Source organism: Variovorax sp. YR752 (genome assembly GCF_943372545.1).
This window is the reverse complement of record NZ_CALRZC010000050.1, coordinates 1-41547: the sequence shown is the minus strand read 5'-3', so window position 1 is coordinate 41547 and position 41547 is coordinate 1. Positions and strand designations below refer to the sequence as shown.

At 69.8% G+C, this 41547-nt stretch carries 40 protein-coding genes and 1 pseudogene; 26 read left to right on the top strand and 15 right to left on the bottom strand.

Annotated elements, in window-relative coordinates; genetic code table 11:
• Positions 1-431 (bottom strand): annotated as a pseudogene (locus AAG801_RS14305) (FAH family protein); the annotation flags it as partial.
• Positions 432-546: 115 nt separating this feature from the next.
• Here AAG801_RS14305 and AAG801_RS14300 point away from each other — a divergent pair.
• Positions 547-1518 (top strand): LysR family transcriptional regulator, encoded by a 972-nt coding sequence (locus tag AAG801_RS14300; RefSeq protein ID WP_341888970.1) that lies wholly within the window; start codon positions 547-549, stop codon positions 1516-1518.
• Between the two features lie 89 nt (positions 1519-1607).
• On the opposite strand, the gene AAG801_RS14295 is transcribed toward AAG801_RS14300, so the two are convergent.
• Positions 1608-2399, bottom strand: a complete 792-nt coding sequence (locus tag AAG801_RS14295) for an SDR family oxidoreductase (protein ID WP_341888969.1) — start codon at positions 2397-2399, stop codon at positions 1608-1610.
• Positions 2400-2484: 85 nt separating this feature from the next.
• Between AAG801_RS14295 and AAG801_RS14290 the strand changes: the two genes are divergently transcribed.
• From AAG801_RS14290 to mmsB, 5 genes are all read left to right on the top strand, one after another.
• A complete protein-coding gene (locus tag AAG801_RS14290) occupies positions 2485-4206 on the top strand; it encodes an IlvD/Edd family dehydratase (RefSeq protein WP_341888968.1) in 1722 nt (573 codons plus the stop codon).
• Positions 4207-4211: 5 nt separating this feature from the next.
• On the top strand, positions 4212-5114 hold the full coding sequence (locus tag AAG801_RS14285; protein WP_341888967.1) for an SMP-30/gluconolactonase/LRE family protein: 903 nt from the start codon (positions 4212-4214) through the stop codon (positions 5112-5114).
• Positions 5115-5197: 83 nt separating this feature from the next.
• Positions 5198-6262: a multiple monosaccharide ABC transporter substrate-binding protein gene (gene chvE / locus AAG801_RS14280; RefSeq protein WP_341888966.1), complete on the top strand. Its 1065-nt coding sequence runs from the start codon at positions 5198-5200 to the stop codon at positions 6260-6262.
• Positions 6263-6332: 70 nt separating this feature from the next.
• Entirely contained in the window at positions 6333-7871 is a 1539-nt protein-coding gene (gene mmsA / locus AAG801_RS14275) for a multiple monosaccharide ABC transporter ATP-binding protein (RefSeq protein ID WP_341888965.1), read from the top strand.
• Between the two features lie 8 nt (positions 7872-7879).
• The gene (gene mmsB, locus AAG801_RS14270) at positions 7880-9073 is read left to right on the top strand and encodes a multiple monosaccharide ABC transporter permease (protein WP_341888964.1); all 1194 of its coding nucleotides are present in this window, start codon (positions 7880-7882) and stop codon (positions 9071-9073) included.
• A gap of 66 nt (positions 9074-9139) precedes the next feature.
• Here the strand turns inward: mmsB and AAG801_RS14265 are convergent, their stop codons facing one another.
• Positions 9140-9328: a hypothetical protein gene (locus tag AAG801_RS14265; protein ID WP_341888963.1), complete on the bottom strand. Its 189-nt coding sequence runs from the start codon at positions 9326-9328 to the stop codon at positions 9140-9142.
• A 177-nt stretch (positions 9329-9505) separates the two neighbouring features.
• Between AAG801_RS14265 and AAG801_RS14260 the strand changes: the two genes are divergently transcribed.
• Together AAG801_RS14260 and AAG801_RS14255 are read left to right on the top strand one after the other, a co-directional pair.
• Complete coding sequence (locus AAG801_RS14260; protein ID WP_341888962.1) at positions 9506-10681, top strand: hypothetical protein; 1176 nt, start codon at positions 9506-9508, stop codon at positions 10679-10681.
• The gene (locus tag AAG801_RS14255; protein ID WP_341888961.1) at positions 10678-11826 is read left to right on the top strand and encodes a HupE/UreJ family protein; all 1149 of its coding nucleotides are present in this window, start codon (positions 10678-10680) and stop codon (positions 11824-11826) included. Before AAG801_RS14260 ends, AAG801_RS14255 begins: the two co-directional genes overlap by 4 nt.
• On the opposite strand, the gene AAG801_RS14250 is transcribed toward AAG801_RS14255, so the two are convergent.
• Positions 11727-12629, bottom strand: a complete 903-nt coding sequence (locus tag AAG801_RS14250; RefSeq protein ID WP_341888960.1) for a DUF4198 domain-containing protein — start codon at positions 12627-12629, stop codon at positions 11727-11729. The two genes, AAG801_RS14255 and AAG801_RS14250, sit on opposite strands and share 100 nt — an antisense overlap.
• A 98-nt stretch (positions 12630-12727) precedes the next feature.
• Here AAG801_RS14250 and AAG801_RS14245 point away from each other — a divergent pair, with 98 nt between their 5' ends.
• From AAG801_RS14245 to AAG801_RS14230, 4 genes are all read left to right on the top strand, one after another.
• Complete coding sequence (locus AAG801_RS14245; RefSeq protein ID WP_341888972.1) at positions 12728-13690, top strand: ABC transporter permease; 963 nt, start codon at positions 12728-12730, stop codon at positions 13688-13690.
• 154 nt (positions 13691-13844) lie between these two features.
• Positions 13845-14678 (top strand): ABC transporter permease, encoded by an 834-nt coding sequence (locus AAG801_RS14240; RefSeq protein ID WP_341888959.1) that lies wholly within the window; start codon positions 13845-13847, stop codon positions 14676-14678.
• Positions 14679-14730: 52 nt separating this feature from the next.
• Positions 14731-15702, top strand: coding sequence for an ABC transporter ATP-binding protein (locus tag AAG801_RS14235; RefSeq protein WP_341888958.1), 972 nt, complete (start codon positions 14731-14733; stop codon positions 15700-15702).
• Positions 15699-16364 (top strand): protein-L-isoaspartate(D-aspartate) O-methyltransferase, encoded by a 666-nt coding sequence (locus AAG801_RS14230; RefSeq protein ID WP_341888957.1) that lies wholly within the window; start codon positions 15699-15701, stop codon positions 16362-16364. Before AAG801_RS14235 ends, AAG801_RS14230 begins: the two co-directional genes overlap by 4 nt.
• A 39-nt stretch (positions 16365-16403) precedes the next feature.
• Here the strand turns inward: AAG801_RS14230 and AAG801_RS14225 are convergent, their stop codons facing one another.
• Positions 16404-17702, bottom strand: coding sequence for a c-type cytochrome (locus AAG801_RS14225; protein ID WP_341888956.1), 1299 nt, complete (start codon positions 17700-17702; stop codon positions 16404-16406).
• A gap of 235 nt (positions 17703-17937) precedes the next feature.
• Here AAG801_RS14225 and AAG801_RS14220 point away from each other — a divergent pair, with 235 nt between their 5' ends.
• The 4 genes from AAG801_RS14220 to AAG801_RS14205 are packed head-to-tail and all read left to right on the top strand — an operon-like array spanning position 17938 to position 22993.
• On the top strand, positions 17938-18774 hold the full coding sequence (locus AAG801_RS14220; RefSeq protein ID WP_341888955.1) for an ATP-binding cassette domain-containing protein: 837 nt from the start codon (positions 17938-17940) through the stop codon (positions 18772-18774).
• Positions 18771-20255, top strand: coding sequence for an ABC transporter substrate-binding protein (locus AAG801_RS14215; RefSeq protein WP_341888954.1), 1485 nt, complete (start codon positions 18771-18773; stop codon positions 20253-20255). Before AAG801_RS14220 ends, AAG801_RS14215 begins: the two co-directional genes overlap by 4 nt.
• Before the next feature lie 9 nt (positions 20256-20264).
• Positions 20265-21665: an amidase gene (locus AAG801_RS14210; protein WP_341888953.1), complete on the top strand. Its 1401-nt coding sequence runs from the start codon at positions 20265-20267 to the stop codon at positions 21663-21665.
• Positions 21635-22993 (top strand): tetratricopeptide repeat protein, encoded by a 1359-nt coding sequence (locus tag AAG801_RS14205; RefSeq protein ID WP_341888952.1) that lies wholly within the window; start codon positions 21635-21637, stop codon positions 22991-22993. The genes AAG801_RS14210 and AAG801_RS14205 overlap by 31 nt, the downstream gene beginning before the upstream one ends.
• A 483-nt stretch (positions 22994-23476) precedes the next feature.
• Here AAG801_RS14205 and AAG801_RS14200 read toward each other — a convergent pair whose 3' ends face one another.
• The 3 genes from AAG801_RS14200 to AAG801_RS14190 are packed head-to-tail and all read right to left on the bottom strand — an operon-like array spanning position 23477 to position 26148.
• The gene (locus AAG801_RS14200) at positions 23477-24118 is read right to left on the bottom strand and encodes a glutathione S-transferase family protein (RefSeq protein ID WP_341888951.1); all 642 of its coding nucleotides are present in this window, start codon (positions 24116-24118) and stop codon (positions 23477-23479) included.
• A gap of 9 nt (positions 24119-24127) precedes the next feature.
• Positions 24128-25468, bottom strand: coding sequence for a heavy metal sensor histidine kinase (locus AAG801_RS14195; RefSeq protein ID WP_341888950.1), 1341 nt, complete (start codon positions 25466-25468; stop codon positions 24128-24130).
• The gene (locus AAG801_RS14190) at positions 25465-26148 is read right to left on the bottom strand and encodes a heavy metal response regulator transcription factor (RefSeq protein ID WP_341888949.1); all 684 of its coding nucleotides are present in this window, start codon (positions 26146-26148) and stop codon (positions 25465-25467) included. The genes AAG801_RS14195 and AAG801_RS14190 overlap by 4 nt, the downstream gene beginning before the upstream one ends.
• A gap of 179 nt (positions 26149-26327) precedes the next feature.
• On the opposite strand from AAG801_RS14190, the gene AAG801_RS14185 reads away from it, so the two are divergent.
• The gene (locus tag AAG801_RS14185) at positions 26328-26705 is read left to right on the top strand and encodes a DUF4148 domain-containing protein (protein WP_341888948.1); all 378 of its coding nucleotides are present in this window, start codon (positions 26328-26330) and stop codon (positions 26703-26705) included.
• A gap of 22 nt (positions 26706-26727) precedes the next feature.
• Here AAG801_RS14185 and AAG801_RS14180 read toward each other — a convergent pair whose 3' ends face one another.
• The 4 genes from AAG801_RS14180 to AAG801_RS14165 form a co-directional block, all read right to left on the bottom strand.
• Positions 26728-27438 (bottom strand): YafY family protein, encoded by a 711-nt coding sequence (locus AAG801_RS14180; RefSeq protein WP_341888947.1) that lies wholly within the window; start codon positions 27436-27438, stop codon positions 26728-26730.
• Positions 27439-27452: 14 nt separating this feature from the next.
• On the bottom strand, positions 27453-27842 hold the full coding sequence (locus tag AAG801_RS14175) for a VOC family protein (RefSeq protein WP_341888946.1): 390 nt from the start codon (positions 27840-27842) through the stop codon (positions 27453-27455).
• Between the two features lie 79 nt (positions 27843-27921).
• A complete protein-coding gene (gene glpK, locus AAG801_RS14170; protein WP_341888945.1) occupies positions 27922-29415 on the bottom strand; it encodes a glycerol kinase GlpK in 1494 nt (497 codons plus the stop codon).
• Entirely contained in the window at positions 29412-30179 is a 768-nt protein-coding gene (locus tag AAG801_RS14165; RefSeq protein WP_341888944.1) for a DeoR/GlpR family DNA-binding transcription regulator, read from the bottom strand. Before AAG801_RS14165 ends, glpK begins: the two co-directional genes overlap by 4 nt.
• 247 nt (positions 30180-30426) lie before the next feature.
• On the opposite strand from AAG801_RS14165, the gene glpD reads away from it, so the two are divergent.
• The 7 genes from glpD to AAG801_RS14130 all read left to right on the top strand — a co-directional run bounded on the left by glpD (position 30427) and on the right by AAG801_RS14130 (position 37957).
• On the top strand, positions 30427-31959 hold the full coding sequence (gene glpD / locus AAG801_RS14160; protein WP_341888971.1) for a glycerol-3-phosphate dehydrogenase: 1533 nt from the start codon (positions 30427-30429) through the stop codon (positions 31957-31959).
• Positions 31950-33014 (top strand): ABC transporter ATP-binding protein, encoded by a 1065-nt coding sequence (locus AAG801_RS14155; protein ID WP_341888943.1) that lies wholly within the window; start codon positions 31950-31952, stop codon positions 33012-33014. Before glpD ends, AAG801_RS14155 begins: the two co-directional genes overlap by 10 nt.
• A gap of 1 nt (position 33015) precedes the next feature.
• On the top strand, positions 33016-34047 hold the full coding sequence (locus AAG801_RS14150) for an ABC transporter ATP-binding protein (protein WP_341888942.1): 1032 nt from the start codon (positions 33016-33018) through the stop codon (positions 34045-34047).
• The gene (locus tag AAG801_RS14145; protein ID WP_341888941.1) at positions 34044-34925 is read left to right on the top strand and encodes a sugar ABC transporter permease; all 882 of its coding nucleotides are present in this window, start codon (positions 34044-34046) and stop codon (positions 34923-34925) included. Before AAG801_RS14150 ends, AAG801_RS14145 begins: the two co-directional genes overlap by 4 nt.
• The gene (locus tag AAG801_RS14140) at positions 34918-35730 is read left to right on the top strand and encodes a carbohydrate ABC transporter permease (protein WP_341888940.1); all 813 of its coding nucleotides are present in this window, start codon (positions 34918-34920) and stop codon (positions 35728-35730) included. Before AAG801_RS14145 ends, AAG801_RS14140 begins: the two co-directional genes overlap by 8 nt.
• Before the next feature lie 28 nt (positions 35731-35758).
• Complete coding sequence (locus AAG801_RS14135) at positions 35759-36067, top strand: DUF2160 domain-containing protein (protein WP_341888939.1); 309 nt, start codon at positions 35759-35761, stop codon at positions 36065-36067.
• Between the two features lie 93 nt (positions 36068-36160).
• A complete protein-coding gene (locus AAG801_RS14130; RefSeq protein WP_341888938.1) occupies positions 36161-37957 on the top strand; it encodes an ABC transporter substrate-binding protein in 1797 nt (598 codons plus the stop codon).
• Between the two features lie 121 nt (positions 37958-38078).
• Here AAG801_RS14130 and AAG801_RS14125 read toward each other — a convergent pair whose 3' ends face one another.
• Both AAG801_RS14125 and AAG801_RS14120 read right to left on the bottom strand, forming a co-directional pair.
• The gene (locus tag AAG801_RS14125; RefSeq protein ID WP_341888937.1) at positions 38079-39350 is read right to left on the bottom strand and encodes an HD domain-containing phosphohydrolase; all 1272 of its coding nucleotides are present in this window, start codon (positions 39348-39350) and stop codon (positions 38079-38081) included.
• Between the two features lie 86 nt (positions 39351-39436).
• Entirely contained in the window at positions 39437-39793 is a 357-nt protein-coding gene (locus AAG801_RS14120) for a hypothetical protein (protein WP_341888936.1), read from the bottom strand.
• Between the two features lie 233 nt (positions 39794-40026).
• On the opposite strand from AAG801_RS14120, the gene AAG801_RS14115 reads away from it, so the two are divergent.
• Positions 40027-40698, top strand: a complete 672-nt coding sequence (locus tag AAG801_RS14115) for a septal ring lytic transglycosylase RlpA family protein (RefSeq protein WP_341888935.1) — start codon at positions 40027-40029, stop codon at positions 40696-40698.
• An 18-nt stretch (positions 40699-40716) separates the two neighbouring features.
• Here the strand turns inward: AAG801_RS14115 and AAG801_RS14110 are convergent, their stop codons facing one another.
• Entirely contained in the window at positions 40717-41217 is a 501-nt protein-coding gene (locus tag AAG801_RS14110) for a c-type cytochrome (protein WP_341888934.1), read from the bottom strand.
• A gap of 109 nt (positions 41218-41326) precedes the next feature.
• Between AAG801_RS14110 and AAG801_RS14105 the strand changes: the two genes are divergently transcribed.
• A partial coding sequence (locus AAG801_RS14105) for an AraC family ligand binding domain-containing protein (RefSeq protein WP_341888933.1) occupies positions 41327-41547 on the top strand: 221 nt, incomplete at its 3' end.

Sequence of the window (41547 nt, the reverse complement as noted above, 5' to 3'; positions counted from 1 at the left end):
AACCACTCGGGCTGCACGCCCGCCTCGCCGTGCGGCGGGCGGCCACGATCGAGGCCCCACTTGAACATGCGCATCGAGTCGGACAGCGACTCCCCGCCCTGCGCGCCGAGCTTGTGGTGCATGGCGTCGCGTGTGGCCGCGCTGCCCAGGTGGGTCAGACCGGTGCCGCTGACCAGGCAATGCGCCGGGTCGTCGTGCATCAGCGGGGTGAGCACGCGCAAGCCATCGAGCAGCCGCGCCATCGGTGTCACTTCCAGCGCGCCCAGCCGGGCTTCGGCCATGTGCACCAGCGTGCGGCCGTGGTCGAAGGCGGCCTGCGCCAGCGCGAGCAGCGTGGCGGTGCCGTCGAGCCGGCGCACCCGGCCGGCATCGGTGCTGGTGCAGCCGACGCGCTGGTTGCCGTCGTCGTCGAGGTACTGGATGAATCGCATGGCGTCTCCCCACGCTGCGGTGGGTCCGCAATCTGTTGGCTGCCGCATGCTAAAGAGACGACCGATAACGATCCAATAGATTTTCGGCGCTTTGACATATACGATCCGAGATCGCATGGCCACCAACTACACCCACTGGTTCATCCGCGCGCGCCTGAAGACGCGCCAGTTGCTGCTGCTGATGGCGCTAGAGGAGGAGGGCAACATCCACCGCGCCGCGCAGGTGCTGAACATGACGCAGCCGGCCGCCTCCAAGCTGCTCAAGGAGCTGGAGGAGATGCTCGGCGTGCCGCTGTTCGACCGGCTGCCGCGCGGCATGCGCGCCACCTGGTACGGCGAGACGATGATCCGCCACGCGCGCATGGCGCTGGCCAGTCTCTCGCAGGCGCAGGACGAGATCGAGGCGCTGAAGGCCGGGCGCTTCGGCCAGGTCAGCGTCGGCGCGATCACGACGCCGGGGCTGAACCTGCTGCCGGCGGCGGTGGCGATGGTCAAGCAGCAGCACCCCAGCCTGCGCGTGCAACTGGCCATCGAGACCAGCGACGTGCTGATGGAGCGCCTGGCGCAGGGCAAGCTCGACATGGCGGTCGGCCGCCTGTTCGAGCGCCACGACAAGACCGACCTGCGCTACGAGGCGCTGGTCGAGGAGCCGGTCAGCGTGATCACGCGGCCCGGCCACCCGCTGCTGGCGCAACCGCGGCTGACGCTGCGCGACGTGGTCGGCCAGGCCTGGATCGTGCCACCGCCGGGCAGCGTGCTGCGCCATCGCTTCGAGCTGATGTTCCAGGAAGACGGCCTGGAGGCGCCGGCCGACCTGATCGAGACCACCGCGCTGCTGTTCGTCACCAAGATGCTGCAGGGCAGCGAGGCGCTGGCGGTGATCGCCACCGACGTGGCGCGCTACTACGCGCAGCACGGCATGGTGGCGATCCTGCCGATCGCGCTGCCGTGCAAGATGGACGCCTTCGGCCTGATCACCCGCACCGACCGGCTGCTCTCGCCGGCGGCGAAGGTGATGCTGCGCGCGATCAAGTCGGCGGCGCTGACGGTCTACGGGGCGGAGCTGGATCTGACCGGGCTGGAGTGAACACGCGGCCGGCGCCGGGCCGCTCCCAAGGCGGCCGCGCAACCCGCTCGGCGGGTGGCTCCCGGCAGTCCGGGAGCCGGGTGCTCCATCTACCTCCAGCCACCGTCCACCACGAACTCCTGGGCCGTGCACATCTTCGCGTCGTCCGACACGAGGAACAGCACCATCGCCGCGATGTCCTGCGGCTGCAGCCGGTCCGGCAGGCACTGGTTGCGGTCGATCTCGGCCTCGCCTTCGGGCGTGACCCACAGCCGCTTCTGCCGCTCGGTCATCACCCAGCCCGGCGTCACCGTGTTGACGCGGATGCGATCGCGGCCGAGCGAGGCGGCGGTGCCGCGCGTGAGCCCGTTGACCGCCGACTTGGAGACCGCGTAGCAGGGGTATTCGGCCGACTTGATCTGCCAGCCGATCGAGCCGAGGTTGACGATGGCCCCGCCGCCCAGGCGCTGCATGCCCGGCGCCACCGCCTGCATCGCGAACAGCGCTGCGCGCTGGTTGATGGCGATGCGCTCGTCGTAGTAGGCCGGCGTGATCGAGGCCAGCGTGTGGCGGTCGTCGCTGGCGACGTTGTTGACCAGCGCATGGAAGTCGCCGAGCTCCTTCGCGGCGTCGGCGATCGCCGCCTGCAGTGCGGCCACGTCGGTCACGTCGCAGGCGCGCCACCACGGCCGGCCGCGACCCTGGGCTTCCAGGCGCGCAGCCAGGGCGGCGCTCGCCTCGGCGGCGATGTCGATGAAGGCGACCCGGGCGCCCTGCGCCGCGAAGGCCTCGACGATCGCCTCGCCGATGCCCGAGCCACCGCCGGTCACGAACACTGCCCGGCCCTGCAGGCTGGGATAGCGTGCCGAGCTCGATCGCGCCTGTGATATCGACTTTGACATGTCAGATAGCTATTCAGTTATTTTTCAAGCATCAGTGTGGAGCGATAGCATCCGGCGCGTCAAGCCGCCCCTGGAGAAACTCGTCATGGATCCGAAGAAACCCGTCCGCCGCAGCCAGGCCTGGTTCGGGCGGCAGGACCGTGACGGCTTCGTGCACCGCAGCTGGCTGAAGAACCAGGGCTACCCGCACGACCTTCTCGACGGCCGCCCGGTGATCGGCATCTGCAACACCTGGAGCGAGCTGACGCCGTGCAACGGCCACTTCCGCGAGCTGGCCGAGTTCGTCAAGCGCGGCGTCTACGAGGCTGGTGGCTTCCCGCTCGAGTTCCCGGTCATGTCGCTCGGCGAGACGCAGCTGCGCCCGACCGCGATGCTGTTCCGCAACCTCGCCAGCATGGACGTCGAAGAGAGCATCCGCGGCAACCCGATCGACGGCGTGGTGCTGCTGATGGGTTGCGACAAGACCACGCCGGCGCTGCTGATGGGCGCGGCCAGTTGCGACCTGCCGACCATCGGCCTGTCCGGCGGGCCGATGCTCAACGGCAAGTTCCGCGGCAAGGACATCGGCTCGGGCACCGGCGTGTGGCAGATGAGCGAGATGGTGCGCGCAGGCGAGATGACGATGGACGAGTTCACCGAAGCCGAGTCGTGCATGCACCGCAGCAAGGGCAGTTGCATGACCATGGGCACGGCCTCGACGATGGCCTCGATGGTCGAGGCGCTGGGCATGGCGCTGCCGGAGAACGCGGCGATTCCCGCCGCCGACACACGGCGCAACCGACTCGCGCAGATGACCGGCCGGCGCATCGTCGAAATGGTCAAGGACGACCTGCGCATGTCGAAGATCCTGACGCGCGCCGCCTTTGAGAACGCGATTCGCGCCAATGCGGCGATCGGCGGCTCGACCAACGCGGTGATCCACCTGCTGGCGGTGGCCGGCCGCATGGGCGTGGAGCTCAAGCTCGACGACTGGGACCAACTCGGCTCGCAGATCCCCTGCCTGGTCGACCTGCAGCCTTCCGGTCGCTTCCTGATGGAGGACTTCTTCTACGCTGGCGGGCTGCCGGCGGTGCTGAAGGAGATCCGCCACCTGCTGCACCTCGACGCGCTCACCGTCAACGGCAAGACCATCGGCGAGAACAGCGCCGAGGCGCCGTGCTGGAACCGCGAGGTCATCAAACCTTTCGAGCAGCCGTTCAAGCCGGCCGCCGGCATCGCCGTGCTGCGCGGCAACCTGGCGCCGGACGGTGCGGTCATCAAGCCCTCGGCGGCCAGCGAGCACCTGCTCAGGCACCGCGGCCGCGCGGTGGTGTTCGAGACCATCGAGGACTTCCACACCCGCATCGACGACGAGGCCCTCGACGTCGATGAGACCTGCATCCTGGTGCTGAAGAACTGCGGCCCCAAGGGCTACCCCGGCATGGCCGAGGTCGGCAACATGCCGCTGCCGCCGAAGGTCTTGCGCAAGGGCATCACCGACATGGTCCGCATCAGCGACGCCCGCATGAGCGGCACCGCCTACGGCACCGTGGTGCTGCACACCTCGCCCGAGGCCGCCGCCGGCGGGCCGCTGGCGCTGGTGAAGAGCGGCGACATGATCGAGCTCGACGTCGCCGCGCGCCGCCTGCACCTGGAAGTCAGTGACGCGGAGCTGGCGCGCCGCCGCGCCGACTGGCAGGCCCCCGAGGCACCGAAGCGCGGGTGGTACAAGCTCTACGTGGACCACGTGCAGCAAGCCCACCTCGGCGCCGACCTCGACTTCCTGGTCGGCGGCAGTGGCGCGCCGGTTCCGCGCGACTCGCACTGAGGCCGATGGCGATCACCGCCCCCTCGATCGGCACCGCCCGCTGCGTCTGGGCGGCCGGCGCCACGCTGGGCGAAGGCACCTGCTGGTCGCCGCGCGAACGCGCGCTGTACTGGGTCGACATCCTCGAGCATCGCCTGCATCGCTTCACCCCGGCCAGCGGCGAACAGCGCAGCTGGACCCTGCCCGACACCATCTCGGCCGTCGCCGAGCGCACGCGCGGCCCGGGCCTGGCGATCACGCTGCGCCGCGGCTTCGCCTTCTTCGATCCGGCCGATGGCACGCTGCAGCGCCTGGACGAACCCGAGCCCGAGCGCCCGGGCAATCGCTTCAACGACGGCAAGTGCGATGCGCAGGGCCGCTTCTGGGGCGGCACGATGGACTTCGCCATCCGCGAGCCGAGCGGGGCGCTGTACCGCTTCGACGGCCCCGGCCACTGCATGCGTGCGCTCGATGCCGGCTTCGTGGTCACCAACGGTCCGACCTGGTCACTCGATGGCAGCACGATGTTCTTCAACGACACGGTGAACAAGAGCGTGCGCGCCTACGCGTTCGACCCGCTGGCCGGCACGGTCGGCGCCTCGCGCGAGTTCCTCGTCTTCGCCAAGGGCGACGGCTATCCCGACGGCATGACCACCGACGCCGATGGCCGGCTCTGGATCGCTCACTGGGGCGCCGCCTGCGTGAGCTGCCACGACCCTGTCAGCGGCGCCGAGCTGGCGCGCGTTGAGCTGCCCACGGACCACATCACCAACGTCGCCTTCGGCGGACCGGACCTGAAGACACTCTTCATCACCAGCGCACGCTTCGAGCTGAGCGCCGAGAAGCTGGCGGCGCAGCCGCTGGCCGGTGCGCTGTTCGCGGTCGAGACCGACGCGACCGGTCTGCCTGCCAATCGCTTCGACGGATGAGATGACCCGGGCTGCCGCGCCGAGTCGAGCGGTGCGGCGGCCGACATGACCCACAACACTCGAACACGACAAGGAGACACCACATGCAACGCAGAACCACCCTGCTGGCCACCCTGGGCCTGGCAGCCACCACCTGGATGCTTCCCGCCGCCGCGCAGGACAAGGGCGCGGTGGGCATCTCGATGCCGACCAAGTCCTCGGCGCGCTGGATCGCCGACGGCGACAACATGGTCAAGGTGTTCAAGGAGAAGGGCTACAAGACCGACCTGCAGTACGCCGACGACGACATTCCGAACCAGCTGGCGCAGGTGGAGAACATGATCACCAAGGGCGTCAAGGTCCTGGTGATCGCCGCCATCGATGGCACCACGTTGTCCGGCGCACTGCAAAAGGCGGCTGACAAGGGCGTCAAGGTCATCGCCTACGACCGCCTGATCCGCGGCTCGAAGAACGTCGACTACTACACCACCTTCGACAACTTCCAGGTCGGCGTGCTGCAGGCCGGCTCGATCGTCGACAAGCTCGGCCTGAAGGCCGGCAAGGGCCCGTTCAACATCGAGCTGTTCGGCGGCTCGCCCGACGACAACAACGCCTTCTTCTTCTACGACGGCGCGATGTCGGTGCTCAAGCCCCACATCGACAGCGGCAAGCTGGTCGTGCGCAGCAAGCAGATGGGCATGGACAAGGTCGGCACGCTGCGCTGGGACGGCGCGGTCGCGCAGGCGCGCATGGACAACCTGCTGTCGGCCTTCTACGGCAAGGACAAGGTTCACGCCGTGCTGTCGCCGTACGACGGCCTGTCGATCGGCATCCTGTCGTCGCTGAAGGGCGTCGGCTACTGCACGGCGGCGCAGCCCTGCCCGATCGTCAGCGGCCAGGACGCCGAGATCCCGTCGGTCAAGTCGATGCTCAAGGGCGAGCAGTACTCCACCGTGTTCAAGGACACGCGCGACCTCGCCCGCGTCACCGCCAATCTGGTCGACGCGGTGCTGGCCGGCAAGCAGCCCGAGATCAACGACACCAAGACCTACAACAACGGCGTCAAGGTGGTGCCCAGCTACCTGCTCAAGCCGGTGGCGGTCGATTCGAGCAACTGGAAGAAGGTGCTGGTCGACAGTGGCTACTACAAGGAAAGCCAGCTGAAGTAAGGCCCCGCGCGGCCTTTCTCCGTGAAGGTCCCGCTGACGCGGGACCTTCTTCCATGCATCATCGTCCGCCATGGGAGACACCGTGGACGCCTTGCTCGAGATGCGCGGCATCACCAAGCGCTTTCATGGCGTGACCGCGCTGTCCGACGTGAACCTCAGCGTTCGCGCCGGCGAGATCCATGCCGTCGTCGGCGAGAACGGCGCCGGCAAGTCGACGCTGATGAAGGTGCTGTCCGGCGTCTACCCGCACCCGGAGTACGTGGGCGAGATCCGCTACCAGGGCCAGGAGCGGCGCTTCTCCGGCATCCACGACAGCGAACAACTCGGCATCATCATCATCCACCAGGAGCTGGCGCTGGTGCCGCTGCTGTCGATCGCCGAGAACATGTTCCTCGGCAACGAGCCGGCGAAGTACGGCGTGATCGACTGGACGCTGGCGCACCGCCGCACCCGCGAGCTGCTGTCCAAGGTCGGGCTGAAGGAATCGCCCGCCACGCTGATCACCGACATCGGCGTCGGCAAGCAGCAGCTGGTCGAGATCGCCAAGGCGCTGGCCAAGGAGGTCAAGCTGCTGATCCTCGACGAGCCGACGGCGAGCCTGAACGAGAGCGACAGCGACGCCCTGCTCGAGCTGCTGCTGGAGCTGAAGTCGCACGGCATCGCCTGCATCCTGATCTCGCACAAGCTCAACGAGATCGCCAAGGTGGCCGACGCCATCACCGTGCTGCGCGATGGCTCGACGATCACGACGATCGACTGCCGCGAGGGGCCGGCCAGCGAAGACCTGATCATCCGCGCGATGGTCGGCCGCGAGATGGCCGACCGCTACCCCAAGCACACGCCGAAGATCGGCGAGACGGTGTTCGAGCTGCGCGACTGGCGCGTCTTCCACCCGCTGCACCACGACCGCGAGGTGGTCAAGGGCGTCAACCTGCAGGTGAAGAAGGGCGAGATCGTCGGCATCGCCGGGCTGATGGGTGCCGGCCGCACCGAGCTGGCGATGAGCGTGTTCGGACGCAGCTACGGCCACCGCATCAGCGGCACGGTGCGAATGAATGGCCGCGACATCGACACGGGCAGCGTCGGCAAGGCCGTCGCGCACGGCATCGCCTACGTGACCGAAGACCGCAAGTCGCTCGGCCTGGTGCTCGACGACAGCATTGCCCACAACACCACGCTGGCCCACCTCGGTGGCGTCTCGAAGCGAGGCGTGATCGACGAAGGCCGCGAGTTCGCCGTCGCCACCGAGTACCGCCAGCGCCTGGCCACACGCTGTGCCGGCGTGCATCAGCCGGTGGTCAATCTGTCCGGCGGCAACCAGCAGAAGGTGGTGCTGGCCAAGTGGCTGTTCGCCGACCCGACGCTGCTCATCCTCGACGAGCCGACACGCGGCATCGACGTTGGCGCCAAGTTCGAGATCTACACGCTGATCGCCCGCCTGGCCGAGGAAGGCCGCAGCATCCTGATGATCTCCTCGGAGATGCCGGAGTTGCTGGGCATGTGCGATCGCATCTACGTGATGAACGAAGGCGAGTTCGTCGCCGAGTTCGATGCCGACGACGCCTCGCAGGAGAAGATCATGCGCGCGATCGTGAAGGCCGGGACCTGAGAGGCACCATGGAACAGACGATCCAGCAGCAAGGCGGCGCGGCGGGCGGGCGCGCCGGCCACTTCCTGAAGCAGAACCTGCGCGAGTACGGCATGCTGCTGTCGCTCGTGGCGATCATGATCTTCTTCCAGGTCATGACCGACGGCACGCTGCTGCAGCCGCTGAACCTCACGAACCTGGTGCTGCAGAACAGCTACATCATCATCATGGCGCTGGGCATGCTGCTGGTGATCGTGGCCGGCCACATCGACCTGTCGGTCGGCTCGGTGTGCGGCTTCGTCGGCGCGCTGGCGGCGGTGCTGATGGTCAACTACGAATGGCATTTCGTGCCGGCGACGGTCGTCTGCCTCATCGTCGGCGGGCTGATCGGCGCGGCGCAGGGCTGGTTCGTCGCCTACTTCCACATCCCCTCGTTCATCGTCACGCTGGCCGGCATGCTGGTGTTCAAGGGCCTGGCGCTGGCGCTGCTCAATGGCCAGTCGGTCGGGCCCTTCCCCGAGACCTTCCAGAAGCTCAGTTCGGGCTTCATCCCCGACTGGTTCGGCGGCACCGAGCTGCGCCTGACCTCGCTGCTGCTGGGTGTGCTGGTCGCGCTGGCGATGGTGGTGATGGCCTGGCGCGCACGCAGCAACCAGCAGCTGCACGGCATGGACACCGAACCGACGAGCCTGTTCGCGGCGCGCAACGCGGTGTTCGCCGCGATCATCGTCGCGCTGTCCTGGCTGCTGGCCACCTACAAGGGCCTGCCCAACGTGCTGATCATCATGTTCGTGCTGATGGTCGCCTACGACTTCGTGACCACGCGCACGACGATCGGCCGGCGCATCTACGCGCTCGGCGGCAACGAGAAGGCGGCACGGCTGTCGGGCATCCGCACCGAGCGGCTGGCCTTCCTCACCTTCGTCAACATGGGCGTGCTGGCGGCGCTGGCCGGGCTGGTGTTCGCCGCGCGGCTGAACACCGCGACGCCGAAGGCCGGGCTGGGCTTCGAGCTCGACGTCATCGCCGCCTGCTTCATCGGCGGCGCCTCGGCCTCGGGCGGCGTCGGCCGTGTGATGGGTGCGGTGATCGGCGCCTTCGTCATGGGCGTGATGAACAACGGCATGTCCATCCTCGGCATCGGCATCGACTACCAGCAGGTCATCAAGGGCCTGGTGCTGCTGGCCGCGGTCTGCGTCGACGTCTACAACAAGAAGAAGTAGCCGCCCGGAAAAGAAAAGAGCGGCTGCATCCGCTGCAGCCGCTCCGGCGTAGAAGCCTGCGAAGAATTACTTCTTCGCTTCTTCCTTCTTCATTTCCTTCTTCATTTCCTTCTTCTCGGCCTTCTTGGCAGCGCTGGCCTTGGCGGCCGGCTCGCTGGCCTTCATCGGGGCGCCACCGGCGTGCGAGCCGGCTTGCGCGTTGAAGGCCACGGCGGCGAACAGGGCGGTGATCAGGGTCGCGAGAGTCTTGCTCATGGGAATGCTTTCTGTAGTGGGTTTGAAGTCGGTTCCGGGAACGGGTTCAGCCCCGGCCTTCCCGAAACGCGACGGCCGCTCAGCGGTTGACCGCCGGCCGGCGCGGATTGTGACCGCACGATGCGGCCGGTGAATGAATTGACCGGATACTGTTGCGCTTCACTCATGTCGTCACCGGTGTATCGATTCGTTCTTGCCGCGCTCGCCGCGTGCGCCCTTCCCGCGACTGCCAACGCCGCCCCCTTCGTCCCGAGTTCCGACCAGCAGGTGCTGGAGCGCTTGCCGGCGCGCGCGGCCGATCCGCGCCAGCGCGAGTTGCGCGCCCTGCGCGAGCAGTGGCGTGCTGCGCCGGACGACCCGGGCGCGGCGGTGCGTCTCGCGCGCCGCTACGTCGAGGAGGCCGGCGCCGAGGGTGACCCGCGTTACGTCGGCTACGCACAGGCGGCGCTGGCGCCGTGGTGGACGCAGCCCGATCCGCCGGCCGAGGTGCGGGTGCTGCGCGCGGTGCTGCGCCAGTACGGCCACGAGTTCGACGCGGCGCTGGCCGATCTCGCCGCCGTCATCGCGGCCGATCCAGCCAACGCCGAGGCACGCTCGTGGCAGGTGGCGATCCTCCTCGTGCAGGCGGACTATCCGGCCGCGCGCCAGGCCTGCGAACGACTCGCCGCACTGGCCGAGCCGCTGGTCGGCGCCGCCTGCCGTGCGCAGGTCGATGCGCTGACCGGGCGCGCCGGCCCGGCCGCCGATGGACTGCGAACGGCCCTGCGTTCCGCACCTTCTGCCGACGCGGCCCTGCGGCTGTGGGCACTGACGCGGCTGGCCGAGATCGAGCTGCACCGCGGCCGCCATGTCGAAGCCGAGGCAGCCTTCCGCGAGGCGCTGGCACTCGGTTTGCCGGACGTGTACCTGGAATCCGCCTATGCCGACTTCCTGCTCGACCGCGGCCGCGCCGCCGAGGTGATCGAGCGGCTGCAGGGCAAGGAGCGCTCCGACCTGCTGCTGCTGCGCCTGGCGATCGCCGGCAAGGCGGTCACCTCGCCGAAGGCGATCGAATGGCGGCAGGCGCTGACGGCGCGCTTCGATGCAGCACGGCTGCGCGGCGACGCGCTTCACCAGAAGGAAGAGGCCCGCTTCGCGCTCGCCGTGCTCGGCGACACGAAGCGCGCGCTCGAACTGGCACGAACCAACTACACGCTGCAGCGCGAGCCTGCCGATGCGCGCGTGCTGCTCGAAGCGGCGGTCGCCGCGCGCGACCCGGCCGCGGCCGAACCGGTGCAACGCTGGCTGGAGGCCAACCGCGTCGAAAGCGTGGTGCTGCGCGCCCTCGCGGCGAAGCTGAAGGGTCGCTCATGATCCGCTGGCAGCGAGCTGTCGCGGCCCTCGGCCTTGCCGCGGCGACGCTGCTCGGCGCAGCGACACCGGCGCTGGCCCACAAGCCCTCCGACAGCTACCTGACGCTGACGCAGGACGGCAGCACGCTGCGCGGCCAGTGGGACATCGCGCTACGCGACCTCGACGTGGCCATCGGCCTGGATGCCGACGGCAGCGGCGAGATCACCTGGGGCGAAGTGCGCGTGCGCCACGCCGACATCGCCGCCTACGCGCTCGCGCGCCTGTCCATCACCGGCGACGGCCAGCCCTGCGTGGCGCGTGCCGGCGAGCAGCTGATCGACCAGCACACCGACGGCGCCTACACGGTGCTGAGCTTCGAGGTCGGCTGCCCGGCGCCGCCGCAGAAGCTCGCGCTCGGCTACCGCCTGTTCGCCGACATCGACCCGCAACACCGCGGCCTGCTGCGCCTGCAGGCGCAGGGCATCATCCGCACCGCGGTGCTCGGGCCGGACAGCGCCAGCCCGGTCTATGAACTGAAGCAGTCAGACCGGCTGGAACAGTTCACCGACTATGTGCGCGAGGGTGTGTGGCACATCTGGATCGGCTTCGACCACATCCTGTTCCTGCTCTCGCTGCTGCTGCCGGCGGTGCTGGTCTGGCGCGCTGCGCGCTGGGAACCGGCGGCGAGCTTCCGCGGCGCCTTCGTCGAGGTGCTGAAGATCGTCACCTCGTTCACGGTGGCGCATTCGATCACGCTGACGCTGGCGACGCTGGGCTTCGTCGCGCTGCCCTCGCGGCTGGTCGAGGCGACCATCGCCGCCTCGGTGGTGCTGGCGGCGCTGAACAACCTGCGGCCGGTGTTCCAGGGCCGGCGCTGGGCGATGGCCTTCGGCTTCGGCCTGGTGCACGGCTTCGGCTTCGCCAGCGTGCTGGCCGACCTCGGCCTGCCGCAGGACGCGCTGGCGCTGGCGCTGTTCGGATTCAACGTCGGCGTCGAGCTCGGCCAGCTGGCGATCGTGATCGCCTTCCTGCCGCTGGCCTACGCGCTGCGCGACACGCGCTTCTATCAGCGGGCGGTGTTCAGCGGCGGTTCGCTGGCGATCGCGCTGCTGGCGGCGCTGTGGTTCACGGAGCGTGCGTTCGGCCTGGAATTCATGCCGTTCTGAGTGTCTGGCTTCTCGCGTGCGGCCACCTCGAAGGCCAGCGTGACGAAACGGCTCTCCCAGTGCCCGGGCGTATCGGGAACGGCGCGCAGCTCGGTGCCACGCAGCACCCAGCGGCCGGGCAGCGGCAAGCGCATCTCGACACGGCCCTGCGCGTCGGTGCGGCGCCACACGCCGACCGGCGCACGCTCGTGGCGGAACTCGACGGCGAAGTCCGGCAGCGGCCGGCCATCGCGCAGCACCTCGAAGCCGGCGCTGTCGCCAACCTGCCAGGCGCCCACCTCGCCGAGCGGCCGTGCGTCCATCGCCATGCCGCTGCTGACCGCCGCCCTGCGCAGCTGCGTGCCCGGCAGCTCGATGCGCGCGTGCTTCGCATAGCGCTCGGTCCAGGCGATGCCGCGCGAGCGCATGTCGGCCCAGGCCGCATGCACCGAGGGCGGCGCGGCGATCTCCTTCAGGTAGGCCTCGACCAGCGCTGGCGCCAGCGTGATCTCGAAGGGCTGCGATTGCGCCCAGCAGCTCAGGCCGGCGTGCGCCGGCGGCGTGCGCAGCAGCAGCGCCCGCTCGCCGACGCGCAGCGGCTCGAGCGGCAGCAACTCGCCACCGCCGGCGCGGCAACCCGAGGCGACCAGGTACTCGGCGCCGATCGGCGTCTCCTGCAGCGGAAACCGGTTGCCGGTGCCCAGCGCCAGCGTGCGCGAACCGGCGGCGTTTCGGTCCTCGACCTGGAACCAGGTGTCGTGGGCGGCAACCGGCGCGGCCGCGATCAGGCCGGCGGCGAGGGCTGAGAGTCGAAGGTGGCGCATGCGCCGGCATACGCAGCCGGGCACGCTGCGGATGCACGCGCGCTGCGCCCGGCCCGCTTTCGGGCATCATCGCCGCCGTCCACCGGCCAGGAGCCGCCATCAGCCTCTTCCTGCTCAAGCGCTTCGCCAGCTTCGTGCTCACGCTCGCCGTGGCCTCGTTGATCGTGTTCGCTGCGCTGACCGTGCTGCCGGGCAACGCCGCCGAGGTGATGCTGGGCGAGAGCGCGACGCCGCAGGCCGTGCAGGCGCTGGAGAAGAAGCTCGGCCTCGACCGACCGGCACCCGAGCGCTACCTGGCCTGGCTGGGCGGCCTGCTCACGCTCGAGCTCGGGCTCAGCCATGCCTACGACACGCCGATCGCCGGGCTGATCGGCGAGCGCCTGGGCGTCACCGTGCCGCTGGCGCTGCTGGCGATGCTGCTGAGCACGGTGCTGGCGCTGGCCGCCGGCGTCTACGCGGCCTCGCGCCACAACCGCGCCGGCGATCTCGGCGTGATGGCCGCCAGCCAGCTCGGCATCGCGGTGCCGAGCTTCTGGTTCGGCATCCTGCTGGTGATGCTGTTCGCGGTGAAGCTGCCCTGGTTCCCGGCCGGCGGATTCCCCGGCTGGACGGAAGACGAAGGCGGTGGCCTGTGGGACGGCCTGCACGCGCTGCTGCTGCCGGCGTTCGCGCTGGCGGTGGTGCAGGCCGCCATCCTCGCGCGCTTTACCCGCTCGGCCGTGCTCGACGTGCTGCGCGAGGACTTCGTGCGCACCGCCCGCGCCAAGGGCCTGTCGCACCGCGCGGTGCTGTGGGGCCACGTGCTGCGCAACGCGCTGGTGCCGGTGGTCACCGTGATGGGCCTGCAGTTCGCCAACCTGGTCACCGGCACGGTGGTGATCGAGAACGTGTTCTCGCTGCCCGGCCTCGGCCGCCTGGTCTTCCAGGCGATCGGCAACCGCGACCTGCCGCTGGTGCAGAACATCGTGATGCTGCTGGCGGCCACGGTGATCGCCATCAACTTCGTGGTCGACCTGCTCTACGCGGTGATCGACCCGCGGCTGAAGGTGGCGCGGGCATGAGGGCCGAGCGCCGGGCCGCTCCCAAGCCGGCCCCCGCCAGCCCCGAGACGGGGCTGGCACTCCGGCCGTCCATGCCCGCGCAGGCGGGCATGGAGCCGCGGCCGTCGTTCCCCTCGGGGGACCGGCCGACGGCCACGTCGGCCGAGGGGCAGTCATGACCTTCTGGAGACGCGCGCGCCGCCACCCGAGCTTCGTCGCCGGAGGCGTTCTGGTCGCGCTGCTGATCGGCCTGGCCCTGCTGTCCTTCGTCTGGACACCGCACTCGGCCACCGAGATCGACGTGCCCAACAAGCTGCAGCCGCCCTCGGCCACCCACTGGCTGGGCACCGACAGCCTGGGGCGCGACATCGTCTCGCTGCTCATCGTCGGCGCCCGCGCCTCGATCGCCGTCGGCCTGATCGCCGTGGGCATCGGCATCGTCGCCGGCGTCGCGCTCGGCCTGCTCGCCGCAGCGCGGCGCGGCTGGGTGGAGGAGCTGGTGATGCGCGCCAGCGACTTCGCCATCGCCTTCCCCGCATTGCTCACGGCCATCATGCTGACCGCCGTCTACGGGCCGGGGCTGGTGACCGCCATCGTCGCGATCGGCATCTTCAACATCCCGGAGTTCGCGCGCATCACGCGTGCCTCGGCCGCCACGGTGTGGACACGCGAGTACGTGCTCGCCGCCCGCGCCTGCGGCAAGAGCGGCTGGCGCATCACGCTCGAGCACGTGCTGCCGAACATCGCCTCGGTGCTGATCGTGCAGGCGACGATCCGCTTCGCGATCGCCATCCTCGCCGAGGCGGCGCTGAGCTACCTCGGCCTGGGCACGCAGCCGCCGACGCCGAGCTGGGGCCGCATGCTCGGCGAGGGCCAGAGCATGATGTACCAGGCGCCGCTGCTGGCCGTCTGGCCGGGCCTGGCGATCGTGCTCAGCGTGCTCGGCCTGAACCTGATGGGCGACGGGCTGCGCGATCTGCTCGACCCGAAGCTGGCGCGGCAGCGATAGCCCGGCGAGCGCGAATCGCGCTATCGTGCCTGCATGACGAGACGGCCACGCCATGGCGATGCTCGAGGTCAGTGACCTACGGGTCGTGCTGCCCAGCGCGCGCGGCCCGGTGGCGGCGCTGCGTGGGGTGTCGTTCGCGCTGGAACGCGGCGACAAGCTCGGCCTGATCGGCGAGAGCGGCTGCGGCAAGTCGCTGACCGCGCTGGCGCTGATGGGCCTGCTGCCGGAAGGCGCGCAGGTCGAGGGCAGCATCCGCCTCAACGGAACGGAGCTGGTCGGGCTGGACGACGACGCGATGGCGCAACTGCGCGGCGACCGCATCGCGATGATCTTCCAGGAGCCGATGACGGCGCTGAACCCGCTGCACACCGTCGGCGCGCAGGTGGCCGAGCCGCTGCGCCTGCATCGCGGCCTCGACCGGGCAGCGGCGCGCGCCGAGGCGCTGCGCCTGCTCGAGCGCGTTCAGTTGCCCGAGGCCGCGAAGCGCCTCGACGCCCACCCGCACCAGCTCAGCGGCGGCCAGCGGCAGCGCGTGATGATCGCGATGGCGCTGGCCTGCGGCCCCGAACTGCTGATCGCCGACGAGCCGACCACCGCACTGGACGTGACGCTGCAGCACGAGGTGCTGATGCTGATCGACGAGCTGGTGCGCGGCAGCGGCATGGCGTTGCTGCTGATCAGCCACGACCTCGGCGTGATGGCGCGCCATGTGCAGCGCGTGATGGTGATGTACGGCGGCGCGGTGGCCGAGTCGGGGCCGGTCGGCGCGGTGTTCGCGCGCCGCGCGCACCCCTACACCCGCGGCCTGCACGCCGCGCGGCCGCGGCTCGGCGCCACGCGCGGCACCAGGCTGCCGACCATCCCCGGCCGTGTGCCCGAACTGGCCGACCTGGGCACGGGCTGCGCGTTCGCGGACCGCTGCGAGCGCGTGATCGACGCCTGCCGGCGCGCGGCGCCACCGGCGGTCGAGGTCGGTGCCGATCACCTGGCGCGCTGCATCCGCATCGAGGAGGTCGTTGCGTGAATCACGCGGACATGGGCGCTCGCCGCCACGAGATGGTCGCGACGCAGATCGAAGCCCGCGGCGTGAGCGAACCGCGCGTGCTCGCCGCGATGCGCGCGGTGCCGCGGGAGGACTTCGTCGAACCCGACTGGCGCGGCCATGCCTTCGACGACAACCCCTTGCCGATAGCAGCCGGCCAGACGATCTCGCAGCCCTACATCGTGGCCTTCATGGCCGAGGCGCTGCAGTTGCAGGGCAGCGAGCGCGTGCTCGAGATCGGCACCGGCTCGGGCTACGCCGCGGCCGTGCTCGGGCGACTGGCGAAGGAGGTGCACACGGTCGAGTGCATCGCTGTACTTGCCGAAACGGCGGCAGCGACACTCGCCGCGCAGGGCGCACATAACGTGCACGTGCACCATGCCGATGGCTCGCTCGGCTGGCCCGCGGCAGCACCCTACGACGCGATCGTCGTCACTGCGGCCGGGCCTGTGGTGCCCGCCGCGCTGAAGGCGCAGCTCGCGATGGGTGGTCGGCTGGTGATGCCGGTGGGCGCGCGCGAAGGCCACCAGCGGCTGGTGCGCGTGACCCGCAGCGGCGCGCACGACGAGCGGGAGGAAACGCTGATGGACGTGCGCTTCGTGCCGCTGACCGGTGCGCAAGGCTGGGGCCGCGAACGGCGGTGAGACGGGGCAGGTGCTGCCCCGTCCTTGCTCCTCAGGTCGTCACTTCGGGCTGGCGATGTAGGCCGCCAGGTCGAGCAACTGCTGGTTGCTGAAGCGCGTGTTCAGGCCCGCACTGGTGTGGGTCGATACGTTGTTCAGCACGGAACTCAGCTTGGTCGCCGTGTTGGCCTTGGTGTCGCTCGCCTTGCCCATGCCGTGGCAGCCGCTGCAGTTGGACGCATACAGCGTCTGGCCGCTGGCCACATCGCCGACCGGTGCCGGTGCCGGTGCCGGTGCCGGTGCCGGTGCCGGTGCCGGTGCCGGTGCCGGTGCCGGTGCCGGTGCAGGTGCAGGTGCAGGTGCCGGTGCCGGTGCCGGTGCGGGTGCGGGTGCGGGTGCGGGTGCGGGTGCGGGTGCGGGTGCGGGTGCGGGTGCGGGTGCGGGTGCGGGTGCGGGCGCGGGCGCAGGCGCCGGGGTCCCGGCTGCCGCCGTGGCCGTGAAGGTACCGGCATCGTCGCCTGCCGGGCCGGTGAAGGTGCCGGAGATGCTGCCATCGGCCGCCACCTGGCCGGCGGCCAGCACCGCGGAGCGCTTGCCGTAGCGGATCTTCAGCGTCACCTGCCCGTTCGCGTCGATCGTGCCCTTCACCGGGTAGCCGCGCATGCCCTCGCGGTCGTCGTCGTGATCGTCACCATCACGCGAACCCCTGTCGGCCAGCGTCGCGCCCAGTGCCTGCAACTGCGTGCGGATGTCCTCGGTCACCACGGCCACGTCGTCCTGATAGCGCGACACACGCGCCGAGAAGGCTTCCTTGAACGCATCCAGCGCCTCGCGCTGGGCGGCTGTGAGTCCGTGGTCACGACCTTCGGCCTCGAACGCCGCACGCAGCGTCGTCAGCAGCACATCCACGTCGGCGCGATAGGCCGTGCGCAACGCGTCGAGCCGAGTCTCGAGCTGCTCGCGCAGGGCGGCGACCTGCGCCGAATCGACCGGCGCTGCGCCGGCCGGCTGCAGCTGGGTGCTCGGCATCAGCCGGCCCTCGATCTCGGTCACGCCGTCCTCCTGTTCCGTCTTGAGGATCAGCGTCCCGTCGATCGTCGTGCCCGCGTGCGTGCCGCCGGTCACATTGGCCGAGAAGGCGTACTGCGACTGCGCCATCACGGTTTCGGCGCTGCGGCTCGTGCCGCCACTGCTGTCGCCGGCCACGGTCACGCGCAGTGCGCTGGCGCTCTGTTCGACCTGGATGGCCGAACCGGTCGCGGCGTCCTCGCCACCGCTGCTGCCGCCGCAGCCGGCGAGCACGGCGATGGCCAGGCTCAGCACGCTCAACTTCAACGACGTCGATGTCCTTGCATTCATGCTTGTTCCCTTCTTCTGGATGGATGGAGCCAGGCCTCGAGGGCCGGCGCACGGACCATACGATCAACATGGGATGCTTTCCCATGTGTATCCACCACCCTTACCTCGGTAACGTCGGCAGGGCGTCCGGCGACGCCGCCTTACGAACATGTGGGCCACATATCGGTGACGAGCCGCAAGCACGCGCTACCGGATACGTCAGCGAGGCGCACCGCGCCTCGGGCATCATCGGCACATGACGGAGACCGCGCCGCCCCTGCTCGCCCTGCATGAGGTCACGCGCCGATACACACTGCCGCGCGAGAGCCTGTTCTCGCCGGCGCCGGTGGTCGATGCGCTGCGCGGCGTCAGCCTCGAACTGCATGCTGGCCGCAGCCTTGGCGTGGTCGGCGAGTCGGGTTCGGGCAAGTCGACGCTGGCGCGCCTGGCGATGGCGCTGGAGGCGCCGAGCAGCGGCCGTGTCGAGTTCATGGGCCAGGACCTGAGCCGCCTGCCTGCGGCCGAATTGCGCGCTGCGCGTCGCGGCTTCCAGATGGTGTTCCAGGACCCGTACGGTTCGCTCGACCCGCGCCAGACGATCGGCCGCATCGTCGCCGAGCCGCTCACGCTGGCCGGCGACACGCAGCGAGACAGCGCGGTCGCCGAGGTGCTGGACGCGGTGGGCCTGCGCGCGGCCGATGCGAGCAAGTACCCGCACGAGTTCTCCGGCGGCCAGCGTCAGCGCATCGCGATCGCGCGTGCACTGATCACGAAGCCGCGGCTGATCGTCGCCGACGAGCCGGTCAGCGCACTCGACGTTTCCGTGCAGGCGCAGGTACTCAACCTGCTGATCGAGTTGCAGCAGCGCTACGGCGTCACCTACCTGCTGATCAGCCACGACCTCGCCGTGATCGACCACGTCTGCGACGAGGTGGTGGTGATGCAGCACGGCCGCATCGTCGAGCGCGGCGACAGCGCGCGCATCTTCCGCGCGCCGCAGCACGCATACACACGCGCGCTGATCGATGCGCACGAACCGTTCGAGCCGCCGTCCGCTACAGTGGCGGCGACTTCCGAGGAGCTGCCCCGATGAGACCTGCCTTCCGCTTCGCCTGCGGCCTGCTGATCGCCACGCTGGCCGCCACCGCATACGCCCAGAGACAGCGCGACAGTGTCGTGCTCGGCATGACGCTCGAGCCCGCGCCCGGGCTGGACCCGACCGCGGCCTCTGCCGCGGCGATCGGCGAGGTGGTGCACCTCAGCGTGCTGGAAGGGCTGACGAAGATCGGCATGGACGGCACGGTGTCGCCGCTGCTGGCCGAGCGCTGGACGATCGACCCGGACGGCAAGGTGTACACCTTCACGCTGCGCCGCGGCGTGCGTTTCCACGACGGCGAGGCCTTCGACGCCAGCGACGTCAAGTTCAGCTTCGAGCGCGCCAAGGCGGAAGGCTCGACCAACAAGGCGAAGAAGGCGGTGTTCGACAACATCAGCCGCATCGACACGCCCGACCCGCACACCGTCATCCTGGTGCTCAACCAGGCCGACGGCAACTTCCTCTTCCGCATGGGCGAGACCACGGCGGTCATCCTCGACCCGAAGAGCGCGGCGACGACGGCCACGAAGCCCATCGGCACCGGGCCGTTCCGCTTCGAGGACTGGAAGAAGGGTTCGTCGATCACGCTGCTGAAGAACGATGCGTACCGCAGCGCCTCGACGGTGAAGATGAAAAAGGTGACCTACCGCTTCATCAGCGACCCGGCCGCGCAGGTGTCGGCCCTGCTGGCCGGGGACATCGATGGCATGCCGCGCTTCGGCGCGCCGCAGAACCTGAAGCAGTTCCAGGCCGACAAGCGTTTCACGGTGGAGATCGGCGGCACGGAGGGCAAGACCATCGTCGCCATCAACAACAAGCGCAAGCCCTTCGACGACGTGCGCGTGCGCCGCGCGATCGCCGCCGCGGTGGACCGCAAGGCGATCGTCGACGGTGCGATGGAAGGCTACGGCGCGCCGATCGGCAGCCACATGGTGCCCAGCGATGCCGGCTACGTCGACCTCACCGGGATGAGCCCGCACGACCCCGAGAAGGCGAAGGCGCTGCTCAAGGAAGCCGGCGTGGCGACGCCGCTGAACGTCACGCTGACGCTGCCGCCGCCGCAGTACGCACGCAAGGGCGGCGAGATCGTCGCCGCGCAGCTGGCCAAGGTGGGCATCGTCGCGAAGATCGAGAACGTCGAGTGGGCGCAGTGGCTCTCCGGCGCGTTCAAGGGCAACTACGACCTGACCATCATCAGCCACGTCGAACCGCTGGACTTCGACCGCTACGCCGACCCGGCCTACTACTGGGGCTACGACAGCAAGGCCTTCCGCGAGCTGCTGGCCAAGTACAACGGCAGCACCGAGCCGAAGGCGCGGCTGAAACTGGCCGGCGACATCCAGCGCCTGCTGGCCACCGACCAGGTCAACGCGTATCTGTTCCAGCTGCCGCAGTTCGCGGTGGCGCGCAAGCCGCTGAAGGGCCTGTGGAGCAGTTCGCCGATCTTCGCCAACGACCTCGCGGCGTTGAGCTGGTGAGCTGAGCCGATGGCCGAGCTGCACCAACTGACGGCGATCGAGCTGCTCGACCTCTACCAGCGCAAGGCGGCCTCGCCGGTGGAGGCCACGCGCGCCGTGCTGCGCCACATCGCGCAGTGGGAGCCGCATCTCAACGCCACCTACGCGCTCGACGCGGAAGCTGCACTGGAACAGGCCGAGGCCTCGCAGTCGCGCTGGATCAGGGGTGAGCCGCAGGGCGCGCTCGATGGCGTGCCGGCGATGATCAAGGAGAACATCGCCACGCGCGGCACGCCAGTGCCGCTGGGCACCGCCGCCACCGAGCTGGTGCCGGCGGCCGAGGACGCACCGCCGGCAGCGCGGCTTCGCGAGGCCGGCGCGGTCATCCTCGGCAAGACGACCATGCCCGACTACGGCATGCTGTCCTCGGGGCTGTCGAGCTTCCACCCGCTGACGCGCAATCCGTGGGACCTGACGAAGAACCCCGGCGGCAGCAGTTCCGGTGCAGCCGCCGGCGCCGCCGCCGGCTACGGGCCGCTGCACCTGGGCACCGACATCGGCGGCTCGGTGCGCCTGCCCGCCGCCTGGTGCGGCATCTTCACGCTCAAGCCCAGCCTCGGCCGCATCCCGATCTTTCCTCCGTATGCCGGGCGTGTGGCAGGGCCGATGACACGCACGGTGGCCGACGCGGCGCTGATGATGGGCGTGCTCAGCCGCCCCGATGCACGCGACACCATGAGCCTGCCCTGGCAGGACATCGCCTGGCAGAGCCTGCACCGCGAGGTGCGCGGCCTGCGCATCGGCCTGCAGCTCGATGCCGGCTGGGGCCTGCCGGTCGATGCCGAGGTGCGCGCCGCCGTCGAGGCCGCGGCGAAGGCCTTCGAGGCCGCCGGCGCGATCGTCGAGACGGTACCGCCCTTCATGACGCGCACGATGATCGACGGCATGGACGCCTTCTGGCGCTGCCGCAGCTGGATGGACATCTCGGCACTGCCCGAGGCGCGCCGCGCCAAGGTGCTGCCCTTCATCGTCGAGTGGGCGCGCGGCGGCGCCGGGCTGAGCGGCGAACAGGTGTTCCGCGGCTACAGCCAGATGGGTGCGATGCGCGAAGCGGCGGTGGCCGCGTGTGCGGGTTTCGACATGGTGATCTCTCCGACCGCACCGATCGCGGCCTTCGCCGCCGAACTGCCCTGCCCGACCAACGACCCGGCACGGCCTTTCGAGCACATTGCCTTCACGCTGCCCTTCAACATGAGCGAGCAGCCCTCGGCGAGCATCAACTGCGGCTACACCTCGGGCGGCCTGCCGATCGGGCTGCAGATCACCGGCCACCGCCACGACGACCTCGGCGTGCTGCAGGTCGCGCACGCCTGGGAGCAGATGTGCCCGGTGCAGCGGTCGTGGCCGCAGCCGCCCTCGGCCCGAGCATGAAGCAGGACCGCCGCGGAAACCCGGTCGGCACCTCGTCTCCGGAAGCTCTGGCACATGCCGAGACCGCGCTGTGGCGCATGTGCTCGTTCTTCGACGCACCGCTGGCCGACATCGATGCCGCCATCGCCGCCGACCCCGGCTGGATGCTGCCGCACGTGATGCGGGCCGCCTTCCTGCTGACGCTGACCGAGCCTTCGCTGCTGGCCGATGCGCGCGCCGCGCTCGACCAGGCCGACCTGCTGGCGGCGAACGCGCCCGAGCGCGAGCGTGCCCACTGGGCCGCAGCCGACCGCTGCGCCGCCGGCGACTGGCACGGTGCCTGTGCGGCCTGGGAGCAGATCCTGCTCGACCACCCGCGCGACCTCTACGCGCTGCAGTGGGCACATCTGTTCGACTTCTACCGCGGCGATGCGCGCAACCTGCGCGGCCGCGTGGCACGTGTGCTGCCCGAGTGGCCGCGTGACGATGCACTGCGGCCCTACCTGCTGGGCATGCACGCCTTCGGGCTGGAGGAGTGCAACCTCTATCCGCAGGCCGAAGCGATCGGGCGCGAGGCCGTGTCGGGCGAGGCCAAGGTGCCCTGGGCCACGCATGCGGTGGCGCATGTGATGGAGATGCAGGGCCGATTCGACGAGGGCCGGCGCTGGCTGCACGAGCAGCAGCCGGTCTGGGACGAGGGCAACGGCTTCGCCGGTCATCACTGGTGGCATCTCGCGCTCTTCCATCTGGAAGCGATGGATCTGCCCGGCGCGCTGGCGCTGCACGACGCCCACCAGGGCAGCGCGCACGCGGTGCTGACGCTGCAGCGCCTGGACGGCGCGGCGCTGCTGTGGCGGCTGCGGCTGCTCGGTGCCGACGGGCTCGGGCCACGCTGGGCCGACCTTGCCGACGGCTGGGACCTGACGCCGCGCGACGCCGGCCATTCGGCCTTCAACGATGCGCACATGCTGATCGCGCTGATCGGCCTGGGTGATGCAGCCCGCGCGCAGGCGCTGCTCGCCGCGGTGCAGCGCCGCGCCGAGCGCGGCAGCGGCAGCAACACGGCGATGGCGCGCGAGGTCGGCCTGCCGCTGATGCGCGGCCTGCTGGCCTTCGCAGCTGGCGAAGCTGCCGAGTCGATCCGCCTGCTCGCCCCGCTGCGCGAAACCGCACACCGCTTCGGCGGCAGCCACGCGCAACGCGACCTTGTCGACCAGACCCTGCTCGCCGCCTGTGCGATGCCCGGCGGCGAGCGCGCGCTCGGCCGCGCACTGCTCAACGAGCGGCAGCTCGCGCGCGGTGCGACGCCTCAGGTCGAACACTGGCGCCAGTGCATGGGTCGCGCCTGACATCGAGTCCGCGTTCAAAGGCTCGGGAAGTCGCGTGAGCGATTGGCGGCTCGCGGCCCTATGCGGAAGTTCGACGTCTGCTGTGCGGGTTGAGGTCGGAGCGGCAAAGGCGCGTGCGGACAGGCTTCCGCGCTTCGCTTCGGCGGTCGGCCCGGTGGGCCGACTTCCTTGTGCTGCTCGGGCTCGCGGCAGGCCGCCCAACTCGCTGCGCTCACTTCGTTCGCTTCGATCAGACAGCCGGCGGCAAGTCAGTCTACGACGCGCGCTGCCGCGCGCCTGCCGCAAGCCCTGCGCTGCTCAGCGCCTCAGAGGCGCGCTCCAGCCTGTCCGCACGCGCCTTTGCTGAGCCAGCCGTGGCATGCCGGTCGAGGAACCCCAGCGCCTGCCGTGATGCTCAAAGGAGGCACGAAAGCAGACACACACAGACTTCAGCTCAGGGCCGCGAAGCGACGGCGGACCGAGAGGCTCACCCGCGAGACCGCCTCAGACCAGCGGCTCGCCCAGCCCTTCGTTCGCGCAGGCACGCTGCACCGCCGGCCGCGCCAGCATGCGCTGCAGGTAGGGGCCGAGGTTCGGCAGCGTGCGCGCCGGCCGCGCCATGCCGCGTGTCCAGCGGCACAGCATCAGCACGAAGGGGTCGAGCGCGCTGAAGCGCTGACCCAGGAACCAGGGCCCGCCGTGGCGGGCGAACTCGGCCTCGAGCTGGTCGATCATGCTGGCGATGTGCGCCTCGGCATGGCGCTTGACCTGCGCGGCGCCGTCGGCACCGTCGGCCCAGCGCTCCGGATAGAAGTACAGGATCATCTCGGCCTGCAGCGTGTTGGTCAGCCACATCAGCCACTTGTAGAACTGCGCGCGCTCCGCCGTGCCGAGGGCTGGCGCCAGGCTCGCCGCGGCGTGCGTGTCGACCAGGTGCAGCACGATCGCCGCGGTCTCGTAGAGCACGAGATCACCGTCGACCAGCACCGGGATCTTGCCGTTCGGGTTGAGCTTCAGGTACTCGGGCGAGTGGTGGGCGTTCTTCGTGCGGTCGACCAGCACCCGCTCGTAGGGCGCGCCGAGTTCCTCGAGCAGCATGTGCGGCGTCATGCTGGCGTTGCCGGGGAAGTAGTGCAGTTGGATCATCTGCCGATGCTACTGCGGCACCAGCGTGAAGCCGACGCGCGTGGTGCCGTCGTGCGATTCGGCCAGCGGGCGCCCGGCGTGCATGCGCGCGATCGCCGCGACGATGGCCAGGCCCAGGCCGTGGTGAGACTGGCTGCTGCCCGGCCGGGCTTCGTCGACACGGAAGAAGCGGTCGAACAGCCGTGTCAGGTGCTGCGGCGCGATCGCCGCGCCGGCGTTCTCGACCTCGACACGCACCTGCTCGGCTTCGTCCGGTGCGATGCGCACCACCACGCAGGAGCCGGGCTTGGCGAAGCGGATCGCGTTTCCGAGCAGGTTGGCGATCGCGCGCTTGACCAGCGGTTCGTCGACGGCGGCCTGCGCGTCGCCATCGATGCGCACCGTCAGGCCGGCCTCCTCGAGCATCGCCTCGTGGAACTCGACCACCTGCGCCGCCAGCGCCGCCAGGCTGTTCGCCGCACCGCGCCGCGCGGCGGCGCCGCGGTCGGCCTGCGAGAGGAACAGCATGTCGTTGACCAGCGCGGCCAGGCGCTGCGCCTCCTCGAGGTTGGACAGCATCGTGTCGCGCAGCTCGTCGGCCGGCCGCTCGCGCGACAGCGCCACCTCGGTGTGGCCGATCAGCGCGGCCAGCGGCGTGCGCAGTTCGTGCGCCACGTCGGCATTGAAGGCCTCGAGCTGCGCGACGGCACGCTCCAGCCGCTCCATCAGTGCGTTGAACTGCTCGATCCAGGGCAGCAGTTCCTCGGCCGGGTCGGCGAGCGAGAGGCGCTGGTCGAGCCCGCGCGGCGAGATGGCGCGCGTCTGCGAGGCCAGTTCGCGCAGCGGCTGCAGGCCGCGTCGCACATGCCAGAAGCTGCCCAGCGCCACCAGCGCGCCGCCGGCCAGCGTGACGACGACGAAGACGTACAGCCATTTGCGGCCGAACCTCGCATCGCTGGCGAAGTCCATCGTATAGCGCGCCTTCAGCAAGCCGCCGGCGAGTTGCGGCGCGGGGATGTCGAAGTCGACGCTCTGCGTGTGCGCCGACATCGCATGCGAGCCCGCCGCCTCGTCGGCGTAGAAGGGCGTGCCGTCGGCGCGCCACAGTTCGAGCCGGGTGTTGGCGCGCATCGGCGCGTCGGCGCGCACGCGCGCCAGGCAGGCCTGCTCGCCGCCGCGCTGCAGCTCCAGCGCGAGGATCTGCGCGATCACGTTGCCGCGGAAGCGGGCGTCCTCGGCGTTCTTCTGCACGATCATCATCTTCACCGACAGCCAGGCGCCGACGAACAGCGCCGCCAGCATGACCATCGTGAAGATCGCCAGCTTGCGCGACAGGCGCAGGCTGATCGAGTGGCTGCACAGCGCCTTCATGCGGAACGATCCTCGAGCACGTAGCCCATGCCGCGCACGGTGTGCAGCAGCTTGTTCTGGAACGGATCGTCGAGCTTGGCGCGCAGGCGGCGCACTGCGACCTCGACGACGTTGGTGTCGGAGTCGAAGTTCATGTCCCACACCTGCTCGGCCAGCGTGGTGCGTGACAGCACCTGGCCGCGCCGGCGCAGCAGCAGCGTCAGCAGCGTGAACTCCTTGGCCGTCAGGTCCAGGCGCTTGCCCTCGCGCTGGGCCTTGCGGCTGGCCAGGTCGATCTCCAGGTCGGCCAGGCGCAGCTGCGTGCCGCCGCCGCTGGCGCCGTTGCTGCCGCGGCGCAGCAGCGCCCCGACACGCGCCAGCAGTTCGGAGAACGCGAAGGGCTTGACGAGGTAGTCGTCGGCGCCGTCCTGCAGGCCGCGCACGCGGTCCTCGATCTTGTCGCGTGCGGTGAGCATCAGCACCGGCGTCTGGCCGCGCTCGCGCATCGCCTTGAGCACGCCGAAGCCGTCGATGCCGGGCAGCATCAGGTCGAGCAGCACCAGGTCGTACTCGCCCTCGCAGGCGAGCAGGCGGCCGCGAATGCCGTCGCTGGCCACGTCAACGACGTAGCCGTTCTCCGACAGGCCCTTGTGCAGGTAGTCGGCGAGCTTGGGTTCATCTTCGATGACGAGCAGGCGCATGGTGACCACAGGTTGACAACGGTGCGAATGTTCGCACCGATGGCGTGCGCGCTGGATTACGAATTTGTCATCTCGCTGTTCGGGAAAGCGCGAGGGTCGGTTTCTACAGTTCACCCCATGCCGACGACAACGCCGGCACCACCGAACCGAATCAACCCTCTGACCCCGAGGACACCATCATGAACGCCAAGACCCTGATCGCCACCGCCCTGTTCGTTTCCTTCGCCGGCACCGGCGCCGCCTTTGCCCAGGAAGGCACGCAGGACTTCCCCGCCCCGGTGCTGAAGTCGTCGACGACGCGCGCCGAAGTGATCGCCACCCTGAACGCCGCCCCGCGCAGCGAAGCCGCCAGCTACGGCGAAGCCTCCGTCGCCCCGAAGGCGGCCTCGCAACTGAGCCGCGCCCAGGTGGCCGCCGAGACGCGCGAAGCGATGCGCCTCGGCCTGATCGACACCAGCGAAGGCGGCGTGCGCATCGCGACGCCGGCGCAGCTCGAGCAGATCCGCGCCGCCGGCGTGCGTGCGCTCGACGGCGGCATGACCACCGCGGCGAAGTGATGTTTGCGGCGCACCGACGCCGTCAGGCGTCGGTCGCCCGATCACGCTCGCCCATCTCGCCCTCGACCTGGCGGAACAGGTCGGCCAGCGTGCGGCCGGGCTCGTCGCGGAAGCGCTCGTCGAGCACCTCGAGGCGTTCGATGCGGTCGACGCGAAAGTTGCGGAAGTCGGCGCGTGTCTCGCACCAGGCGGCCAGCGTCCACACCTCGCTCCAGTAGAAGCAGCCCAGCGGCCGCACCCGGCGTTCGCTGGCGCAGCCCTTCAGATCCAGGTAGCGCATCTGCACGACACGCCGCTGCTCGGCCGCCACACGCAGCCGCTGCAGGCGCTCGCGCGTGGCCTCGTCGGGCCCGACCGGCGGCGCATAGATCGCCAGGCTCTCGGCCGCTGCACGCGCGGCCGGCGGCAGCACGGCGAGCATCTTCGACAGCGCGCTCTCGGCACGCGCCGCGAGTTCGGTGTCCAGCCGCGACTGCGCCAGTCGCACCGCGGCCACCAGTGCGCGCGCTTCATCGGCGGTGAACATCAGCGGCGGCAGGTCGAAGCCGGCGCGCATGCGGTAGCCCACGCCCGCCTCACCCTCGATCGGCACGCCCTGGGCGAGCAGGTCGGCCACGTCGCGGTAGACGGTGCGCTCCGACACCTCCAGCCGCTCGGCGAGGAAGCGCGCGGTCGACAGCCTCCGGCCACGGATCAGTTGGATGATCTGGAACAGGCGCTCGGCTCGGCGCATCTTGTCGACCGGCTTCAGCCCATCGGCGTGCACAGCTCGACCAGCGTACCGTCGGGCGTGCGCACATAGGCCACGGTCTGGCCCCAGGGCTTGGTGGCCGGCGCCTTCAGCAGCGTGGCGCCGGCGTCGACGGCGCGCTGCACGGCGGCGGGCACGTCGGCACTCAGCAGGCCGATCTCCATGCCCAGCGGCACGTGCGACGTGTCCGCCGCGACGTAGTCATGACCGAGGTTGTCGCGCGCGATGGCGTGTTGGGCAAAGGCCAGCGTCGTCGCCCCCGTCTCGAGTTCGCCATAGGTGCCCGACTCGTGCAGGAAGCGCCGCACCAAGCCGAAGGCCCGCTCGAAGAAGGTGAGCGAGGCGCCCGGGTCGGCGACGTAGACGATGGTGTAGCCGAGCTGCATGCGGTCCTCCGGAGGCGAGCGACGAGGCCGCGATGCTGCGCGGCCGCTGCTGACAGCGTGGTGTCAGCAGTCCGCGAGCCTACAGCGTCGCCTGCGCGACCGCATGCTCCCAGCGCTGCATCAGCTCGCCGGCACGTTCGCGCGACAGGGTCGGCAGGAAGCGCCGCTCGACCTGCCACTGCGCCGAAAGCTCGTCGAGGCTCCTGTAGATGCCGCAGGACAGACCGGCGAGGTAGGCCGCGCCCAGCGCGGTGGTCTCGATCACCTGCGGGCGCACCACCGGAATGCCGAGCAGATCGGCCTGGAACTGCATCAGCAGGTCGTTGACGCAGGCGCCGCCGTCGACACGCAGTTCGGCCACCGGCGCGCCGCCGTTGGCCACCGCATCGCGGCTCATCGCCTGCAGCAGCGCTGCGCTCTGGAAGGCGATGCTCTCCAGCGCCGCGCGCGCGATGTGCGCCACGGTGCTGCCGCGCGTCAGGCCGACGATGGCGCCGCGCGCCTCGGGCTTCCAGTACGGCGCGCCCAGGCCGGTGAAGGCGGGCACGAACATCACGCCGCCGGAGTCGGGCACGCTCTGCGCGAGCTGCTGCACCTCGCCCGAACCCTTGATCGCCTGCAGCCCGTCGCGCAGCCACTGCACCACCGCGCCGCCGATGAACACGCTGCCCTCGAAGGCGAACTCGGGCGTGCCGGTGGGCTGGGCCGCGCTGGTCGTGATGAGGCCGTTGGCCGAGCTCTGGAACTGGCTGCCGGTGTGCATCAGCATGAAGCAGCCGGTGCCGTAGGTGTTCTTCGCCAGGCCGGCCTGGAAGCAGGCCTGACCGAACAGCGCGCTCTGCTGGTCGCCGGCCACGCCGCCGATCGGCAGCGACGCGCCGAGCCAGTCGGCACGCGTATGACCGTAGGCATGCGACGACGGCCACACCGCCGGCAGCACCTCGACCGGCACGTCGAGGATCTTCAGCAGCTCGTCATCCCAGCCGTTGGTGTGCACATTGAGCATCAGCGTGCGCGAGGCGTTGCTGACGTCGGTGGCGTGCACCGCGCCGCCGGTGAGTTGCCACATCAGCCAGCTGTCGATGGTGCCGAAGGCCAACTCACCGGCCAGCGCCGCGGCACGTGCGCCTTCAACGTTGTCGAGGATCCACTTCAGCTTGGTGCCGGAGAAATAGGCGTCGAGGATCAGGCCGGTCTTGCGCTGGAAGGTCTCCTCCAGGCCGCGCGCGCGCAGCGCCGCGCAGGTCGGCTCGGCACGCCGGTCCTGCCAGACGATCGCGTTGTAGACCGGCTCGCCGGTGCGGCGGTTCCACACCACCGTGGTCTCGCGCTGGTTGGTGATGCCGATCGAGGCGATGTCGCTCGCCTTCAGATTCGCCTTGGCCAGCGCCTCCTGCGCGGTGGCGAGCTGCGTGGCCCAGATCTCCTTCGGGTCGTGCTCCACCCAGCCGGGCTGCGGGTAGATCTGGCGGAACTCGCGCTGCGCCATCGCGACGATGCGGCCACCCGCATCGAAGACGATGCTGCGCGAGCTGGAGGTGCCCTGGTCGAGGGCGAGGATGTACTTGCTCATGGTTCGGTCACATGCAGGTTCACGCCGGCCTCAGCCAGCAGCGACGGGAACGGCGACGGCGGCGGCGCATCGGTGAACAGCGCGTCGATCTGGTCGAGGCGCGCCAGCTCGACCATCGCCGGCCGGTTGAACTTGCTGTGGTCGGCGGCCAGCCAGACCTCGCGCGAGTGGCCGATGATGGCGCGCGCCACCTTCACCTCGCGGTAGTCGAAGTCGCGCAGCGTGCCGTCGGCCTCGATCGCCGAGATGCCGATCAATGCGATGTCGACCTTGAACTGCGCGATGAAGTCCACCGTCGCCTCGCCGACGATGCCTCGGTCGCGCGAGCGCACCACGCCGCCGGCAACGATGACCTCACAGTCCGGGTTGTCGGACAGGATCGCCGCGACGTTCAAGTTGTTGGTGATCACGCGCAGGCCCTTGTGGCGCAGCAGCTCGCGGGCGATCGCCTCGGTGGTCGTGCCGATGTTGATGATCAGCGAGCAGTTCTCCGGCACGGCCTTGGCCACCGCGCGGGCGATGCGCTGCTTGGCCGTCTCGTTGAGCTTCTGGCGCTGGCGGTAGGCGATGTTCTCGGTGGTCGAGGACGGCACGCGCACGCCGCCGTGAAAGCGTGCGAGCAGGCCTTCGTCGGACAGCAGCTTGACGTCGCGCCGCACGGTCTGCAGCGTCACGCCGAAACGTTCGGCCAGCGCCTCGACCGAGACCGAGCCGCGCGCGCGCACTTCCTCCAGCAGGTCCGACTGGCGTGGGTTGGGCGTCATGGCGGCGAGCGTAGCGGCGCGTTTCGGGAAAACCACAGGGCTTACCCATCTTGCTTCGGGTTCGAGTCTGCGCTAAAAAGAAAAAAGAAGCGCACAAACGAACACAAACGAACATTCCGCGAGACAGAGTCCAGACAGCCACCGAACCTGCCGGACGCGCACCGGCCCCATTCCCGGAGACCGCTTGAACCACCCCCGCCCCGAAGGCTGGCGCCAGGACACCCATTCCAGCGCAGCCGATGCCGCGATCGCCTGCGACGTGCTCGTCGTCGGCGGCGGCATCAATGGTGCCGGCATCGCGCGCGACCTCGCCGGCCGTGGCCTGAAGGTGGTCATGGTCGAGAAGGACGACCTGGCCTCGCACACCTCGTCGTCGTCGACCAAGCTGATCCACGGCGGGCTGCGCTACCTTGAGTACTACGAGTTCTCGCTGGTGCGCAAGGCGCTGGCCGAGCGCGAGGTGCTGCTCAAGAGCGCGCCGCACATCATGTGGCCGCTGCGCTTCGTGATGCCGCACGACCCCGGCATGCGGCCGGTGTGGATGATCCGCGCCGGGTTGTTCCTCTACGACCACCTGGCACGCCGCGAGGTGCTGCCCGGCTCGACCACCGTCGACCTGCGCACGCACACCACCGGCGTGCCCTTGAAGCGCGACTTCCGCAAGGGCTTCGTCTACTCCGACGGCTGGGTCGACGACGCGCGCCTGGTGGTGCTCAACGCGCTGGACGCGCAGGCCCGCGGCGCGACGGTGCTGACGCGCACCGCCTGCGTCGACGCGCAGCGCAGCGCCAGGCAGTGGCAGGCCGCGCTGGCGATGCCCGATGGTTCGCGCCGCACGGTGACGGCGCGCGCGCTGGTCAACGCCGCAGGCCCGTGGGCGGCGCAGTTCCTGGCCGAACATGCGCACGCGCCGAAGCCGAAGTCGCTGCGCCTGGTCAAGGGCAGTCACATCGTCGTGCCGAGGATGTTCGAGCACGACCATGCCTACATCTTCCAGAACCCCGACAAGCGCATCATCTTCGCCATCCCCTACGAGGGCGACTTCACGCTGATCGGCACCACCGACGTGGAGCACCACGGCGCGATCGGCGCGGCGCGCATCGATGCCGACGAGACCGCCTACCTGTGCGAGCAGGCGAGCCGCTATTTCGCCAAGCCGGTGCGGCCGGCCGACGTGGTGTGGAGCTACTCCGGCGTGCGCCCGCTGCTCGACGACGAGTCGGGCGACCCTTCGGCGGTGACGCGCGACTACTCGCTCGAACTCGACACCGCGCAGGCACCGCTGCTCAACGTCTGGGGCGGCAAGATCACCACCTTCCGCAAGCTCGCCGAAGAGGCCGCCGACCTGCTGGCCGCGCCGCTCGCCGTGAAACGAGGCTCCTGGACCGAGCAGGCCTTTCTGCCCGGCGGCGACCTGAGCGCGACCATCGGCGCCGCGCAGCGCCCCGACACCGACTTCAGCCGCTTCGTGCAAGCGCTCGCGCTCGCCCATCCCGAACTGCCGACGCCGCTGGTGCGGCGCCTGGCCCGCGCCTACGGTTCGCGCGCGACAACGCTGCTCGAGCAGCCGCTCGGTGCCGAGGTGGCGCCTGGCCTGTACGAAGCCGAGCTGCAGCTGCTGCACGATCAAGAGTGGGCGCGCAGCGCCGACGACGTGCTGTGGCGGCGCAGCAAGCTCGGCCTGCACTATGACGAACACCACCGCGCCGCGGTGGATCACTGGTGCCGCCGGCACTGGGGCACACTGGCTTCGGCCCCGACGGAGACCCAATGGAACTGACGCTCGAACGCATCGAGCAGAAGGTGGGCGCCTCGACCCACCTCTACCCGCTCGACCTGACGCTCGTGCCGCGCGCCGTGACGGTGCTGCTCGGCGCGACGCAGGCCGGCAAGACCACGCTGATGCGCGTGATGGCCGGGCTGGACAAGCCGCACACCGGCCGTGTGCTCGCCGACGGCCAGGACGTGACCGGCATGCCGGTGCGCGAGCGCAACGTGGCGATGGTCTACCAGCAGTTCATCAACTACCCGTCGATGACGGTGGCCGACAACATCGCCTCGCCGCTCAAGCTCCGGGGTGAAGCGAACATCGCGCAGCGTGTGCAGGAGCTGGCCGAGAAGCTGCACATCGAGCCCTTCCTGAAGCGGCTGCCGGCCGAACTCTCCGGAGGCCAGCAGCAGCGTGTGGCGCTGGCGCGTGCACTGGCCAAGAAGGCGCCACTGATGCTGCTCGACGAGCCGCTCGTCAACCTCGACTACAAACTGCGCGAGGAGCTGCGCGAGGAGCTGACGCAACTCTTCGCCGCCGGCGACTCGACCGTGGTCTACGCCACCACCGAGCCCACCGAGGCGCTGCTGCTCGGCGGCTACACCGCGGTGCTCGACGGCGGCGAGCTGCTGCAGTACGGGCCGACGGCCGAGGTGTTCCGCCGGCCGAAGTCGATCCGCGTGGCGCGCGCCTTCAGCGACCCGCCGATGAACCTGCTGCCGGCCAGCAGCGCGGCCATCGGCGTCACGCTGGCCGCCGGCGTGAATCTCTCGGTACCGATGCCGACCGGCTCGAGCGGCACGCTGACCATCGGCGTGCGCGCCAGCGCGCTGCGCGTGCAGCAGCGAAGCGGCGACCTCGCCCTGCCCGGCCAGGTGGAGCTGGCCGAGATCTCCGGCTCCGACACCTTCGTGCACGTCTCGACCCAGGTCGGCGAAGTCGTCGCGCAGCTCACCGGCGTGCACCAGTTCGAGCTCGGCTCGGCGGTGACGCTGTACCTGAACCCGGCGCAGGTCTACGTGTTCGATGCGGCCGGCGACCTGCTCGTCGCGCCGGGGGGAAACTGAGATGGCCCGCATCGATCTCGACCTGGCGCACAGCTACCGCCCCAATCCGCAGAAGGATGAGGACTACGCGCTGCTGCCGCTGAAGATGAGCTTCGCCGACGGCGGCGCCTATGCGCTGCTCGGCCCCTCGGGCTGCGGCAAGACGACCATGCTGAACATCATCTCCGGCCTGGTCGTGCCCTCGCAGGGCACGGTGAAGTTCGGCGAGCGCGACGTCACGCGGCTGTCGCCGCAGGAGCGCAACATCGCCCAGGTGTTCCAGTTCCCGGTGATCTACGACACGATGACCGTGGCCGAGAACCTCGCCTTCCCGCTGCGCAACCGTGGCGTGGCGCCGGAGCGCATCAAGCAGCGGGTCGGCCAGATCGCCGAGATGCTGGAGATGAGCGCGCAGCTCGACAAGCGCGCCGCGGGCCTGGCCGCCGACGCCAAGCAGAAGATCTCGCTCGGCCGCGGCCTGGTGCGCGAAGACGTGTCGGCCGTGCTGTTCGACGAGCCGCTGACGGTGATCGACCCGCACCTGAAGTGGCAGCTGCGCCGCAAGCTCAAGCAGATCCACCACGAGCTGAAGCTGACGCTGGTCTATGTGACGCACGACCAGGTCGAGGCGCTGACCTTCGCCGACCAGGTGGTGGTGATGACACGCGGCCGCGCGGTGCAGGTGGGTACCGCGTCCGATCTGTTCGAGCGCCCGCGCCACACCTTCGTCGGCCACTTCATCGGCTCGCCGGGCATGAACTTCCTGCCGGCCACACTGACCTCGGGTGCGCCCGCGGGTGCGACGCTGCTGGGCATCCGTCCCGAGTATGTGACGCTGGCCGCGCCGAACGCCGCGGGCGCCGTGCCCGGCACGGTGAAGACGGCGCAGGACATCGGCACCTACTGGCTGCTGACCACCACGCTGGCCGACGGCACCATGCTGCGCGCGCGGCTGTCCGGCGAGCAGCCCATTCCGAAGGCGGGCGAGGCGGTCTGGCTGTCCATCGTCGGCGCGCACACCTGCTACTACCGCAACGAGGAGCTCGTCGCATGAAGCCCGTCAACCAGAAGGCGTGGCTGCTCATCCTGCCCGTCGTGCTGTGCGTGGCCTTCTCGGCCATCCTGCCGCTGATGACGGTGGTGAACTACTCGGTGCAGGACATCATCTCGCCCGAGCGGCGCGTCTTCGTCGGCACCGAGTGGTTCAAGGCGGTGATGCGCGACGACGACCTGCAGGGCGCGCTGCTGCGCCAGATCGGCTTCTCGCTGGCCGTGCTGATCGTCGAGATCCCGCTGGGCATCCTGCTCGCGCTGTCGATGCCGGCCCACGGCTGGAAGGCCTCCGCGGTGCTGGTGATCGTGGCGATCTCGCTGCTGATCCCCTGGAACGTGGTCGGCACGATCTGGCAGATCTACGGCCGCACCGACATCGGCCTGCTCGGCGCCGCGCTGGCGAAGCTGGGTGTGGACTACAGCTACACCGGTAACGCCACCGACGCCTGGCTGACGGTGCTGGTGATGGACGTCTGGCACTGGACGCCGCTGGTCGCGCTGCTGTGCTACGCCGGCCTGCGCGCGATTCCCGACGCCTACTACCAGGCCGCGCGCATCGACGGCGCCAGCAAGCTGGCGGTGTTCCGCTTCATCCAGCTGCCGAAGATGCGCGGCGTGCTGATGATCGCCGTGCTGCTGCGCTTCATGGACAGCTTCATGATCTACACCGAGCCCTTCGTGCTGACCGGCGGCGGGCCCGGCAACGCGACGACCTTCCTGAGCCAGTACCTGACGCAGAAGGCGGTCGGCCAGTTCGACCTCGGCCCCGCGGCGGCCTTCTCGCTGATCTACTTCCTGATCATCCTGCTGCTGTGCTTCATCCTCTACAACTGGATGCAGCGCGTGGGCACGGCCGACAAGGAGCAGGCCCATGCATGAGCAGCGTTTCCACAAGCGGGTGATCTTCCTGATCGCCTACCTGCTGTTCGCCATCCTGCCGGTGTACTGGATGGTCAACATGAGCTTCAAGACGAACGAAGAGATCCTCGGCGTCTTCTCGCTGTGGCCGCAGGCCTTCACCTGGGACAACTACAAGGTGATCTTCACCGACGTGTCCTGGTACTCGGGCTACATCAACTCGCTGATCTACGTCGCGATCAACACGGTGGTCTCGCTGCTGGTCGCGCTGCCGGCCGCCTATGCGTTCAGCCGCTATTCATTCCTGGGCGACAAGCATGTCTTCTTCTGGCTGCTGACCAACCGCATGACGCCGCCGGCGGTGTTCCTGCTGCCCTTCTTCCAGCTCTACACGACGCTGGGCCTGATGGATACGCACATCGCGGTGGCGCTGGCGCACCTGGTGTTCAACGTGCCGCTGGCGGTGTGGATCCTGGAAGGCTTCATGAGCGGCGTGCCGCGCGAGATCGACGAGACTGCCTACATCGACGGCTACTCCTTCCCGCGCTTCTTCCTGACCATCTTCATCCCGCTGATCAAGGCCGGCGTCGGCGTGGCGGCGTTCTTCTGCTTCATGTTCAGCTGGGTCGAGCTGCTGATGGCGCGTACGCTGACCAGCGTCAACGCCAAACCGATCGTCGCGACGATGACGCGCACGGTCAGCGCCTCCGGCATGGACTGGGGCGTGCTCGCCGCGGCCGGTGTGCTGACCATCGTGCCCGGCGCGATCGTCATCTGGTTCGTGCGCAACTACATCGCGAAGGGTTTTGCGATGGGACGCGTATGAGCGGACCTTTTCATTCCTGGAGAGACTGATGTTCAACTGGATGGCCTGGACCCTTCCGGTGGCGGTGTTCTTCACCTGCATCGTGCTGATGCTGATCGGCATGACGGTGTGGGAGCTCAAGTCCCCCACCGTCGAGCGGCGCGGCTTCCTGCCGATCGCCACCACGCGCGGCGACCGCCTGTTCATCGGCCTGCTCGGCGCTGCGTACGTCAACCTGGCGTTCGTCGCCGTCAGCGAGAAGCTGATGACGTGGCTGAGCCTGGCGCAGGAGCCGTCGATCTGGATCAGCTTCCTGCTCTCGATGGCATTGCTCGCACTGATCATGCGGCGCGGCTGACGCGCCTGCTGTTTTCGCAATCCGGCCCGGAGCTTCCCCGGGGCCGTGTTGACACCAACGCACACGGGGAAGTCGAAGAATGAGGAGATGGACATGAAACTGCGATACACCGCGATGGCCGCAGCCCTGCTGGTGCTGGTGGCCTGCGGCAAGAAGGAAGAGCCGGCGGCACCCGCCGCCCAGGCCCCGGCAGCGACCGCATCGCCTGCGGCCGCGGCACCTGCGGGCGGCGAAGTCGCCCAGCGCTGGATCGACAGCGAGTTCCAGCCGTCGACGCTGAGCAAGGCCCAGCAGGCCGAGGAAATGAAGTGGTTCGTCGACGCGGCCGCCAAGCTCAAGGCCAAGGGCGTGACCGAGATCTCGGTCGTCTCCGAGACGATCACGACGCACGAGTACGAGAGCAAGACGCTCGCCAAGGCCTTCAGCGAGATCACCGGCATCACCGTCAAGCACGACCTGATCCAGGAAGGCGACGTGGTCGAGAAGCTGCAGACCTCGATGCAGTCGGGCAAGTCGATCTACGACGGCTGGATCTCCGACTCCGACCTGATCGGCACGCACTACCGCTACGGGAAGATCATGAATCTGACCGACTACATGGCGGGCGCCGGCCAGGAGTTCACCAACCCCGGCCTGGACCTGAAGGACTTCATCGGCACCAGCTTCACGACCGCGCCGGACGGCAAGCTCTACCAGCTGCCCGACCAGCAGTTCGCCAACCTGTACTGGTTCCGCGCCGACCTGTTCGCGCGTGACGACCTGAAGGAGAAGTTCAAGAAGAAGTACGGCTACGACCTCGGCGTGCCGCTGAACTGGAGCGCCTACGAGGACATCGCCGCGTTCTTCACCAACGACGTGAAGGAGATCGACGGCAAGCCGATCTACGGCCACATGGACTACGGCAAGAAGGATCCGTCGCTCGGCTGGCGCTTCACCGACGCCTGGCTGTCGATGGCCGGCACCGCCGACATCGGCATCCCGAACGGCAAGCCGGTCGACGAGTGGGGCATCCGCGCCAGCGAAGACGGCTGCACGCCGCTGGGCGCGAGCGTCTCGCGCGGCGGTGCGACCAACTCGCCGGCCGCGGTCTACGCGCTGACCAAGTACGTCGACTGGATGAAGAAGTTCGCGCCGAAGGAAGCCACCGGCATGACCTTCGGCGAGGCCGGTCCGGTCCCCGCGCAAGGCCAGATCGCGCAGCAGATCTTCTGGTACACGGCCTTCACCGCCGACATGACCAAGCCGGGCCTGCCGGTGGTCAACGCCGACGGCACGCCGAAGTGGCGCATGGCCCCCGGCCCGAACGGCCCGTACTGGAAGCAGGGCATGCAGAACGGCTACCAGGACGTCGGCTCGTGGACCTTCTTCGCCGAGCATGATGCGAACAAGACCGCGGCGGCGTGGCTGTACGCGCAGTTCATCACGTCGAAGACGGTGTCGCTGAAGAAGACCATCGTCGGCCTGACGCCGATCCGCGAAAGCGACATCCAGTCGCAGGCGATGACCGACCTGGCGCCCAAGCTCGGCGGCCTGGTCGAGTTCTATCGCAGCCCGGCGCGTGTGGCCTGGACGCCGACCGGCACCAACGTGCCCGACTACCCGAAGCTCGCGCAGCTGTGGTGGAAGAACGTGGCGGTGGCGGTGACCGGCGAGAAGACGCCGCAGGCGGCGATGGACACGCTGGCCGAGGAGATGGACCAGGTGATGAGCCGCCTCGAGCGCGCCGGCATGGCCCGTTGCGCGCCCAAGCTCAACGCCAAGGCCGACCCGTCGAAGTACCTGAGCGACAAGGGCGCGCCGTGGAAGAAGCTGGCCAACGAGAAGCCGAAGGGCGAGACCATCGCCTACCAGACGCTGCTCGACGCCTGGAAGGCCGGCAAGGTGCGCTGATCCCCGAATACCACTGAACCAGCAACGAGCGCGGCGGCCGGTCGCTGCGCTCCTTTCGGCCCCCGAGGCGCAAGCGTCGGGGGCCTTTTTGCGCCGGTGGAGCGGCCGCCGCTGCGGGCGTTCAGGCCGAGCGCCCCATCGGCAGCGAGTCGCACAAGGCCTTCAGCCGGGCGGACTCGTCGGCCAGCAGTACGCCGGCGCGCAGCATCACCGCGCGCTGCACGCCGCGCAGGCGGAAGTACAGCTCGTCCTCCATCGCCTCGACCTCGGCGGCATCACTGCCGGCCGCGGCCTGCGGGCTCCACAGGCCGCTCTCGTTCCAGCCGGCGCGCAGCCGGCCGATCAGGAACTGCGCCAGCTCGAGCGCGGCCCGCATGTCCGGCGAGCGTGCGCCGACGGTGAGCAGCGCGGTGTCGTCTTCGGCAGCCTGCAGCACCTCTTCGAGCGCGGCGCGGCGGGCGCGGATCTCGGCCGGCAGCATGGCCGGCTGCAGCGGCGGCTGCTCGCGCGCCACGCGGGCGAGCTGGCCGACCCAGGCCATGTCGAACTCGCCCGGCACGGCGCGCAGCGCGATGCTGGCGTGCAGCAGCTGCTCGTGCGGTCCGCGCAGCGCGGCCAGCGCGGCGTCGGTGACGGCCATCAGCCGGCCCAGCGGCGACAGGCCCTCGCCCTGGCGTGCGTGCGGGTAGCCTGAACCGTCGAGCCGCTCGTGGTGCTCGGCCACCGCGCGGGCAACGGAGCCCGGGTAGTTGGTCAGCTGCGCGACCAGCAGCAGCCCGACGTGCGGATGCACGACCAGCTGGCGGTAGCTCAGCGGGTCGAGCTCACGGTCGGCCTCGGCCTCGCCGTGCAGCGGGTCGATGTACATCTCGCCGAGGTCGTGCAGCAGGCCGGCGAGCATCGCCAGCCGGATCTCCGGCGTCTGCCCGCCATGCGCCACCATCAGCGCGCCGGCCAGGCCCATCGCGGCGATGGCGTGGTCGAAGGCCTGCGGCCGCGCCGCGCGCCCGGCGCTGAGCAGCAGCTGCGCCACCGGATGCAGCGGCAGGTGGGCGACCTCGCGCAGCAGCTTGGCGGCATGCGGGCGCAGCATGGGCGCGAGGCGCGCGTCGCCCTCGACGAGTCGTTCGAGGCTGTCGGCCAGCGACGCGCCCGTCACACCATCCTCGGCGATCAGGCAGCTCTCCAGCGGTTCGCGCAGCTTGCGGTCGAGCAGCTTGCGCTGCAGCTCGGCCGACACCGGCTGGTTGCGCGCCCACAGCTTGGTGCCGGCGAGGTCGAAGATGTCGGTCGCGGCGATGATGCGCTGCGTCTCGCTGGCGGCCAGGATGGTGGCCAGCGCATGCGGGTTGGCGGACTGGAAGGCCGAGGCGGCCGCGGTCGACGTCGACATGGGGTTCTCCTTCACGTGTCGACACCTTTATCGGCGCGCACGCGGCGAACCCAAGGCCGCGGGTGTTACCTGTTGCAGCCGCGCTTCTAGAGCACGGAGAGCACGAAGTCGCCGCGCCCGGTGTCGTTGCCGCGGCCCGCCGGGATCTTCCCGTTCGCGGACGCCGCCGGCTGGCCGTTGACCTTGACCGACACGTCGTAGCGGCCGTTCGGGTTGTCCTTGTGGGTCAGCGCCAGCACGACCAGCGTGCAGGGGTGGTCGCCGCGGCGCAGGCGGTGCAGTGGCGCGCTGATCGTGCCTTCGGTGGTGTCGAAGGCGTGCCGGATGGGCTTCTGGTCACCGACCAGCAGCACCAGTTCGACATGCGCGCCGCTCGCATCGGTCATCTCCACCCGCACCGGCGAGGGGGTGCTCACGTTCTCTGTCTTGACGCTGATGGACATGGCCGCACTCCTGATGACGGGAGTGCAGCATTCCGTGCCGCGCGGCGCCGGGCATCCGCACTCGGGATGACAGCGCGCCGGCCTTCGCTGTGGCGCGCACGCCGCAGCCGGCTGTTGCGGTTACTTGCACCTCCCCCCATCGTGCCGGCGCGTTCCGGGCGCTTGTCACGGATGACGGCGCACAACTGTTTCCGCGGCTGCAGCGGCCGGCCGGGCTGCCGTTCACTGCCGCCATGGACAGTCTTCCAGTCCCGCGTGGCCTGCGCCTCGGCGCCGCGCTGCTCAGCGCCGCACTGGCCAGCGGCTGCAGCTCGCTGCGCCTGCCGGCGATTTCCCTGCCATGGCCGGGGGCAGCAGCCGAGCCTGTGGCTGCCCCCGCACCACCACCGGCGCCGCCACCAGTGGCAGCGGCTCCACCGGTGGCGGCCAAGCCCGCGCCGCGCCGCGACCCACCCGATGCAGTGCCGCGCGTGGTCGCCATCCCGCAGCGTGCGCCCAACGTGCCCTACGAGATCAAGGGCGAGCTCTACGAGCCGGAGAACGAGGACGTTCCACTGGTCGAGAGCGGCATCGCCTCGTGGTACGGCCATCCGTTCCATGGCCGGCGCACGGCCACCGGCGAGGTCTACGACATGCACGCGATGACCGCCGCGCACAAGACCATGCCGCTGCCCAGCTATGCAGTGGTGCGCAATCCGCGCAACAAGCGCGAGGTGGTGGTGCGGATCAACGACCGCGGCCCGTTCAAGCCCGGCCGCATCATCGACCTCAGCCGCGCCGCGGCGCGCAAGCTCGGCATCTCTGGAATCGCGCCGGTGGAGGTGCGCCGGCTGACGCACGCGCAGATCCGCAGCGGCGCGTGGAAGCTGCCGCCGCAGCGGATCGCCACCAACGCAGCGGAGTAGCGCGCGCAGTGCGGCCGGCTACGGCGCCGGCCGGCCCGGCCCCTGGCGGCCTTCGGCACGCGCAGAGAGGTAGGCGTACAGATCGGCGATGTGCGCATTCACGCGCGGCTCTTCGCGCCATGCCGGCATGTTCAGCGCGCCCTGCCGCCGCTGCATGATCTCTTCGACCAGCGCCTCGCGCGCAGCACCTTCGCTGCCCGTCTGGGAGGCCGACAGCCCCCAGTCGTAGCGGTTCAGCACCCGGCCGACGAACTGGCGCGGGCCCATGGTGCGCACGCGCTCGAGCAGGTCGGGCGCCTGCGCCGTGCCGGCCGCCGTTGCCCCGTGGCAGCCTGCGCAGCGCTCCTGGAAGACGCGCCAGCCGGTGTAGACAGAGCCGGGCGGGCGGGCTGCCTGCGCCAGTTCCTGGGCCGGCTGGCGGTTGCTCACCTCCACCGCGGCACAGCCGGCCAGAAGCAGGGCCGCGGCCAGCACGGCGAGGCCGCTTGCGCGGCAACGGAGATTGCGGGAGGTCACCATGTTCGCCACTCCTGCGTGATCGGGGAGCGGTCATTCTGGTGGCCGTCATCGGCCCCTGCCTTGCCGAAGATCAGCCGCGGCGGCGCACAATCCGCGGCGCAGCGCCGCCATGCAAGCCGTTCCCGACACCTTCGAGCACCCGCTCGATGCCGCCGAGTTCAAGCGCCCCGTGCACCGCCCGGGCGTGGAGCTGTACCGCGCGCACATCGTGCGCCATGCCTTCGAGCCGCACACCCACGAGGCCTTCGGCCTGGGTGCGATCGAGGCCGGTGTCGAGCGCTTCCGCTACCGCGGCGAGGACCATCTCGCCCCGGCCGACACGCTGGTGCT

Bases quoted from the DNA above. Each gene is read 5' to 3' on its own strand.
- AAG801_RS14125 (WP_341888937.1), bottom strand. From the start codon at position 39,350: ATGTCGACGTCGACCGCGGCCGCCTCGGCCTTCCAGTCCGCCAACCCG.
- AAG801_RS14255 (WP_341888961.1), top strand. From the start codon at position 10,678: ATGATCCGCTGGCAGCGAGCTGTCGCGGCCCTCGGCCTTGCCGCGGCG.
- AAG801_RS14175 (WP_341888946.1), bottom strand. From the start codon at position 27,842: ATGCAGCTCGGCTACACCATCGTCTACGTCGCCGACCCGGGCGCCTCG.
- AAG801_RS14115 (WP_341888935.1), top strand. From the start codon at position 40,027: ATGGACAGTCTTCCAGTCCCGCGTGGCCTGCGCCTCGGCGCCGCGCTG.
- AAG801_RS14235 (WP_341888958.1), top strand. From the start codon at position 14,731: ATGGCGATGCTCGAGGTCAGTGACCTACGGGTCGTGCTGCCCAGCGCG.
- AAG801_RS14290 (WP_341888968.1), top strand. From the start codon at position 2,485: ATGGATCCGAAGAAACCCGTCCGCCGCAGCCAGGCCTGGTTCGGGCGG.
- AAG801_RS14285 (WP_341888967.1), top strand. From the start codon at position 4,212: ATGGCGATCACCGCCCCCTCGATCGGCACCGCCCGCTGCGTCTGGGCG.
- AAG801_RS14220 (WP_341888955.1), top strand. From the start codon at position 17,938: ATGACGGAGACCGCGCCGCCCCTGCTCGCCCTGCATGAGGTCACGCGC.
- AAG801_RS14195 (WP_341888950.1), bottom strand. From the start codon at position 25,468: ATGAAGGCGCTGTGCAGCCACTCGATCAGCCTGCGCCTGTCGCGCAAG.
- AAG801_RS14190 (WP_341888949.1), bottom strand. From the start codon at position 26,148: ATGCGCCTGCTCGTCATCGAAGATGAACCCAAGCTCGCCGACTACCTG.
- glpK (WP_341888945.1), bottom strand. From the start codon at position 29,415: ATGAGCAAGTACATCCTCGCCCTCGACCAGGGCACCTCCAGCTCGCGC.
- AAG801_RS14180 (WP_341888947.1), bottom strand. From the start codon at position 27,438: ATGCGCCGAGCCGAGCGCCTGTTCCAGATCATCCAACTGATCCGTGGC.
- AAG801_RS14185 (WP_341888948.1), top strand. From the start codon at position 26,328: ATGAACGCCAAGACCCTGATCGCCACCGCCCTGTTCGTTTCCTTCGCC.
- AAG801_RS14150 (WP_341888942.1), top strand. From the start codon at position 33,016: ATGGCCCGCATCGATCTCGACCTGGCGCACAGCTACCGCCCCAATCCG.
- AAG801_RS14250 (WP_341888960.1), bottom strand. From the start codon at position 12,629: ATGCGCCACCTTCGACTCTCAGCCCTCGCCGCCGGCCTGATCGCGGCC.
- AAG801_RS14135 (WP_341888939.1), top strand. From the start codon at position 35,759: ATGTTCAACTGGATGGCCTGGACCCTTCCGGTGGCGGTGTTCTTCACC.
- AAG801_RS14110 (WP_341888934.1), bottom strand. From the start codon at position 41,217: ATGGTGACCTCCCGCAATCTCCGTTGCCGCGCAAGCGGCCTCGCCGTG.
- AAG801_RS14165 (WP_341888944.1), bottom strand. From the start codon at position 30,179: ATGACGCCCAACCCACGCCAGTCGGACCTGCTGGAGGAAGTGCGCGCG.
- AAG801_RS14155 (WP_341888943.1), top strand. From the start codon at position 31,950: ATGGAACTGACGCTCGAACGCATCGAGCAGAAGGTGGGCGCCTCGACC.
- chvE (WP_341888966.1), top strand. From the start codon at position 5,198: ATGCAACGCAGAACCACCCTGCTGGCCACCCTGGGCCTGGCAGCCACC.
- AAG801_RS14295 (WP_341888969.1), bottom strand. From the start codon at position 2,399: ATGTCAAAGTCGATATCACAGGCGCGATCGAGCTCGGCACGCTATCCC.
- AAG801_RS14120 (WP_341888936.1), bottom strand. From the start codon at position 39,793: ATGTCCATCAGCGTCAAGACAGAGAACGTGAGCACCCCCTCGCCGGTG.
- AAG801_RS14200 (WP_341888951.1), bottom strand. From the start codon at position 24,118: ATGATCCAACTGCACTACTTCCCCGGCAACGCCAGCATGACGCCGCAC.
- AAG801_RS14225 (WP_341888956.1), bottom strand. From the start codon at position 17,702: ATGAATGCAAGGACATCGACGTCGTTGAAGTTGAGCGTGCTGAGCCTG.
- mmsA (WP_341888965.1), top strand. From the start codon at position 6,333: ATGGGAGACACCGTGGACGCCTTGCTCGAGATGCGCGGCATCACCAAG.
- AAG801_RS14240 (WP_341888959.1), top strand. From the start codon at position 13,845: ATGACCTTCTGGAGACGCGCGCGCCGCCACCCGAGCTTCGTCGCCGGA.
- AAG801_RS14265 (WP_341888963.1), bottom strand. From the start codon at position 9,328: ATGAGCAAGACTCTCGCGACCCTGATCACCGCCCTGTTCGCCGCCGTG.
- mmsB (WP_341888964.1), top strand. From the start codon at position 7,880: ATGGAACAGACGATCCAGCAGCAAGGCGGCGCGGCGGGCGGGCGCGCC.
- AAG801_RS14130 (WP_341888938.1), top strand. From the start codon at position 36,161: ATGAAACTGCGATACACCGCGATGGCCGCAGCCCTGCTGGTGCTGGTG.
- AAG801_RS14140 (WP_341888940.1), top strand. From the start codon at position 34,918: ATGCATGAGCAGCGTTTCCACAAGCGGGTGATCTTCCTGATCGCCTAC.
- AAG801_RS14215 (WP_341888954.1), top strand. From the start codon at position 18,771: ATGAGACCTGCCTTCCGCTTCGCCTGCGGCCTGCTGATCGCCACGCTG.
- AAG801_RS14145 (WP_341888941.1), top strand. From the start codon at position 34,044: ATGAAGCCCGTCAACCAGAAGGCGTGGCTGCTCATCCTGCCCGTCGTG.
- AAG801_RS14210 (WP_341888953.1), top strand. From the start codon at position 20,265: ATGGCCGAGCTGCACCAACTGACGGCGATCGAGCTGCTCGACCTCTAC.
- AAG801_RS14300 (WP_341888970.1), top strand. From the start codon at position 547: ATGGCCACCAACTACACCCACTGGTTCATCCGCGCGCGCCTGAAGACG.